The following is a 57,671-nucleotide window of genomic DNA, read 5'->3' as shown; positions in this document are numbered from 1 at the left end:
CCATAATCGAACAGGGCTTTCGTATCCGCACATACCTGTCCCGGATCTGCACGCATCACAACGGCGATCAGCCGGATACCGTCACGTTCAGCCGCAGTCACAAGTGTATTTTGGGACAGATCCGTTACTCCCGTCTTCCCCCCAATGCATCCTTCATAATACTCAGGTGCTGTCGGAACGATCATTGCATGATGGCTGGAAACCGTGCGCGCCTCAGGATTCAGATTAGTCGGTGGGATCGTATACTCCAGTGTACCGATGATCTTTACAAATTCTTCATTCTTTAAAGCCTCTCTGAAGATCAGCGCCATGTCATTTGCTGTCGTCCAGTGGTTCTCGTCCGGGAGTCCGCTTGGATTATTAAAATGAGTATTCGTACACCCCAGCTCCTGCGCTCTCTCATTCATCATCCTGGCAAACTCTTCCTGGCTTCCCGCAACGTGTTCCGCCACCTGAGCTGCAACTTCGTTGGCAGATCTGATCATAACAGCATACAGACACTGCTCCATCGTCATGATTTCGCCGACCTGCATATTGATATTGCTGCCTTCCGCCATCCTTGCAAGCCCTGTTTCCGTAAACGTTACCTGCTCATCCAGCTTACAGTGTTCCAGAGCCAGAAGTGTTGTCATGATCTTTGTGATGCTGGCAGGATATCTGGTCTCATCCTTGCCCTTGTCAAACAATACTTCTCCTGTCTTCGCATCCATCAGGACTGCCGTCTCCGAGTATGTATCTGCCCCCTGCGGCCATCCTTTTGTCTCGTTCGTCTTAACCGTGTATTTCTCGTCATTATGGACTTCAGCCCATGCCGTCTGTGTAAACAGCATGCATACCAGCAATGCCAGGATGATACTGTAAGTTTTTTTGTTTTTCATGTTTCCCACCTTTATGATCTGTTTTTGTCACTCTGTCTGCTGTTACGTCAATGCCGGTTCCTGTTCCGGCAATTCCTCAGGAGTCATTTCTTCTGTATCCGGTGTCATTTCCGGCGTCTGTTCCGGTGCCGGCATGATTTCCGGTTCCGGGAAGCCCCCCGGCTCCGGGGATGCTTCCGGTGTTAGCGTGGTCTCCGTTGCCGGCTGCAGCTGTTCCATTGCCTCGGCAAGCGCCGCCTCCGCCTCATCGACCTCCTTCTGGGTATAGCCACCACGGTAATTGTCCAGAATCACGTCCGCGTCATCATATGCACGCTGCAGTGCCTCCCAGGACTCCTTTGAATACAGTTTTGCAGTCTCATCGTTGTCCGGATACTCCGCATCTTTCAGCGCCGCTTTCTCTGCCAGCCCGACAATGTCCGGCGCTTTCACCAGACTGTCCATGGCACTTCTCAGCGCTATTTCCGCTTCATCCAGCGCACTCTGTTCTTCCTGCATATAATTTTCAAGGACTTCTTCTGCCCTCTGGTATGCTTCCGTCAGCGCCTGCCATGAAACGATGCTGTAATCAGATTCATTTTCATCCAGCACAATCCGCGCCTCATCCATAACCTCCTGAAGCCCGGCTCTGTCCGGAATCACAATCCCAAGTACGGGACTTTCACCGCCACCCGGAGAACCGTATGCGGATTGTTTCGGACGAAGCTGGATATGAAGCGCTCCGATCTCCCCGATCGCCTTCTGCGCACCGTCTGCCTGAATGCCTGCGGTCCCGCCGTTCGCTGCCCAGCCCAGCCATCCATAATCAACAATATACACCTGATAATACAGATCATACTGATTTTTAAGCGTTCCGGTAAGCCGCATCTCGATCGCCTGGATTCCACCGCCATCTTTACCGGATGTTCCGCTTGTCTCTCCGTTTTTCTTCCACGTTCCGGCTGCCGCCGCATCCCATCCGGATTCTCCCTGATACGTGCGATACTCCAGATTTCCGGCTGCCGGCTGCGACTTCAGTTTAAAGGCAACCGATGATATTCCACTCTCCCCCGATTTCACTGCATTATACTGGAGCATGGACTGTTCCTGTGTCCGTCCGGCTCCCGCGTCTGAAATCACGCCGGTTATATCAAAAAGAACTCCTGTCTGACTATGGAATGCATACACATACCCGTCCCAGGTCTGAATGCTGCCTTTGATCTTTCTGCCCGCTGCCCCGGGACTCCCTGCCATCTGGAAATAGTAAGTATTTCCGTCAATTGTGCGAAAGCCCTTCGCCGCCTTACCGAGAACACCGGCTGCTCCCGAAGGCTCCAGGTAATACTCATGTGTACCGATCGTCTGCCAGCCCAGGAGCATCTTACCTTTGAGTCCCCCCGCAGCTCCTCCTTTAATAAAGTAATGCTGCTCGTTACCGATCGTCTGCCAGCCTGTCAGCAGTTCCCCTTTGACTCCGGCTGCTCCCGACGGATTGAGGTAATACATCTTTCCGTTTAATGAAAGCCATCCCGCCGCGGCACATCCCCGCACCCCGGCTGCTCCCGACGGATTAAGGTAATACGTCTTTCCACTGATCGTCTGCCAGCCTGTCAGCAGCATTCCCTTTGTCCAGCTGACATTGCCGGTCCTGTTAAGATAAAACATTTTGCCGCCGATGTTCAGCCAGCCTGTCAGCATCCTGCCGGCTGTGCCTTTGTCTCCCGCCATCTGCAGATAATAGGTACGTCCCCTGTACACCTGCCATCCTTTCATAACCTGACCGCAGTCGCCTCCCGCTCCACTTTCTTTCAGATAGAATGTTTTGCCGCCGATCGTCTGCCAGCCTGTCAGCATCTCACCGCTGTCCTTTTTAAAGTAATACGTCTTGCCGTCGATCACTTTCCAGTCTGTCAGCATGGCACCCTGCTTATATGATCCGGAATTTTTTCGATTGAGAAAATAGTAGTTCCCCTTATATTTTACCCAGCCCGTTTTAGCCTTACCTGTCTTGTCAAAATAATACCACTTGCCGGATATTTTCTTCCAGCCGACTGCCGGGCGGCCTGCCGTATCCATATAATACTGCCCGCCGTCATACGTAAACCAGCCGCCTTTAATGCTTTTCACCGTAAACGTATACCCGGCGGATGTTATCTGTGAAACGATTGCCGCCTGTGCCGTCGAGTAGGTGCTTTTAATGTCAGTCCCCATGCTGCGCAGCAGATTCTGAGTGCTTATGTCCACATTCGATATCGGACCTGTAACCACCGCAGTCCCCGCCGCAAATTTTCTCAGGATATCATCCGGATTATTCTGCCTGTATCCGTGATGTGGAAGTTTCAGAACATTGGTATTTCCCAGTTTTTTATTGTCGAGCAGCCACCTCGTAATTTCCGGGATCGCATCCCCCGTCAGTACTGTATTTTTCCCGTACGCACTCACCCTGATCACAAGAGAATTTGAATTTTCATCCGGTATCTTTTTACGGATTAGCGTGTTATACAGCGTAAGCTTCATCTGGCTGCCCAGTTTGATCTGCATGCCTTCTGTAAGATTCTGAACCACCGTCACTTTATTACCGCGGGCGGCAGCCAGCAGACCGTTATAGATATAAGAATTATCCCATCTTCTGCCCGCACTGGACAGATTACTGTCTGAGTATTTTTTAAGATACAGCTTTTTGGGCTTAAAATAATTGACAATCTCATCACCGCTGCCGATATGGTCACTGTGAGCATGTGTTCCGATATAAAAGTCCAGATTTGACGATGTGACTCCGACAGATTTCATATAGTAGATCACCTGCTGTTCAAATCCCTGATCTGTCACAATTCCCGTACGGTATGGATATTTAAGATCATCTCCCTGCGGATAATCCCAGTCTTCGCCGGAATCTACAATCCCAAAACGGCCGTTGTCTTCCAGAAGTATAGCATCCGTAGATCCTTTCAGTGCGATATAATGAATTCTGGTAGCCGCCTCCGCTTTGGCACATCCCAAAAACGTAATGCAGAGTACGATGACCGTACCCAGAACATATTTAATCCTGCGTGGCATAATTTACTCCTTAAATTATCGGTTTCCCCTCTGTGTTCTATCAATACTATACACAGAAAAGCGTGGTTTTACAAGCTGTAACCACCCCATATCCCTCATTAACGTCCAAAGGCGGGCACCAAATCAAACCGTTTTTTAAAAAACGGAATGTCAATGACCCACCTCTTAAAACAGATAATAAAACTTGCTCCTTAAATATACCAGGGAGTACATCATGTCTCCCGCTTACTCTTTATTCAGATCATATTTGATCTGTGTCGTCGAGATCTCAGGCGTCCGCGGCAGATACACAACATCGCAGTATTCTTTCAGAAAATCAAATTTTCCTTCCCAGTCATCTCCTATCACAAAGGTATCAATATGATATTCTTTCACATCAGATACCTTCTGCTCCCAGTTTTCCTCCGGTATCACAAGATCAACATAACGGATCGCCTCAAGCAGCTGTTTTCTCTCTTCGTAAGTAAAGTAACACTTTTTCTGCTTCATATTCCAGTTAAATTCATCCGTCGACAGAGCAACGATCAGATAATCGCCCAGCTGTTTTGCCCGTCTGAGAATATTGATATGCCCGTAATGCAGCAGGTCAAATGTACCGTACGTAATCACTCTCTTCATGATACCTCCATCTTAGCCTATTGCATGAATTCCTCGTATTTATCCATGACTTCCTGCGGATCTCCCAGCATCTTGATCTCTCCTTCGTGCAGCCACAACACGCTCGTACATAATTCGCGTATGGTATCTGAGCTGTGCGAGACTATGATGACAGTTCTGTCCTTATCCATGATCAGCTCTTTCATCTTCTGATAGCTCTTCTTTTTAAACTTTGCATCTCCTACACTTAAGACCTCATCGATCAGCATGATATCGGTCTCCAGTATCGCCGTAATGGAAAAAGCCAGCTTAGAGTACATACCGCTTGAATATGTCTTCACCGGCATATCAATAAACTTCCCAAGACCGGCAAACTCAATGATCTCATTCACTTTTGCCTTTACCTGTTCTTCTGAAAATCCCAGCAGCATTCCGGACAGATAGATATTCTCCCTGCCGCTCAACGCCTTCTGGAATCCGACTCCGATCGCCAGGAGCGAGATTGAATATCCATGAAGATCGATACTGCCGGAATCGGCTGAAAAAATTCCGGCCAGCGCCCGCAGCATCGTAGATTTACCGCTTCCATTCTTTCCGACAATACCCATAATATCGCCTTTAGGGACCTTAAAAGAAACTCCCCGCACTGCCTCGAATACTTCTGCCTTACTTTTTTTCAGCTTAAAAAAACTTTTCTTTACAGAAAAGGACTTCAGACAGCGATAGCTGATCCGCAGATCCTTCACCTCAATCGCATATTCCTGCTCCTGCATATCCTAAACCACCTTTGCATAACCATTTTCATATCGATAGATAATCTTAACGCCAATCGCCGCAACGAGAATTCCGGCCACCAGCCACAGCGCAAATATTCTCATGTCCGGCGTCTGCCCGTACAGCAGACACTTTCGGAGCCCGTCCAGAATATAGGCGACCGGATTCAGCTTCAGCGCCCAGCTTCCATACGGTGCCGGAAGTCTTGTATTGACTGAATAGAAGATACCGGTGACGTAAAACAGAAGACGAAGAAGTATATTCACAATGTTGCTCATGTCTTCCACGAAAACTCCCAGATGCATAAAGATCGTCATCCCGGCAAAGGTGATAACCATCAATAAGAATACCAGCGGAACCGCCAGGAGAATATTCCAGGTCAAATCCACACGGTACACCACCATCATACATGCCACAATAACAAATGAAATCAGCATCTTGAACGCATCGACGCCCATTCTCGTGTACGCCAGCACATATTTTGGCATATATACCTTGTCAATAATTGATTTATTATTTTTTACCATCCTGACACTGGCCTGTACACATTTGTTAAAGAAGGTCCATCCAGTCAGTCCGACAAAAATAAAAGCTGTAAAATACGGTTCCCTGCCGTCAAAAACCACGCCAAAGATAAATGCATAAATCAACATAAAACACAGTGGATCCAGTATCCACCAGATCCAGTTCAGATAGGAACTTGCCACTTCTGCTTTCAGCTGCGATTTTGCAGACCGGACGACGTAGCCGGCATATTTTTTCGTATCTTTAAAAAATTGCATTTCATACCATCCTCATACTATTCTTCCAATTCATCAGCAAGGCAAATCAGCCTCATAAACGCAAATATACCACTTTTCAGATGCATTGGCAAGAAAAAGTAACAATTACTGTCCTTTTACGTGTTCCTTGGTGATCAGCTCATCCAGCTGTTCTTTGCTCAGCCCTTCCGTGCTCTCCTTCATAAACATTACTTTAACCGTCATGAAGATCAGTTTCAGATCCAGCAAAAGAGAATAATTCTCAATATACATCAGGTCCAGTTTCAGTTTGTCATATGCGGTCGTATTGTATTTTCCATAAACCTGTGCATATCCCGTCAGCCCCGCTTTTACTTTAAGTCTGTAAGAAAACTCCGGAATCGCTGTCTCATATTTTTTTATGATCTCAGGGCGCTCCGGTCTCGGTCCCACAAGACTCATATCACCTTTCAGGATATTAAAAAGCTGCGGAAGTTCATCCAGCCTGGTGGCCCGGATAAATTTTCCGATCGGAGTGATACGGCTGTCATTCTTCGTTGCCAGGACAGCCACCCCGTTCTTTTCCGCATCCACGATCATACTGCGAAACTTATAAACATGAAACTTTTTTCCATTAACAGTAACACGTTCCTGTTTAAACAAAGCCGGTCCGCGGTCATACAGTTTTACCGCGATCGCTGTCAGCAGCATAAACGGACTGGCCACCACCAGCAATACCAGTGACACTGCAAAATCCATGGCGCGCTTCAGCAAACGCTGTTCAAAGCTGAGTCCCTGATTTCTTGACAGAAACAGGGGTGTGTCAAACAGATGTAATATCTCTGAATTCTTCAATATAATATCAGAAATCTTGGGGGTTGTGTAAACCCTTATTCCCCTCTGATAACAGTACTTCAGCAGATGGTTTCTGCTTTTCGCATGGATATCACACAGTATCACACCGTCATATTTCAGGATCAGCTTCTCAACCTCTTCCATGCTCCCCTGAATATTCACATGCTCACAGATGTTGTATTTGTCGCGGCGCTCATACATTTTCCGCATCAGGGGCTGCGGCGGCCGTTCCTCATAGACCAGCAGCATTTTCCGCGGCGGAAACGCCTTATAGTACAGCATATGAAATACCTGGATAAACACCACCGCGATCAGTATATCCACCACAGTCATCCCCAGAGTAACGGTGATCAGCCATCTAAGACGATACAGCTTGCCTGAAATCAACAGAATCTGAATCAGCACGATCACATGCATGGCAACGATCGACAGCACCTGCGACAGGATAATACTGCTTTTTTCATATAGCCGATTTTAAGGCCTCCGAAAGCATTCAGAAATACAAGCAGCAGGATCAGATAAACTGCAATCATCAGCAGATTTCCCTTATTCATATACGGTTTGCGCAGTTCCTGATTATAGAAGCGGTACCAGCAGAAGGCAAAGACTGCCGTCTGAGCCGCTACCAGGATCATGGCAGAAAAAAAGCGCATAATTCGTTTGTATTGTTCAAAATCTTTTCTTTGGTTCATCTATTCTCACCTGGTATCATATAATTTTTTACATTATACTACATACGCTATTTGTTTGAAAGGTTAATTTTTTTGGCAATAACATTCAGCACATTTTCCACCCCATGCCCGCAGCTCTTCACAAACTCCTTTCGAAACCTTACTGTCTGCTGAACTGCGGCCTCATATGCGCACGGTTCCTTCAGGCTGTTCAGCAGTCTCAGCAGCTCCTCCTCTGTTATACTGCCCCCCGGCATCCACTCCCGTATATCGAAGTACATCCCGCGCGCCGCCTCATACTGATCATAGTCATAAGCAAAACATACCATTGGCTTTTCCAGGATCGAATAATCAAAAAACACGCTTGAATAGTCAGATACAAGGATATCGGAAGCAATCATCAGTTCATTCAGAGATTCATAATCTGATACATCACGGATGCATTTTTTGTCATCCGGAAGTTTCATGCTGCGCACTGTCTCATAATGTGCCCGCACCAGAATAACCGTTTCATAACCCAGCGTCTCGGGCCACTTTTCCCATTGAATCGGCGGGGCAAACACACACTGCAGAGCATCGTTCTTCTCATACTCCCGGAAAGTGGGTGCATAAAGGACTGCACACTGTCCGGGAGCAATCCCCAGTTTTTCCCTGCACATCCGGCGTCTGTCATCCGACGCCTGCGCCAGCTCATCGTTGCGTGGAAGACCGGTAACCTGACAGATTCCAGGCTTTAGTTCAAATACCCTGGTAAATATCTCCGCCTCATAGACGGACTGCGTTGTGAACAGGTCCATGTTCCATGAGTTCCTGCTTTTAAATGACGTATTCTGTTCTTTCAGGTCGTTTCCCATCTTTTTAAGGGGTGTCCCATGCCAGGTATTCACAAAAAAAGTATGTTTGCCAACAAATCCAAGCCCTCGTTCCAGGGAAGAGTTGGTAATCCACACCCTGGCTTTCAGCGCCGTCAGGAAATAGGAAAACGTATCTGCCCTGATCTTTTCCCCGTTATCCAGCGAAAACTTCTCCGGATCCTGAAACGCCCATACAAATCGAAAATCTGAAAACCTGGGATCCCGGCGCATCGCTTCATAGATGGCTCTCGGGCTGTCATTGAATGATTTCCCCCCAAAACTGTTGAACAGGATCAGTCTGTCATCTGTCCTGACAAACAGTTTCAAAAAATTCAGAAACCAGGTTCCCAGATAATAATACAATGCATATACCGGTCTGCAGTATTTGATAAGAGACATCAGTTTTCTTTTCATCCCAAAACCTCATGATAAACGCGGCTCATCACCTTTTCCACCTCACACGTATCGTATCTTACGACCGCTCTCTGATTATAAGCCCCCATTTTTCTGCAGAGCTCAGGATCTCTTTTAAGACGCCTGATTCCGTCTGCGAATTCATCAGGCTCCCTGGAGCTGACCAGGATGCCTCCCCGGCCTTCCTCGATCAGATCGACATTTCCCCTGATACGCGACGCAAGCGCCGGCAGTCCTTTTGCCATAGACTCCATCAGTGCCACTGACAGTCCCTCACGGTGCGAAGGAAATACAAACAGATCGGCGGCTTCATATATTTGCTCCACATCATCCCGGTATCCCAGCAGCGAAACGCAGTCCGAAAGACCTTTGTCTGAGATTTCCCTGGCGAGCCGGTCCTGCAGGCAGCCTTTTCCGCAGATCAGATACCGGATGTTTGACCGGTCCATCTTCTGCAACGCCTCAAGGACAACAACATGATTCTTATTGGCATCCAGTTCCCCCACGGAGAGCAGACAAAAATCATCAGGCCCTACCCCCAGTGATCTGCGGAAAGCCTCTTTGTCGAGCAGCTTCCGTTCCCGGGCGGAAGACAGGTCGATCCCCACCCCCGGGATCCTCACCACTTTATTTGCATGAAATTTGCGTGCACGCTGGTAATCTTCACGGTTAATCGTTATCTGTACGTCCGTCCAGCGTGACAGCAGACGCTCCACCGGATAATAAATCATCCAGTTGATAAGCGGTGCGCCTTTAAAAAAGTGAAAGCCGTGTGCCGTGTAGATAATCTTAAGCCCCCGCTTCCGATAGGTTCTCCCGGCCAGACGTGCCATGGCACCGCCCATAGGCGTATGGCAGTGAATGAGTTCAAAGTGTTCCGATGCCAGAAGCTCCTTCAGTACGCGGTATGCATGAATATTTTTCACCTTAAACGGAGAGCGCTCGAACGGAACCTGATGACAGACCACACCTGATCCCTTCAGCTTTTCCGCACTGTTCCCGTAAGAAGACTGCTTAAAATCAGCCGCATAATGAACCTCATATCCGATGCTCTGCAGATACCGGACATTTCTCATCTCAAACTGCGGTATAAAATCTCCCACATGTGTCACCAGCAATACTTTCTTCATACCTTATCCCCTTCTGCCCGTCCCACACAAAGCATGAAGCCGGTCGATCACCGCCCGGCTGGTGTGCGGACCGTCCAGATAATTAAATTTACTGTGGAAGGTCCGATACCGTTCGTCATATGCAAATTCACTGTATACCCGCCTTACAGCCCGATACAGCTCCTCTTCCGTACTCACAATATCTCCTGGAAGCTCCCTGATATCCAGGTAGAAATCCCTGATATTCTCCTGGTAAGCTTCAAGGTCATACATAAAAAACAGCACCGGGCGTTTCAGATTGGCATAATCAAAGAAGACGCTGGAATAGTCCGTGATCAGCAGATCACTGACAAGATACAGTTCATTGATATTATCCCAGCGGGTCGCATCGATAATTATCCCTTTCCACGGCCTCAGATCCACCTGTTCCGTAACAAAATAATGGGTGCGGAACAACATAACATACTCATCACCCAGCTCCCGGCAAAAGTTTTCCAGTTCAAACCCCATGGTAAATGCACATCCGTCCTGTGTGTGCTGATCATCTCTGAAGGTGGGGGCATACAGGATCACCTTCTTATCCCCCGGAATCCCCAGCTGCCTTTTTATCTCGCTCACTTTTGCAGTATCCGGCTGAAACAACTCATCATTTCTGGGATATCCAAGCTCCAGCACTTTTCTGTGTTTGTCGTCCTCACGAAGCCCGAATGCCGACGCGATTTTTTCTGTGTAAAAAGAAGAGGGAGACAAAAAGTACGTCACTCGTCCGCCCTCTTTCTGATAGTCCTTTTTTATCTCCGCGGAGGAAAGCACATTGTTCCCTTCCACCATAATGTCACATCCCAGCCTTTTCAGCGGAGTTCCATGCCACGTCTGTAAAAAACACTGGTCACTCCCCGGGACAAGGCAGTGGCGGGTTCTTGAATTGACGATCCAGAACTTCGCCCGTGCAAACGCCTCATAGTATTCCCGTGTTCCCAGTTTCACGATCGTCGTGTTTGGGTTTTTCAGCATCCAGGAATACTTTTCAGGCTCCCTGAATACCCAGATGAAACGGTATCCCTCCCGGGCCTCTTTTTTCAGCAGCTCTTCATAAATTGCCCTGGGACTGCAGGCATACTGCCTTCCCTGATAAGATTCAAAGACATAGAGCTTGTCATCCGTCCTGCACCGCCTGCGGATCATCTTATATTCTATATTCCATACAGCCCGCCCTGCCGTCCTGGCAGCGCGCCGCAGCAGCGTATTCTGTTTTATCATTCGGTACAATGCCAATTTCAATCCTGCCATTTCTAAATCCTCTTTTCCTTAGTCTGCCGGATCCAGACGGTAAACACGGTGCCCCTTGACATCTCCTACCACCACATAGCCCATCGCATCAAAGTCGTCCCTCGTCTGTCCGGTACGGTCCCATACAAAATAATTGATTCCCTCCTCACGAAGAAGGTGGTTGATCGTTTCCGCATCAGCTTCATCACTGCTCATCTGCGAAAAAATGCCTGCCTGTGTCTGGGTCAGATCTTCACGCCGGAATGCATTTCTGCCATACGGCATATAGAACGACGCATCATACTGGCGGATATAGCATACGAGATGATTCGGCACTACAACGTACACGTCCTCAATCCCCTGTTCAGCGGCATCGGCTTTTATCAGCTTGCAGACGGACACCGTAGGGGACGGAAGCTTATAAAGATCTGTCTTTGCCGTATAATGCCCCTGAAAATAAACGCAGGTCCCGGTGACGCCGATGACAGCCACCATGACGGCCAGCAAAACAGCCTGTACTCCTTTTGACCTGAGTCTGGATAAAAACAGAGCACCCGCATAGGCGATGATCAGGATTGATGGCAGTATCCAGAACATCCTCCAGTAAACGGATCGACCGATAAAATTCTTCATAATCAGATCTGCCGTATATGGACAGAGATACAGTCCCGCAAACAACAGGGAAAACACAATGAAGATTATATTCTCTTTTTTCTTTTTTACTGTCAGGAGCAGATACAGCAGTGCAACCGCCAGTAAAATAATGTGCCAGCTGCCGTTCGTATATTTCTCAAACATCTCCAGCACAGTCGTCCATGTTTTCTGCATGCTTATTCTCCATAATTATTTAATGATCAGATAGATTACCGAATATACGATATTCGGAATGCAGCATAAAAAGCTGTATAGAATAATCTTTCCATTCCAGAACCGCACAGCACTGACAACAGCCAGCAGACCGAGTACCACTGCTCCCAGCATAATCCCCATGGAGGAAACCAGGCAGCAGGACAGCATCAGTGCACCCAGCATGATATAGTCCAGTGCATGATGCTTTTTTCCATAGGCTCGAAACCCGTAATAGAATACTCCAGGGAGCAGCGCCCCCGCCAGCACAGCTTTTCCCTGCCAGACACGGATCAGCAGGAATGTCCCCTGCGTATACACTGAATATCCGGAGAATATATAAACTGCAGCCGCCAGGATCAGAAAATATCCAACCGCCTCTTTTTTTTCCCCGAACAGACGTCTGCCCAGCATCGCATAGATCATATATGCAAATGGAATAAAGATTATCGGAAATATGGTGTGCGCGATAATTGTTACGTGTACACCCGTAATTGCACCGATGACCGCTACAAAAACAGGAAATGGCGAAAGTACATATCGGGAAGGCAGCTCATCATACGTCTCTCCGGTATACGGATCCACTTCAAACATGGAATCCGTCTCCACCGCTGCAGCAGCAGCTCCCACATAGAAGGAGTCATCATCATCCACATGCTGCCCCACTGCAAGCACAGCAGTCTGCAGTACAATGATCAGGACTGCCGCCCAGGACTGCCACGGCAGCGCAGCTGTCCGTCTAAAAAATGATATCAGCATCTTTCCGTAGAATGTCACATTCAGAATCAGTGACAACACGCACAAAACGGCAATTACTCCGCCGTATATGCGGAGCATCACCGTCAGTGTCGTATGCATAAAAATCATGGGAACCGCCAGCAGCTCACAGAGAGCCATCATGATGATAATTCCTGAACAGTAATTCAGGATCAGCGAATCCCGTTCTTCTCTTGCAAATTTTGTGTACAGCATGCCGAGCATCATGGGGACAATCCCCATGAATAAAATCAGCATGCCAATCTGAGAAAGTGTCATATTCCCGTCCTCTATTCTTCTGGGTCCTCTTCCGGCTCCGGATACTCGACCCGATTCTCAATACGGAGAACTTCAAGCTCTGCCCTGCGCTTTTTCTTCTTCTGGAAGCGTTTTACACTTAAAATCACATAGCTTGCCCCAACAGCCACAAGCGCTGCACAGAGCACCCACAGAAAGACTGTGTATTTCCATACATAAACCACCTGAATATCATGCGGTCTCTGGATATTTGCAAATGTAAATTCTTCATCATCCACGATATGTTTAACCTTCACGCCATCCACATAGATCTTCTTCAATACATAGTCTTTTGCCGGCTTAAAGGAAACTGTATAGTTCTCATCGCGGTATACGCGGCTCGCACTCTTCGATACGGTGCCGTTTTTCGCCTCAGCAGTCACCATATATGCAGGAATCTCTTTAAATGTTACCGAGACGCTGTGCGGAGTCTTGATCTTTTTAAATGTAACCGATGTCTGATCTTTATCCGGCACCGCATCTTTTCCGTCAACCACCAGTTTGTCGATCTCATAATGTTCATCCGGCGCGAACTTCACAGTGACATCCTTATCGCGGTATATCAGCTGTTTCTCATCAATCGTTCCATTTACTGCATCCGTCACGATTTCGAACTTCGGAATTTCCCTGCAGACGACGTTAATCCTGTGATCTCTCGTCAAACTTGAAAACACATAGGATTCCTTATACTCTCTGACCGTCACCGGCTGGTCATCAACCGTGATCTCTTTTACCTCATAATTTTCAATCGGCTGATACTCTATGGTATAATCACTGCCCAGGTCGATGCCTTCCGCTGAATCAGTGATCGTTCCGTTTTCTATGGACGTTTCGATATTATATGCCATGGGCAGCGTCGCACCATACAACGCGATCCTCCGGGGATTTCTGATGGCACAGCCCAGCACAAAGCTTCCCGGCGATAACTCCGAGATTGATTCAGCCTCTACAATCTCTGAATCTGATGCCAATGACAGCTGGTACTCTCCCAGCAGCTGCTGTTCCTTTCTGGAATATACCTGAACCGTTCCATTATATTTTGTATTCTTGTTGTACGGTATACTGATGATATCATCTCCGCAGACGCACAGGTCCTGAAACGTGCCTGCACCGCCCAGATCAATCATATCGCCAAGCTCATTGGTAATATTAAAATCCAGATCGGCTTCGACGAACCCAAATCCGCCGTCTCCGCTTTTTTGGATCAGATAATTATTATTTGTCAAACTGAAATCAATTGCCTGAACGTTCCAGGCGTCTGAAATTTTAACCTTACGTTTGAATTTCAGCGTGTCTGCGTCAACAATAAAAAGACAGCCTTTATTTTCAGGACTCAGATTTCTGCCTCCTGCGATCACAAGTTCCCGTGTATAGGGATTGTACGCCATCCCATTCCCATGCTCATAATCCATCTCTGTGATAGATTTCGCATAGCTGTAAGGCTGCACTTCATTTCCGTCCTCATCTGTCCCTCCCTTATAAAAAGCCACAAGGGTGTCCGGCTCCGGAGCCGCATTTGATGCATTGATCAGGCATACGACATACTTGTCCGTGCTGCACATAGCCTGAAGATTTGCCGTGTTATTCCCAATCTCATATTCCGTCAGCAGTGTCCACTCAGAATTCTGAAGAGCATCTGAGGATTTCAGATCCGCTCTGCATTCCACCGCACTGCACAGCAAAAGGACTGCCAGAAGACACAACGCTTTCAGCAATTTTCTGTGTTTTTTTCTAGTTTGTACCATAACCCTGAATTATATATACTCCTGTCCCGAAAATTTTATCCCCTCAAATAAAATTCCATATAATCAGCGTTATTATAACACAAGTCAAAGGCAGATGCAAAAAAATGCGGTTTATTTTTCCATTTCTTCCTCAGGAATCTTCCGGTGCTGTCTCAGCTCCCTGAAAAATCCCCAAATGATCAAAATCATAATGATTCCAAGCGGGAACGCCGCAATGATGGATATCGTCTGCAGATTGGAGAGTGTACTCTCTGAAAACAGCAGTGCGATCGGCAGCAGGAGAAAGACACAGGACCAAAATGCCCGCAGTTTTTTTCGCGGTTCTTTCTCTCCAATCAGATCTTTTTCCGAATACCCCGCCACCACCAGTGTTATGGCATCAAATGTACTGGCATAAAACGCGATCATTGCCAGTATCAGTACCACCAGCGCAATCCTGGTGACCGGAAGCTGATCAAAAACTTGTAATATCACTTCAGCCGGTGAGGCCCCTCCGGCCAGCATGCCTGCCAGATCAGCTTTTCCCGTTGTCTGTATATGCAGTCCAAATCCACCGAACACAATAAATGACATATAAGTCCCCAAAAGTCCGCAGGACAGCCCTCCGAGAATCGTCTGTCTGATCGTGCGCCCCTCCGATATCTTTGCGATAAAGAACGGGGTTGCGACAAACCATGCGATCCAGTATGCCCAGTAAAAGATGGTCCAGTCCTGTGGAAAGCCTGTTCCGCCGCTTCCCGACAGCCTAAGCGGATCCATCCATGTGGACATGTGGAAGAAATTATTGACCACATTTCCGATCGCGGAGATTCCCGTCTCGATGATATAGATTTTGGGTCCGAAAACAAAGAATATTGCAAGCAGCACCCCAAATATCACAACGCAGATCGTTGCCAGATGCGAGATGGCTTTCATCCCCTTCATAACGGCAAAGATAAATACCACACCGATTACCAGCAGGATGATGATGGATGTGATCTCCGAAGTTTCTACCCCAAACACACGGCCGATCGCCGCCGACAGAAGTGGTGTTGCCAGTGAAAATGTGGTAGCTGTCCCGGCAAGCAGACCGACAACCGCGATAATATCGATGATACGTCCCGGCAGTTTGTCAGACCGGTCTTTCAGAAGGGGTCTGCACGCCTCGGACAGTGTCTGCCGCTTTCTGTTTTTGACAAACATCATATAGGCATAGGCACAGGCAGGCAGTATGTAGAATCCCCAGGGGATCGGACCCCAGTGAAACAGCGGATACGCAGACGCCCAGTCCTGCTGCTGCGCCAGCGTCATATTTTCCATCGCAAACGGCGTTGCCGTGTAATAGTAACACCATTCAATGAGCGACCAGTACAAAATGTCCGCCGCCATCGTCGAGGTAAAGATCATCGCTCCCCAGCTGAACGTACTGTATCGTGGCTTTTCCGTCTTACCCAGACGAATAGAGCCGTATCTGGAAAACGCCAGACCGACAGCAATCAGAATAACCGCCAGGCCCAGAATGATATAGAAAAACCCAAGTTCATTCACAAATATATTTCTGAGAAAACCAACAACATTTTGTGCCCGCCGCGGAAAACACATCAGCAGCACAGACAACACTGCGATCACAACCAATGGTACGACAGTAATCCCCCAGTCAATTCTCCGGTTTTTATTTTCCATAGCGCCCTTGATACTCCTCTCTCAGTTGTTTTGCCCGCATCAGACGGTCTGTCCCGTAAGTTCCAAAATCTTCCCCTTCACTTTCCTTCAGCACCGTCCAGGCACTCCACAGAATGTCCTGGCAGATTTTAAAGATCAGGATTTTTTCCTGTTCCTTCGCTCCCGCTTTCCCCTGAAAATAATGCTGGAGCAGCAGCTCCTCTTCATCCACAGTAAATTCACACTCTAAAAGATGAGATGCCAGATCCCACATGGGATCGTTATACCCGGAATACTCCCAGTCGATCAGATACATTCTGCCGTTGATATCCAACACCAGATTTTCAGGCACAAGATCATTGTGACACGGCTTCCTGTCCAGGCCGATCTGCTGCAGCCGTTCCTGAAGGGTGTAAAAGAAACGGTCCATCTCCTCAAACCCCTCATACCATACGGCACCGTTCTTTGCAATCATTCGTTTATATTTCTCGTACTCCTCCCGCACAGAAAAATTCCCATACAGCTTCATCCCGGAATGGTGCAACATTCGCAGAATTCCTGTCGTCTTCCTGATCATCTCTTCAAGACGTGCTGTTTTTCCGTTTAAAGTCACCGCACCGTGAATGCATTCTGTCACTTTTACACCCGAATCCACATTAAAATAGACATTTACCGGATTGATTCCGGCTGCCGATGCGAGTGCACTGTTATGCTGCTCACTTTTCCGGTTGATCATCTCGTCCGTACACGCCCCTGGTATCCGGAGTATGTACTCCTGCCCATGTACGCGTACAAAGAAGTTGGTATTCGTCATGCCCCCGCCGATACGGACTTCCTCAATCTCACTGTCATCAAGTTTCATACAGTGTTTCAGCGTTTCCCGGGCCCTGTTTTCTTTTTCCAGACGTTCGCGCTTTACGATACGCGGATAAATCCGGTTTATGGCCATATCATAGAGACTCTGATTTTCAATGACCGTCCATGCGAGGTCATCCTGAAAAACTCCCTGAATCTTATACAAACGCCCGATCGCTTCCAACACATACTCGTAATTCAGCATCGGATTCGTATTGTCCCTGAAATATTCCAGCATCTTCTGAAACAACCGCAGCGTGATCCTGCTGATTCCAAGCATTTCTCCGTCAATGTGATTCATCTGGCGGATATCTTTGGATATTCTAAATACTGTCCGGTCCCTGCCGAGCTCCACATATGCCTCGTCACTGGAGCCGCTGGGAACCGTCATTAAGATACAGTTGGGGACGGGCTGGTTCAGCAGCGCAGTCACCGCCTTTTCTTCAAAGATCTGATTGCTCTCCACCAGCAAAAAATCTTCCCCGACAAAATCAGCCGCCAGCGAAAGGGATTCCATTGTCCCGGTCCATTTATAACGCGGATTACTGATGAGCGTAATATTACGTTTATCAAAATATGCGCGATACTGTTCCTCCATCGCCCCTGTTATGACACAGATCCGCTCAATTCCATTCTGTATCAGAATATGCAGAATTCGTTCGATGACAGTCACACCATTCAGTCTGAGCAGTCCTGCGGGGCAGGAAAATGCTGCGTTGTCTCCCGCTGCCAGGATAACTGCTGTCCTGACTTTATCTGTCCCGGCCTCAATTCTCAGCTTCACATTCTGCTGACCTTCCCGCAGCACTGCCAGATAAGATTCTCCCCGTTCTGTCAGATAATATCTTTTTCCCGACTTTAACAGATATTCCGCCTGCACCATATCCTTCAGCAACGCATTGACCGTCCCGAGTGACATCCCAGTCTCACCCGCTAATTCCCGCTGATTCTGAAATTCATGATGGTTCATCCAGTTCAGTATTTTTTCAAATTTTTCCGTTTTACTCATAACTTTACCTCTGTGTTCATTTTTTGAACATTTTTCATTATACAGATTGAACCACAAAAAGTCAAGGAGTAGTAGCACGTTTCATGTCAAAACTGAAAACCAGTGACTGACTTTATCCCTGATAAATATATACCGCTGTTGCTGACACTCTCTGGTACAGCTATCGGACGGTACCGACCGCTGACTCCAGTAAAAAGGATCAGAACTGTTCACTCACAGTTCTGATCCCGTACATTCTTTTTAAATATTAAAAGTTTACTCGCCACATAGTTAATCACGATAACCAGCACATTGGATATCACCTTCATGACCATGTCATTCCACCCGAGACGGTCCACGCAAATGTACATGACGGCCAGATCCAGCACACCTGTCAGCAGTCTGCATGCAAAAAAGGATGCAAGCTCCCGCATCATCAGGCTCTTCTCAAAAGATCTGCTCTCAAACACAAAGAGCTTATTGGTAATATAGGCGAACAGCACGGCGGCAGCCCATGCTGCCGCCGTGCTGCCTGCCGTTCCCATCTTCAGCATCCGTGCACAGAGGTAATATACGATGATATTGACCAGCGTTGTACATACGCCGAAGAAAAGATAACTGATCACACTTTTATATCTGTTCCACAACACTTTCATCTATCAGATGTTCGGGTCCGTCGGATCCCAGTTCTGGCTTGGCGGAATCAAAATTGTTGCCGGCTTATCGAACGGCAGATACAGGTTATCCCCGATTGTTACCTGCATGCCAATCGAACAGTTATCATAAATCCATTTTGCATCCCTTACACAGAGGCGCACACATCCGTGTGATGCAGGTGAACCCAAAAGGTTATATTCCCCTGCCGGAAGTGAATAAGGATTTGGAGCACTTCCCGCTACAGAATGGAACAGAACACCGCCGACAATTCTTGTCGCATACTGTCCCCAGGAAGGTCCCATCAATTCTTTCCAGCGATATTTGACTGTTGTGTTAAACGTACCTGCTGGCGTCGGTGTTCCTGGCAATCCCACGGAACATGTCATGGCTTTTACCGGAATCTGATAGTTCCCTTCTTTTTTATAAATCATTACCACATTGCGTACCCTGTCAACGGTCGCATAGTATGGTCCGCTGACCATACTGGATACATCCTGCACGAGCGATCCCTGTGGTCCTCCGCTGGAATTCGGGCGGAAATAGTATTTATAAGAATCCACATAATTCCATCCGGTTGCCATCGCGCCGTTTGATTTCAGATAGTACCACTGACTGCCGTCTCTCAGCCATCCTGTTTTCACGGTACCGTTCGACTGGAAATAGTACCACGTATTGGATATTTTCTGCCAGCCGTTCTTGGCCATCTGACCTTTGGTGCCGTATGCACCTGTCTCCTGCAGATAGTATTTCTTGCCATCAATGTTCTGCCAGCCTGTCAGCAGGCGCCCCGCATTGCCCACTACACCCGCGCGCTGGAAGAAAAAGCGTTTGTTTCCGATTGTCTGCCAGCCTGTCAGGCGGGCACCTTTCGAGCCGTATGCACCAGTCGGCTTAAAGTAGAAGACCTTACCGCTGATTCCTCTCCAGCCAGTATACATCTGCCCCTGGACGCCCTTTACACCGCCCTGCTGAAAGTAAAATACCTGGCCGTCGATCGTTCGCCAGCTGGTATACATCTTACCGATATTTCCATCTGAATTCCCCTTCTGGAAATAGAACACTTTCTGATTCAGCGTTTTGAATCCCGTGTATAACTGGCCCTTCTCTCCGATATTTCCTCCCATCTGGAGATAGTAAACATTCTTTCCAATCGTCCTCCAGCCTGTATACATCTGGCCTTTGGATCCCGCGTCACCGCCGACCTGGAAATAGTATCTCTTGCCATTCATTGCCTTCCAGCCTGTTGACATTTTTCCGATATTTCCATCAGCATTTCCCACCTGAAAATAATAGACCTTGCCATTCATTGCCTTCCAGCCCGTATACATCTGGCCCTTGGCTCCGATATCACCGCCGATCTGAAAATAATAGTTGTTATTTCCAATCGTCTGCCAGCCTGTCAGCAGTCTGCCTTCTGCATCAAAAGCATATCTCTTTGAGCCTATAAGCTTAATGCCACCGCTCACCGGTACACCGTCTTCCCCGAGATAATAATATTTGTTTGCCTCAGTAACCCACACAGATTTCATCATTGCACCGAGACCCAGGGACGGTTCCTCACCATTCGGATTAAAATAGTAGTTCGTTCCGTTGACCGTCTGGAATCCTGTCTGTAAAATACCTGCGTCATTAAAGAAATACGTCTTGCCATTGATATCCTGCTGCAAGCCTTTTACAGGCTCTTCGCCTGTCGTCGTTCCGTAATAAAACCAGTCTGCCCCGACTTTCTGCCAGCCCGTCAGAGCCGCTGCATTTTGCGTCTCATCCGCAGAAGGCGCTGAGTTCCCGGCAAGCCCGCTGTTCGGTACAGAATCCGGCATGGCATCAACATTTCCTGTGTCATCCGTATCTTCCGGCTCTTCGGTTGCATCCGGCTCTACAGTTACAACCGGTTCTTCATCTTCCGGGGCAGTTACGTCCCCACCGTTACTTTCACTTTCCGTTGATGAGGGCTCCTGCTCACCCTGAAGAATACTTTCAGGCTGCAGGTCTCCCTCCTCCGCATGCACGATGCTGAAAGCCCCCAGGCTCAAACACATGCAAGCTGCAATTGCTATTATTTTCTTTTTCATCTTCCACAACACCTTTCACTTTTACTGTGTTCTACTGTTACTTGTATTTCCATAACACCAATCATACATTAGGGTCTGTCGGATCCCATGTCTGCCCTGCCGGTATCTTGATGGTTGCCGGTTTGTCAAACGGCAGATACATGTTGTCACGAATGACTACCTGCATACCCAGATCGCAGTTATCATAGATCCATTTGGCATCCCTGACGCAAAGACGCACACATCCATGAGATGCCGGAGCGCCAAGCATATTATAATTGCCCGCCGACAGATTGTACGATGTTGTATTGCTTCCCGCCACAGAGTGGAACAAAATGCCTGCAACAATTCTTGTACAGTACTGTCCATAGGAAGGTCCCATCAGTTCGCCCCAGCGCAATTTTTCAATCGTTCGGAATGGATACTGATACGAACTCCTTGGCGTTGGAGTATCCGGAAGCCCGACAGAACACGTCATTGCTTTCACAGGAATCCGATACTTCCCGGTCTCGTCCTTGGCAAAAATTGTCACAACGCAGTGTGTTCTGTCAATCTCTGCTCGATATCCGTCTTTTCCTTTCTGGCGCCCGATCATCCCCGACACATCCTGCATCAGAGATCCCTTCGGTCCCCCGTTGGAATTTGTTCTGAAATAATATTTATAACTGCTGATGCTTGTATCTCTGTAAGATGAATTGTTGATCGGCACATACGTCCAGCCGGTCGCCATCGCACCCTTTTCTTTGGGCTGCAGATAGTACCATTCATCTTTGTACCGCTGCCAGCCAGTCAGGCTTGCTCCGCGCACACCATGTGCACCCGTCTCTTTAAACCAGTATCTCTCTCCGTTAAGCGTCTTCCATCCGGTGTACATCTGGCCCTTCTCACCTTTGATGCCGTTTATCTGGAAATAATAGGACTTGCCATTCATCGTATGCCAGCCCGTATACAGTGCACCGACATTTCCGTCAGCGTTCCCTACCTGGAAATAATAAACTTTGCTGTTCATGGTCTTCCATCCGGTGTACATCTGGCCTTTCTCGCCTGCATTACCACCCATCTGGAAATAGTTGACGTTTTTTCCAATTGTACGCCAGCCCGTATACATCTGGCCTTTTTCTCCAACTTTGCCTCCGATCTGGAAATAATATCTTTTACCGCTCATCGTACGCAGACCCGTATACATTTTACCGATATTACCGTCCGAATTCCCCTTCTGGAAATAATAGACTTTGTTGTTCATCGTACGCCAGCCCGTATACATCTGGCCTTTTTCTCCGACATTGCCGCCCATCTGGAAGTAATTGATATTATCACCGATCGTACGCCAGCCCGTATACATGTGGCCCCGCTCTCCGAGATCTCCTCCCATCTGGAAATAGTAGACCCTGCCATTCATCATCTTACGGCCGGTATACATCTTACCGATGTTTCCATCATTGTTTCCCTTCTGGAAATAATAGACTTTGTTGTTCATCGTACGCCAGCCCGTATACATCTGGCCCTTCTCACCGATGTCTCCGCCCATCTGGAAATAATGAATATTGTTACCGATCGTCTGCCAGCCTGTATACATCCGGCCGCGTTCTCCGAAATCGCCGTCAGTCTGAAAATAGTAAACCTTTCCGTTCATCATCTTTCGGCCAGTATACATTGCACCAATATTTCCATCACCATTTCCCATCTGGAAATAATAGACCTTATTGCTCATAGTCTGCCAGCCCGTATACATCCGGCCTTTCTCGCCTGCAATTCCGTCTGCCTGAAGATAGTATGTATTATCACCGATCGTCTGCCAGCCTGTCAGAAGCTTGCCGTCCGCATCAAAACAATATCTTTTTGATCCGATCAATACCTGACCGATTGCGGGCACGCCGTCTTCTTTCAGATAGTAATCTGCTCCTCCCTCATTAATCCAAACAGAAGTCATCATTGCTCCGAGTCCCAGGGAAGGCTCCTGTCCATTCGGATTAAAATAGTACCTGACGCCTTCTATGGTCTGGAATCCCGTCTGCAGAATGCCTGTCTCATCAAAGAAATACATCTTGCCATTGACGGGCTGAAGCCCAGTCAGCACAGTTCCATCTACAGAATACGTCCATCCACCCTGCCCGTCCTGCTCCCAGGTACCGACGGTCACCTGATCAGCCGGATTAAGACCAGCAGTACCCTGTGACAGGTTGTTCTCCGCCTCCTCTTCAGGTGTGACCGGTAATTCTCCCGGCTGCATCTCTTCCAGAGTCACTTCCCCGGCGGTCTTCTCTTCCTCCGATTCTGTATTTTCCTCTGTTTCTTCAGGCTCCGTGCCTTCATCCTCTGCACTTTCCACAGTAACTTCCGGATCACCCGCTCCCTCTGATGCGGCGCTTACACACGTCACCATCATCAGGCTTATCCCTGCACACAGCAGGGCTGCACGTATTTTTCCATAAGACATAGCAATACACTCCTCTCCCTCAAACTCCACCTTCGCTATGTATAAATTTACACCATTACCATGGAAAAATCAACCGAAAACCCCTTTCATACTTATTAAGAAAGTATGAAGTCTTAATAAAAAAATCAGGGGCCCCCCGGAAGACTCAACTCCTCTCAGGGATCCCCTTATCCTTTTGTTTTTATTTGCATATTTCAACTGTTTTGCTGCAGTCTCCGGTTCACAGTCATTTCGGATCAACCCCCAGTGCTTTCTGTAGATATGCAATCGAATGTTCCCGGTTTTTCAGAAGCAGGCTGCGTGTCTCTTCTTTTCTGTCAAACGCCATACGTTCAAAGGCAGACCCTTCCTGCGCGTTATCCATCAGGTGATCCGTGAGGTTCAGCGTTTTAAGCAAATCAGAAGTCCTGCTGCCCGTTCCCGAGTGAAGCATTGATATAAACGGTTTTTCATAGATTACAGAGAATACCGTGCCATGAAAAGAATTGGTGAGGACAAATTCAGCATTCTCGATATAATCCAAGAACTCTCCCGGTATCGATGTAAAACATGTCTCCAGCTCATTGATAAAATATGGCTGTTCTCTTTTCTGCACGATGGGAAGTCCCAGTAAACGGGACATGTAATTTGCAAATTTTACAAGCTCTGTATTATACTCCATCATATATACAAATATATATTTTTCTTTGTGCTCCCTTGGAACTTTCAGCGCCTCATACTCTTCTTTATCAAGCAGCAGAGTAGGGTCCAGTACGACATCAATTTCTTTGTCTGTTAATTGAGAGAGCGCCGGACGTGCACTGGCCTCACGGACGGATATAGAATCCAGCTGCTCAAGCCCCCTGCGGTACTGCTCGTGATATACCGGAAGAATATAATCACTTCCTGTACTCGCCGCATAAGAAATCTTTTTTACATCATCACCCAGAAATTCCAGGAAAAAGGCAGGGTCATAACCGCCTGTATGCTGTACATTCCATACCTGATCACTTCCTACGATACAGGCGTCAAGACCCATCTCTGCATTCTTCAGCTCCTCATAAGTATGATACTCTCCAAGCAGATGGTATTCGTCTCTCATGAATTTCTCATATCTTTCATGCCGGAGTATAAGCTGCGGCCTCGTCAGTTTCCGATAAAACCGATACCGGCTCAGTCCTTTTGTCCGCGCCATGGGATCATAGAGATTATCTATCACATACGGTCTGTAATTGACTACAAACGGTTCTACCCCCATCCTCTCAAGCGCCGTCTGCAGTGCCCATGTCTGCAGGCTTGCTCCGAAATTATACGCACTGTGAAATGTTACGATACCTGTTTTCAATGTCACACCTCCATCATTTTACGGATGCTGCTGTGATCCAGATCCATAACACGGTAGTTTGCCTTATTTTTTGTCTTATTATAAATTCCGGTCTTTGTAAATTCCTGATTGATACAATATACATCGAATTCGGCTTTCCCCTTAAGCATGAGATCAGCTTTTGAGCGGTAGGCTTTTTTATTCTGATAGGAATTCAATGAAAACTTCGTGAGATTGCATATCTTTTTGCCCTGCATATAACTCAGCATTTTCAGGTTCATGAGACTCATGCCATTAAAATACATAACATAGTCAAACTGAATATTTCCAAAATACTTTTTCAGTTCTCGCTCACACAGATCTTTCATTTTTCTGTTTATTATCCCGTTTTTCATACCAAGTCGCAGATACACCCACCGCGCAGCAAGTTCACCGTTTGTCGCATCAAGCCCTCCCGCAAGAGGCAGATAGCCAATCTCTTTTTTAAGTTCCCGCAGGACCAGGGTGTTCTTCTGTGCTGCACTTTCCTTAAAGCAGATATAGTAATCGCACTCATCAGCATCCACCTGATTGATTTCCTGGATCAGCTTACTGAAATTTATTTTGTCCGAGATATTGTCCAGATAAAGCAGAACCTTTTTCCGTTTTGCCGCAGTCTCAGGATATTCTGTCTTCACGCCGTCTTCACCAAACACCAGAGAATGACATACCTTCTCAGCCGCATCGGGAGCATCATAATGACAGAACTTCTCCTGGAAATCCGCATATCCGTTATTTGGCTTTTCGATCTCTGTGATCAGTTCTTCTGCCGTATCCGCTGTCGGCAGTCCCATTTCGTTCAAATCAATGTACATCCTGTTTTCTCCGAGATACGCATCCCGGTCATATGTAAACAGAATCATTTTTTTACCGGTAGCCCCAAAGTCAAACATCACGCCGGAATAATCCGTGACCAGTATGTCCGCTGCACTTAAAAAGTCATACGTCTCATACTCTTCCGGGAATGAACGGATGTGCCGGTACACGGAATAGTCAACAGAATCTTCCACATACGGATGCAGTTTTACGAAAAAGAGCTGGTTATCCGTCAGAAGCCTGTCTATCTGTGACAGATACTGATAAATGATCTTTACCTGTATTTCAAAATTCTTTTTACTCAGCGCACCCCGCCAGACCGGCATATAAGCAATCACCTGTTTTTCGCCCAGACCACATCCCCGCCTGATCCGCTCAGACATATCTCCCTGAAGCAGTGCACTGCTGCGCGGATGACCTGCAAGCATGACCCTTCCCGGATATACATTGCGCAGCATATAGTCATCCAGGAAAATATCTCTGGAATATTCGTTCTGGAACAGCATCAGGTCTGAGATCAAAAAGTTTCTCTGTTCATCTCCCAGTCCGAATTCTCGTCCCTGTACCTGTCTTCCCAGCATTTTTAATGGAGTTTCACCCGGAATACTGAAGTACACCTGCTCATCTCTTTTTACGAAATAACTGGGAAGGGATGCGTCCGTGACCAGATAACCGGAAACGGCAAGCGCCTCGCTGTATGCCTGTGAATTGACTTCTAAGGTCTGCACTCTGTCCAGCTGATACACTTCGGAGAGCTTTTTCCATTTTTGTCTGCTTTTCTCATTCACTGCCAGCAGGACTTGATACTCTTCAAATTCAGGTCTTTGAAAAATGCGTATCATATGAAAAATATCGCCTCCGATGTCCTCTCCATGGCCTGACTCCATGAAAATCTGCCTTTTATTTACCCCTGTTTTCAGACAGGCTTTTGTATATTCATAACCTGCAGTTCTCCGAAACACACGGAGAAATTTCAATTTCTGCACAATTACTTTCTTCCTGGATCTCGAATGCTTCAACTCCCGCAGAAAACCTGATATTTTCTTCCCGAACGATCTCGCCCTCTGCTGAATACCCTGAGGCACTATTCTGTTTAAAGTGACTGACAAAAGCAGTTTTTTTCTGCTGCAGTACAGATTCAGGCGCTTTTTAACAGCCGGAGAGCTGGAGTATTTTAAATAATGATTTTCTCTCCAGTCAGGGAAATTAAGGTCCAGAAAATCGTGCGTCTCATTAAGCAAACATTTTTTTAACTTCAGGCTTGCTTCCTTATTATAGAACAATGCCGGATAGCGATAGAAGAAATGACGGGTGCAGATGTAAGCTAATTCTTCCCGATAGCATCCATCGAACTTATGCTCCTTCATAAAGCTCATAACATTGTCAAATGCTTTGACAATGTCAAGTGTGTCCTCTGAAAATGAATTCAAAAAACCCCCTGTCGTCGTACGGCGGTAGTTATAGAGATGATCCTTCACCACTCCTATGCTTTCTGCCACGCATGCAAGCTTCAAAACATATGCAAGATCCTCAAATCGTATATTTTCCGGAAATTTTATAGAAAGAAACAATTCCCGCTTTACAAGCTTATCCCATGGAAACGGGGAAATCCAGCATAGTTCAAACGGATACTGTGAAATTGTAAAGTTCTGACTTGCCGTCATCATGAAATTTTTATTTACAGTATCCTTCCCCCCCGGGGTTTCGTATATATTGTTTCTGTTGCAGAGTACGATATCATTGCCGTCACCTGACGCTTTTTCATAGAGCACTTCACACATCTGCGGCTCCACAAAATCATCACTGTCCACGAACAGCAGATACTCTCCGTTAGCCCTGTCAGCCCCGTAATTCCTTGCATAGCTCACGCCGTGGTTTTCAATAGAATATACCCTTACTTTTGGGGAATATTTTTTTTCGTATTCTTCCAGGATCGCCGGACTGTTGTCCGGACTCCCGTCATTAACGGCAATGATTTCAATATCTTCAAGTGTCTGATTTACAAGACTGTCGAGACAGGTACGCAGATAACGTTCCACCTTGTAAACCGGCACGATCACACTAATTTTACACATATATTTCTCCTTTGTATGTCGAGTCACATGGAATCATAGCATATTCTAAAAAGCTTTTCAATCTTTTCACGCTTCCTCTTTTTGTCAGGTAAGGCAGCGGCACTGTGCAGCAAACAACCATGCCTGTACAACGACGATAAGGATACCCCTGTATATAAGCGGCCGCTCATATACAGAGAATATCCTCATTAACCATACCGCTTGCCGGCTTACTGCTGTATTTTCTGATTGATATAGTTATTCAGTTCTCCGGCATTATCCACAGTTTTGACGTCCAGTTGATAATACTTTGGCGCAAAAGTAGCTCTGATAATCTCATTTGCACAATTGTTTTCACTGCTGCCGTTAATCAAAATAAGTTCCGGAACAAGATCTCGTTCCCAGCAGAAACAAAGCATTTTGTCAATTGCCTGAATCCTCTTCTGTACTTTTCCTGTGTCTATGTCCAGATTCATGTCGTTTGACCGTTTCCAGGTAGCATTTTTATAAAATCCCAGTTTCTTAATGATTCTTGTACATACATATCCGATCGTCTGTTTCGGGTAATAAAACAGGGGATGGCTGTTTTTTTTCTTATCTGCCGTTTTCCCCAGCGCCAGAAACAAATGAGGATGAATATAACTCCAGTCTCTGGGGCTTATGGCCCACCCGAGCTCTTCAGCCTCTGAATAATCAAAGACAATGAATATCTTTCCATCTTTTTTCACATGGCTGAAATAAGTCTTCAGCATTGCAAAATCCATATGAAAAGACCGTTTATATGTCACACAGTTATAAATCTGATCACCAAATCGTGTGAAATCAATATATTTCCATGCCTTTGTTGATCCCACGACCAGTCCAGGAACATTTCTCCATCGCAGATCCTGAAAGAAACCGGGGGGCTTCTCCCTTGTCCACCATCTTACACTGAGTTTATCAGTGAGCAGAATCCCTCCGCAGATCACGATCAGCACAATGTCTGCAACAATCGCTGGTATGATTCCAGCCGTCAGGGCAAGAACCAGTGAAAGAAGTGCCAGCACCAGAACAAATGCAGCAATCACTGTAAACTTCAGGTTTTTCTTTGCAAATCCCCGAATCTTCTTATATATTTTTTTTAGCATCATCGAATCCCCTTAATATCCCGGACAGCATCTTGACTCGAGAAATATCTTAAAGTGTCTGTCCAGACCAGTAATCGCATCCCTGTCCTCTTCTGAAAGCGCAAAGGAAAAAATATCCGTATTTTCCTTCACCCTTTTCTCGCTGCTCGTCTTAACAACAGGCACCAGACCGCGTTCTATATGCCAGCGCAGTATAATCTGTGCAAGGGATACGCTGTATTTTTGGGCAAGATGATTAAGAAGTTCATTGTCTCTTATTTCCGGTATCATGCGGCACAGCGGACTGTATGCCTGAACTGTAATATGATTTTCTTTACAGTATTCAAGTACCTCGTTCTCCGTATTGAGGGGATGCACCTCATTCTGCATGACCGCAGGCGCAATATTGGCCCCTGCATTTTCCAGCCCCTTAAAATGTCTGACTGAGAAATTACAGACTCCAATATTTTTTACAATACCTTCCTCATACAGTTTCTCCATTGCAAGCCATGTTTTTGCATAATAATCCGGCTGCGGCCAGTGGATTAATATAAGGTCCCAATAGTCCAGATTTGTTTTTTCGAGGCATTTTTCCACGTAAGGGCGAATCTCCCCTTTTTTGGCTATCATCTGCCACTCATCAATCTTAGTATCCAGAAAAAAATCACTCCTGGAGAGTCCATCTCTTTGAGCGGTAAGTCTTTGCACAGCTGCTGAGAGCATCTCCTCCGTACGGTAACTCGGCGATGTGTCAAAGCCTAATACGCCGTTGTCAACAGCTGTTTCCACAACAGCATCCATATCCGCCTGTTCATTCATCTGAAAAGAACCGAACATCATCTGCGGTATTTGATTTCCATTATTTAAAGTAATTGAATCCATGAATTATCTGCCCTCAATTCTTTTTTCCGCCCGCGCCCGAAATAATATTCCCCAGGGCCGACTTCATCTTGCTTTTAATCGGCGCTGCAGTGTTCGGCTGCCTCAGTTTAAAGCAATGTTCTTTGAGGCTGTCTGCATCATACTTCTTGTCAGTGAAGACTTCCAGGAAAGCCGGTCTGTCAGCAGAAGGGTTGATAAACTCGTCCAGCACAGAATCAAGCTCATCCGTAGTTTTCGCAGAGTAGTATCTGAAATTCTTGCTCTCGACCCAGCCCTGAGCACTGGTAAAATGCTCCGCCGCAATATGCTGATTCAGCGTTGGAATCACTTTTTCACCGATAAAATAATGGAATTCCGCAGCACCGCTGTTATTGATAAGCATAATCCTGACATTTTTTCCAAGATGACGGATCTGCAGTGCATTCATATCATAGAAAAAGCTGAGGTCACCAATCACAAGAAAACAAAGCTTATCCGCAGCAATCACGGATTGTCCCACAAATGTAGACATAGAGCCGTCGATACCGAATGCACCAATGTTGCTGTACGCCGTAACACCTTCCGCAACATCACATTGCTGCATGATTCTGGTTGAGTTTAAAATTCCAAGATGCATCAGTGATCTCGCTGGTATTTTCTTTGCAAGTGCTTTGATCGCATAAGAATTACTGAACGGGAAATCAGGGAATTCTGCTTTCACCCTGGCTTCCGCCCATTTATCATAGTATTTTCTGTCGTTTGCCATCATAGCTGATGCTTCGTTCGCAAAATATGCAAAGAAGTCTGCCGAAGTACACTCAAAGATCGCAGTCAGGCTCTTAAACATATCGCACACTCTGCCGCCCTCATCGACTGACCAGTGCTCAAATTGTCCATGTTTCCCGATCAGCAGATCCTTGATCCTGGAGACAAAATTTCCTCCGACAGAGATTACGATTTCCGGCAGATATTCGTCAAACGATTTGAAAGGCATCACCTCCGCGGCACCGAATATGTTCAGGGCGCCTTCACATTCAACATTGGAAATATGCTCTGTCGCTATCACACAATTATATTTTTTTGCAAACCTGATCATATCGTCAAGTTCTTTTCTCTGTGGAGGGATATGTTCACCGCAGACAACCATGATCCTGCTTGCTTTCTTAAGCTTACCGGCCATCTCTTTCCACTTATCCATATCTCTCATATAATCAAGTCTTCTGATCACTTTTACTTCGGGAAGCTTAGGTTCTGTAAAGATACCGAGATCCTTCGGGATAGGGATATTGACCTGAACAGGTCCATCCCCATGATGTTTTACTTCCAGGAGTGCCTCGTTTATCATTCTCTGACACGCCCATGCGTCGTCATCATCTTTAACAACCGGAAGATTTACGCATTTTTTACAGAAATTGCGGAACATATCAACCTGGTTGATCATCTGATTCTCCATCTGTTCCAGCATATTCGGATTTCTGTCAGCCGTTATTACAAGAAGCGGCACTCTGAGATAAAACGCCTCTGTAATACCCGGAGTATAATTGCTTGCCGCCACGGATGACGTACAGCAGATTCCCACGATTTCATTTCCAAGCTGCTGAGAAAGCCCGATCGCAAAATACGCCGCACTGCGCTCATCCACAACAGAATAACACGTGAAAAAATCATCCTGTTCAAGGCAATGATTGATCGGAATATTTCTTCCGCCCGGTGACAGCACAACATGACGGACATTATGTGCTTTCATTAACGCGATCAGATATTGAACATTTTTTGTTTTTGTATACATATTTTCCTCCTGGTCTTTTGGAACCGTATATCTTAAGATATACGCTTTTTCATTTTATCGAATATCGTCATAACCTTCATTGCCACCTTAACCGGCAGACGATTGTTCAGCCATCTGTATCTGGCAGTTGTTTTTAACGCATTGAGAACATCCGCCGCAAGCGCATCCGGACAGACACCGTCGTTGATGGCAATGATATTGCTGATAACCTGCGCTACGAATTCCGGCGTTTTTGCTGCCGGATTTGACTTTGCCACGATCCAGAAATACGTAATACACGCCTGACGGTGGATCTCATAATAATCCCTGTTAAAATCTTTGAGAATATCCAGCATCCTCATATGGGCCTGTTGTGAGGCCAGTCTTGTGCTGCTGAAGTTTCCGGCTGTATTCATTACACTTTCATTGTTGGTATAATAATGATAATATGCCTTCCTGGCAAAAACACCTTTCTTCCAATTCTGCCCGGCATACATCAGCCATATTCCGTCTTCTGCAACTTTTATCGTTTCATCAAACAAAATCAAATTGTTTTTCTCATCCAGAAGAGATTCTCTTTTATAAATTTTATTCCATATAAAATTGCCATAACCTTTCAGGCCGCCCGCATTGCCGCATATGATAAGCATCCCCTGAAAAATATCAAACTGATTTCCAATACCGTCCAGTGCATGATCCGTCCTGCTGACTGAAGAAATGGTACCTTTGTTTTCAGTATCCACATACCAGCCAAAAAGCGCCACGTCCGCATCTTCTGAGACAAGCTTGGGTACGATTTCAGAATACGTTTCCGGTTCTATCCAGTCATCCGCATCACAGAAATGTATATACTGTCCGGAGGCAGCCTTCATACCAGCATTCCTTGCGGCACTTACCCCCCCGTTGCTTTTGTGGATCACTTTGACTCTGTCATATTTTCCGGCATATTCATCACAGATTTTTCCGGAATCATCCGGTGAACCATCATCCACCAGTATAATTTCTGTATTCTGATAAGTCTGATTCACCAAAGATTCGACACATTTTCTAATATGTTTTTCAGCATTGTAAATGGGCACAATGACGCTGACCAACGCTTCGCCCTGCTGTGTTAACTCCATATTTTGCACCATTACATATCCTTTCCCGATGGCTTATGCCAGTCTACAAGCTTTGAATCCTATTATAAACATATTGTTAATCTCGGTCAACATATTTCTACACGCCATAATCTGGGACACATTTTGTCAAACTTGACACCACACCGCCATTGTCATAAAATGAATGCACACCAAGGAGGTAATGTATGCACACATCAAAATTCAACATAGATAACGCTGTGATACTGGCCGCAGGATTTGCATCCAGGTTCGCGCCGCTGTCCCGGACAACACCCAAAGCTCTGTTAACAGTCCGGGGAGAAGTTCTGATTGAGCGTCAGATCCGGCAGCTGCAGGAAGCAGGTATCCGAGATATTTATATTGTCACCGGGTATCTAAAGAAGCAGTTTGAATATCTCCCCGGAAAATGGAATGTCACCCTGATCGAAAACAAGGAGTATCAGGAACGGAACAATCATTCTTCCGTCTGGGCAGCGCGCAGGGTACTCGCAAACACATTTATCTGCTCTTCCGACAATTACTTCCCGGACAATCCATTTTCCCGGGACAGCACCCTGCCTTATTATTCCGCCCTTTATGCCCAGGGACCTACGGACGAATACTGCCTGACAACAGATTCATCCGGAAGGATCACGGATGTGCAGATCGGCGGCAGGGATTCCTGGTATATGCTGGGGCATGTACTGTTTAACACGGAATTTTCCAATCAGTTCCTGCAGATCCTTGAGGCCGAATATGACCTTCCTGCGACAAAGAACCTGATGTGGGAAAATATTTATATGAAACATCTTGCAGAATTAACTCTATATATGAAAGAATATCCTGACAATGCAATACTGGAATTCGATACTCTGGATGAACTATGTCTTTTTGACCCTTCTTACTGTTCATACCGCGATTCACTGGAAGCATAGCTTTTGCAGGAACAAAAGAGGAAGGTTTCCCGGGTCTTCACCAGACCCGGGAAACCTTCCTCTTTATATTTACATCTCCTGATGCTGTCAGCTGTGATGTTCTCCGAGACCGCTCTCGATGGCCTCCACAAGCGACTGCAGCGCCTCCTGCTCATCCGGTCCCTCACATACGAGCTCAATTTCATCCCCGCATTTCACGCAGGCACCGAGTACGCTCAGCACACTTTTTGCATTGGCTGTGCCCTTTTTATAGGTAAATGTAACCAGCGCCTTATAACGGATCGCGAGATTGCACAACAGTCCCGCCGGTTTCAGATGAAGTCCTGACGGATTTTGAATGATTACTTTCTGACTTACCATAATTTCACCCCTGTTTCTTTATTCCAGCTTCGACACATGCACCAGCGTTTCCACAGGCTCCAGCAGCTCGCAGCCGGCCGGAAGATCTATCGTGACCGGCACATCATAATCACCGGATCCCATATCTCTCATATCCACACTCATGGACACCGCGCTTTCTGTCAATGCCCCCAGTGTAATGTCATCGGCTTTAACCCCAATCACCAGCTTATCCGTATCAAAGACGACTCTGAGATTACTGTCCAGATTCTGCACATTAATATTCTTTGTCTGCAGCGTCAGCTGTTTGCTTCCGATCGGTATAATACTCATATTGACGATCGCCGTTTTCACATTATTTGTCACTCTGAGGCCATCCGGCATATAATCCGAAAGATTCAGTTTTGTCTCAAAGTCTTTATCCTGTCCGTCAACCACGACGGCACCCGCCGGAAGGTCGATCGTATACCCGTTCTGTGCAAGATTTGCAAGTGCTTCATCCGTTCCGGCAACAGAAATCGTAGACGGGGTGATTGAAACATTGCCGATCTGATACCCCTCGGCAGGTTCTCCCATGTAGTTCACGTTCAGTTTTACTTCATCCCGGACCGACCAGAGATCCACATGCACATCCACCACCGGTTCTCCAATATCAAATTTCAGGTAACTCATCTTTGTATCTGAAATGAAATCCTGATTCTTGTCGATCACCTTAAGGCTGGATGTCACCGTCGTATCCTGGGTAATATCTGCAGCGTTCACAGTAGCGTCGACCCGGTCGATTTTTCCGATCAGGGAAGCCGGCCCGGATATCGTCACTTTCTCCGGAGAGGCCTCCGCCGTCCCCACTTCATATCCTTTTCCCTGTTTGTCATTCTCCACATTGACGCTGATGGTAAAGTCCTTGCTCTCAACATCTTCGATCTGGATCGCCATCGTCTTCGGGATGACCGTAATGTTTTCAACCGGCACCCTGTCACATGTCGCCGTGATCGGCACCATGACCGGCGTCGTATCCATGTTGACGATCTGAGTCAGATCGGCAACGGCGACGATATCTTTTAACCTGTTCTCAACCACAGAGCTGTTCCCCTTGAGGATGACAGTCGCCATCTGCTGCTCGTCATCCACCAGATATGTCTTTCCTCCGCTCTCGATGTACGCTCCATTCTGGATCGTCACAGGAACGTTATAACTTCTGACAACCACCGGGTCGTTGATATTTACTATGATCAGCCAAACGACTACCGCGATCACAACTGACACAATCTTCAGGAGCAGGTTATTTGTGAGTTTTTTCTGCATTTTTCACCCTCCCTCTCCATTTTTTCCTGCCAGTCTCATCCCCCGGATTTTTTTTCTGAAGCTTATAGAGCTGTTCTCTCAATTCATTCGGCGCTGCGCCTGTGTAAATCTTACCTCCCAGTGTATAGGAAACGTTTCCGGTCTCCTCGGATACGATGATCGTCAGCGCATCGCTGACCTCACTGATTCCGACACCGGCTCTGTGTCTCGTTCCCAGATTTTTGTTCAGTGTCAGATTGTCGGAAAGCGGCAGATAACACGTCGCGGCCACTACCCTGTTATGTCTCACAATGACAGCTCCGTCATGGAGCGGGGTATTATGTTCAAAAATATTGATCAGCAGCTGACTTGTCAGAACCGAATCCAGCGGAATTCCTGTCTTTTCATATTCCCGCAGTATCACATTATTTTCAATAACGATCAGCGCGCCCGTCTTCACTTCACCCATATCATACGCCGCGCGTATCAGTTCGTTGATCGTCGTATCACTGATCTTCCATTCCTCAACTTTCGTATTGTCAAAGCGTAGCAGTGAGTTTATCATGTTCTTTTCACCCAGCTGTTCCAGCGCCCTTCTGAGTTCCGGCTGGAAGATAATGATCAGTGCAGTGATTGCCACGACACCGAGATTTGTAAAAATCCAAATGAGAACATCCATATGAAGCAGGTAGGCAAGTATCAGAAATACGACTACCATCATCAGTCCTTTGAGCAGCGTATATGCACGGGTACTTTTTACCCACAGCATCAAATAATAAACAAACACCGTAATCAGAAGGATCTGTATAATGTCTATAACTTCTATGGACTTTGGAAGAGAAAGATTAACCCAGTACCGCTTCAGCAATTCAATATATTTTTCCACGCAGTCACTTCCTTTCCATAGTTTTTTCCAGATTCCAGTTTAGAGTTAATTTCATATCTTTCAATGGATATGAATATCTTTCAGCGACTTTTCCAACTTGTCTTCCAGATTTTCGGGGATATCATTGTCCGCCTCGATCGTTTTAACGGATCGCTCCGGCCTGGAAATCCTCATCTTGGGAATCGCTTTCACGTAATAGTAGTACTCATCGTCCTCATACTGCAGATATTCTGCCCTGGAATAATCCACATTAAATACAAAAAATTCCAGGATCAGCAGCAGGATTACGGATACTGCAGTGCCTGCGATCAGTACAGCGATCGACCCTGTCATATCCAGGAAAAATCCACCTATGATCATAAGGATCAGATACAGAACCCCGCCGCTAAAGATCGCAATCGTCCACGCATAGTCAGCCGATGCTCTCCGGATACAATAGACAACCAGTGTCACAGCAACAAATGCGATCACAGTCATCCACATTTCCTGGTTCTGCACCAGTCCGTCGAGAAGTGTTGTCAGCCTCTGCGCAAGCTCTTTTATCTCACCATCCTGAAGCAGAACCGCTTTGTCACTGACAAGACGCATAAAATAATACAATACGGCCCCGCAGGAAACCGATACACAGGATCCTGCATTTCCCGTCAGGCCATAAGCAACAGGAATTGCACACGGTATCTGAAGCTGAAACGCCAGGGGGGTCAGGACAAGTGCAAGAGCATCTCTGCGGGAAAATCTCAGATACAGGATCATCAGAAGAAGGAGCAGGATTAACGCGAACGCCGCAACTTCAATTCCGATAGCGTAACAGTGACCGACGATCAGAAAACATCCAAAGACCATAATCGCCGTTATCGGCAGAATCGCACACAAAAGAGCAAGAATCAACACTACAAAAACACTGTTCAGCTGCGGAAGAAAGCCCAGCATCATATTGATATTGATAAATACAATCAATGCAAGGCCAAATTTCAGTACAGGGTTCAGATACGCACTGCATTTTGTATAAAATGATTTTAACTTTTCTTTAAATTCTAAAAAAAACGTCATGAATGGACACCTCCCCGCGGCTCCTTCTTCTTCCCTCTCTGCTCGTCCTGTCCGTAGAGCCGGGCCAGTTCATTCAAACCGTCATAATAATTTTTCACATTTTCCCTCGCTTCTTCATACCTGCGGCGTTTTCTGATATATGTAACAACAGAATACAGGACCAGGAATAATAAATATCCGATCACAAATTCCAGAATTACCACCGACATATTTACTTTATGAAGATTATCCAGCAGGTATTCCATATTATATGCAATGATGGCCCCCCACACGAGAAAATATCCAATCGTGGTAAGTATAAAGTTCTTCAGCAGTCCAATCCCAATATAATCACTGCGGTAATACTTACTGATCCGCAGATCTTCTTTCCCTGCTCCGTCTTCGTAACGTGCAAGATTCGTCATAAGGCGAATACGATTCTGATCTAACATAAGCCTTCCTCAAAGTCATTTCAAATCTTCTAATACATCACTAATTGTAGCATAGATACTGTTCTATGAAAAGTTCTTTTTAAAAACCATGTCCGGTACAGGCGGTCATTACAAAGACTGAATTTACGCCTTTTTGCTTCAGCCCGGATGCCACTGCATCCGCAGTGCTGCCCGTCGTATAGATGTCATCCACCAGCAGAACCCGACTGTAACTGCCCGCATGGTTTTCAACCGCAAACGCCCCAGCCAGGTTTTTTCTTCGCATGTCGCGCGTCAGTTCTTTCTGTGGTTTTGTCTCATGAACCCTTTTCACCAGATCGGTGCGTACCGGGAGTTCTGTATGCTTTCCCAGATTCCGTGCCAGCACATCAGCCTGGTTGTATCCTCTCATACGCTCTTTTTTCCTGTACATCGGTACCGGGATGATGACCTGTGGTTTCCATCGGCGAATCCTTCCCTCTCCCGCTGCCGCCATAGCCCTGCCATAGAATTCCCCGTATTCTTTCCTCCCGTGGAATTTGAAGCGCATCATAGAATCCTTCACCCAGCCGCTGTAGGGAAAAACACCGTATCCTTCATCAAATATATGGCAAAACCTCCTGCAGTCGTCACAGTATTCCTCCTCTTCCCGGTCAATGAATTTTCCACAGTATCCGCAGTGAAAGCCTTCCATCACAGAAAGCTTCTCCACACAGCCGGGACAGACGTTCCCGCTCTTCAATCCGATTACCCCGTCGCATACCACACATCTGGCCGGATAGATACATCCTAGTATCCACTCACTGATTTTCATAAAGCGTCCTTTCTCCCCGGCGCCTTACTGTCCCCTCCTAAATCTTCATCTCCCGAATCCGTAGATCCAGTGACGTATATCGTTTCTGCTCCGACTCATTATGTATCATCTCACGGAACATCTGGTCACTTCCGACTACAGTTACACATTTTCTGGCCCTCGTGACTGCCGTGTAGAGAAGATTGCGGTTCAGCAGCATGCGGGGACCCGAAAGGATCGGAAGCACGACAGCCGGATATTCACTTCCCTGTGATTTGTGAATCGTGATCGCATACGCAAGTTCCAGCTCATCCAGCTGCTTGAACGCATAATCCACAAATCTGCCTTCTTCAAATTCTACGCAGAGGGTCTCCGCAAAATGATTGATCCTGCTGATGATCCCAAGATCCCCGTTGAATACACCGACACCGCTCTCTGCAACAATACCATGCTTCCCGCGGATCTCCCATTCCAGCTGATAATTATTCTTAATCTGCATAACCTTGTCACCTTCCCGAAACAGCCCCCCTCCGTATTCTTTTTCCTGTTTCTCGTCAGAAGCGGGATTCAGGTACTTCTGCAGGATACCATTCAGCCGATCAACACCAAGCAGGCCTTTTCGCATCGGAGTAAGCACCTGAATGTCCTGCGGCCTGGCGTCAACGTAACGCGGAAGTTTATCCTGAATCAGTGCGATGACCACACGGATAATGATATCAGCATCATAGCGCTTCAGGAAGAAAAAATCCTCACTGTGATTATCCAGTGAGACTTCCTCCCCCGCATTGATTCGATGGGCATTTACGACAATATCACTTTTAGATGCCTGGCGGAAGATTTTATTTAATTCTACCACGCAGAAAGTTTCTGAGCGGATCAGATCCTTCAATACACTTCCAGGTCCGACGCTGGGAAGCTGGTTCATATCACCGACAAGAACGAGACGCGTCCCGACGGTGACAGCAGACAGCAGAGCGTGCATCAGGTGGATATCCACCATGGACATTTCATCGATGATTACTACATCCGAATCAATGGGATTCTGCTCATTACGTTCGAAATGAATATTGGCTGAAGACTCCTCAACCCCTCCCGATAATTCAAGCAGCCTGTGAATCGTCTGTGCCTCGTATCCCGTAGCTTCCGTCATCCTTTTTGCAGCACGTCCCGTCGGAGCTGCCAGACAGATATCCATCTGCTCAGAAGCAAAATAACGGATGATCGCATTGATCGTCGTTGTCTTACCCGTGCCGGGACCTCCCGTCAGTATAAGCAGTCCATTTCCTGCTGCCTCCACTACCGCCTGACGCTGGCGTTCATCCAGCGAATAATCATATGCAGATTCAATTTTCTCCAGTTTTCTTCGGATGATTCCTTCATCCTCCTCACACCGGACATTCAACTCACAGAGCATTCTTGCAGCATTCAGCTCCAGATAATAGTATTGTGCGGCATATACTGCCGTATCAGCTTCCTCCTCCTGTGTTACGGGATTGTATTCTTTCGGAAGTTCCTGCAGAACAACTTTACGCTCAATCGCCAGATCCATAATATATTTTTCAATATACTGTGGCTCAATTCCCAGCAGTCCCGAAGCGCGGTACAGCAGTTGTCCCTTAGGAAGATAACAATGTCCCTCTGCTGCGGCCTGTGCAAGGATATAGAGCAGTCCGCTTCTGATTCTGAACTCTGAGTCTGTATGTATCCCTGCTTTACCGGCAATCTCATCCGCAATTTTAAATCCGATCCCCTGAATCTCCTCCGCCATACGGTATGGGTTTTCTTTGAGAACACTGTAAATCCTTTCGCCGTAATGATTATATATTTTCACACCTAAAGAAATGGAGATTCCGTACTTTGAAAGAAAGAGCATCGCACTGCGAAGCTCTGTTTTCTCTTCCAACTGTACCGCAATCTCCCGCGCCTTTTTTTCACTGATTCCCTTGATCTCTGCCAGCCGCTCAGGCTCTTCCTCCATGATGCGCATCGTGTCATCCCCAAAACGCCTGACAATGCGCGCCGCCAATGCAGTTCCAATGCCTTTTACCGCACCGGACCCCAGATACCTCTCGATAGCCGCCGCATCTTTTGGTGCGCGGATTTCGTATTCTTCAACCTTGAACTGCTGGCCGTACAGAGAATGTTCCGTATATACTCCGCTCACCGCAAGGCTTTCTCCCTCGGTAACCCCCTGGAGGATTCCTGTGCAGGTAAGCGGCGATCCGTCTGTCATCAGATTAAAAACTGTATATCCATTTTCCTCATTGCGGAAAATAATGCTTTCCACATATCCTTCTATCGTATCCTGCATAAGTCTCTAAATCTTTCCCAGCTTTTCCATCACTTCAGCAAATCTGCCCGTTCCCTCAGCAACTGCATGCGACGGGTTTTCAGCTGTCATTGTATTTATGCCGGTTGCTTCCTCAATCAGTTCTTCCAAGCCGGCAAGAAGAGAACCTCCCCCTGTCAGAATGATTCCCCGTTCCGCAATATCAGCGGCAAGCTCCGGCGGAGTAGTCTCCAGCACACCGTGAATCGCTTCCACAATTTGTGTTGTCGAATCAGTGAGAGCTTCGCGTATTTCCTCTGAAGTCAGGGCCACTGTTTTCGGAAGGCCGGTGATCACATTTCTTCCTTTTACTTCCATTGAATCTGCCTGGGTACGCGGATAAGCACTCCCAATCCTGACTTTAACTGCTTCCGCCGTCTGTTCGCCGATAAACAGATTATGTGCTTTCCGGACATACCGGATGATCGCCTCATCAAAATCATTTCCGGCTACTTTTATGGATGAGGATACCACGGTGTCACCGAGTGAGATCACCGCGATATCGGTTGTCCCGCCCCCGACATCAACAACCAGGCTTCCGTAAGGAAGTGTAATGTCTATGCCGGCCCCGATCGCAGCGGCCACCGGTTCCTCTATCAGGATGACTTCCCGTGCTCCCGCCTGGTACGTAGCCTCCTCCACTGCTTTTTTCTCAACTTCCGTCACTCCGCTTGGCACACAGATGCTGATACGAGGTTTCCTGAAAGCCCGTCTCCCCATAGCTTTCTGGATAAAATACTTCAGCATGCGTTCCGTTATCAGATAATCAGAGATCACGCCCTGCCGCAGCGGACGGATGGCCGTTATATTTCCCGGAGTCCGGCCAATCATCTGTCGGGCTTCTTCTCCGATTGCCCTCACTCTGTCTAAATCTTTATCATATGCCACTACGGACGGTTCTTTTAATACTATTCCTTTACCCTTCGCATATACCAGAATGCTGGTAGTCCCCAAATCAATTCCGATATCTACAGACGCCATACAAATCCCCTTTCTTTGGTTCCCGATACCTCGGGAACTATACATGTCATTATATACAATCGCCTCTTAAATAGAAAGCGTTTTTTAGAGATATTTTTCGACATAACGCCCGGTGTAGGACTGCGGGCAGGCCGCCACTTCCTCCGGGGTTCCTTTGGCGATCACTGTGCCGCCCCGGTCCCCGCCTTCGGGACCGATATCAATAATATAGTCTGCAGTCTTGATCACGTCCAGATTGTGTTCTATCACGACGACTGTATTTCCGCCTTCCGACAGACGTTTCAGGATATCGATCAGCTTATGGACATCTGCGAAATGAAGTCCCGTCGTCGGTTCATCCAGAATATAGATCGTCTTTCCCGTGCTCCTTCTGCTAAGCTCCGTGGCAAGCTTGATCCTCTGGGCTTCGCCGCCTGAAAGTGTCGTGGAAGGCTGTCCCAGCCGGATGTAGGAAAGCCCCACATCATACAGGGTCTGTATCTTCCTGCGTACCGAAGGCACATGTTCAAAAAATTTCAGTGCCTCTTCCACTGTCATATCCAGCACTTCGAATATATTTTTTCCTTTATATTTTACTTCCAGTGTTTCACGGTTATACCGCTGCCCCTTGCAGACTTCACACGGCACATAGACATCCGGAAGAAAATGCATCTCAATCTTCAGGATTCCGTCTCCGCTGCACGCTTCACAGCGGCCGCCCTTCACGTTAAAACTGAACCGTCCTTTTTTATATCCCTTTGCCTTCGCATCGGCCGTAGCCGCAAAAAGGTCACGGATCAGGTCAAATACACCCGTATAGGTGGCAGGATTGGACCGTGGTGTTCTTCCGATCGGCGACTGGTCAATATCGATCACCTTATCAAGTTGATCGTACCCGGTTATCGTCTTATGTTTCCCCGGTATGACTCGTGCGTGGTTCAGCTTTCGCGCCAGCTTTTTGTACAGGATCTCATTGACAAGTGAACTCTTTCCAGACCCGGACACCCCGGTCACACACGTCATCACACCCAGCGGGATATCAACATCGATATTCTTAAGATTATTCTCCGCCGCACCTTTTATGGTAAGGAAACCGGTTGGTTTTCTGCGCTCTGCGGGAACCGGTATCTTCATCCTGCCGCTTAAGTACGCTCCGGTAATGGAATCCGGATTCTTCATCAGCTCTTCTGCCGTTCCGATCCCGACCAGTTTACCGCCGTGTTCACCGGCACCCGGTCCGATATCAACAACACAGTCTGCCGCAAGCATGGTATCCTCATCATGTTCCACTACGATCAGAGTATTCCCGAGGTCCCGCAGATGGCAGAGGGTCTTCAGCAATTTGTCATTATCACGCTGGTGCAGGCCGATGCTCGGTTCGTCCAGAATATATGCGACACCGACGAGCCCGGAACCGATCTGTGTTGCCAGCCGTATTCTCTGAGCCTCTCCTCCTGAGAGGGTCCCCGTAGCACGTGCCAGGGTCAGGTAATCAAGTCCTACATCCAGAAGAAAGCCTACACGTGCGCGGATTTCTCTGAGGACTTGTGCGCCGATCATCTGCTGTGTTTCGGTCAGGTCCAGTTCTTCCATAAAACTGCTCAGTTTTTTAATTGACATATCCGTCACTTCATGAATATTTTTATCTCCAACTGTCACCGCCAGAGATGTACTTTTCAACCGCTGTCCTTTACACGAAGGACACGGTGTGATCCTCATAAAGCTCTCATATTCCGCTTTCTGTGTCTCCGAACCCGTCTCGCGGTATCTGCGCTCCACATTCCGGGTCAGTCCCTCAAAAGCAACATCATAGACGCCTTCTCCCCTCTGTCCCTTGTAATAGACTTTGACTTCTTTTCCCTTCGTACCGTTGATCAGAATATCCCGGATATGCTCCGGGTACTGTTCAAACGGAGTGTCCAGAGCAAATCCGTACTCTTTCGCCAATGCCTCCAGAATGGCGTGGGTATAGCTGTTTTTATCCGTGCAGGACTGCCAGCCCATCACGGCGATGGCCCCCTCTTCAATACTCAGCGACTGATCCGGAATCATTAAATCAACGTCAAATTCCATCTTATAGCCTAACCCCAGACATACCGGGCAGGCACCGAACGGATTATTAAATGAAAAGCTTCGGGGTTCGATCTCTTCCATGCTGATGCCGCAGTCCGGACATGAAAAGCTTTGACTGAACTGCAGTTGCTCACCGTCAATAACATCCACCACCAGAAGCCCATCCGACAAGTCCAGCACGCTTTCGAGGGAATCCGTAAGACGTTTACCGATACCTTCTTTCACCACAAGCCGGTCCACAATAATTTCTATGTTATGCTTAATATTTTTATCCAGTTTGATCTCTTCTGAGAGTTCATATAGATTTCCATCAATCATAACTCTCACATAGCCACTTTTTTTTGCCTGTTCCAGCAGCTTTTCATGGCGTCCCTTCCGCCCGCGCACAACCGGAGCCAACAGCTGAATCTTAGTGCCTGCAGGCAGCTCCATGATCTGGTCCACCATCTGGTCCACCGTCTGGCGTGCGATCACCTTGCCGCATTTTGGGCAATGGGGAATGCCGATACGTGCGTACAACAGGCGAAAATAGTCATAGATCTCCGTTACGGTCCCCACCGTAGAACGCGGATTTCTGTTTGTAGACTTCTGATCAATTGAGATCGCAGGGGAAAGTCCTTCGATACTTTCAACATTCGGTTTTTCCATCTGTCCCAGAAACTGCCGCGCATAGGAAGACAAACTTTCCATATAGCGCCGCTGACCTTCTGCATAGATTGTATCAAATGCCAGAGAACTTTTCCCCGAACCACTCAGACCCGTGAGAACCACAAATTCATTTCGCGGTATGTCCACATTCAGGTCCCTGAGGTTATTTTCCCTCGCCCCGCGTATTTTAATAAACTGTTTTTCCTGCTTCCGTGCTGCCATGCTGTGCTCCTTCTTCATTCTTATGTAAACTATATCATTATTTTCCTGTCCCTGATTTTACCACATTGATATGCTTTTTGCAAACATTTGTTCGTTGTCAGGAGGAAAGCAGAAACTCTGACATTACAGCATTACTCACCGATATCCCGGCTCTGGAGAGCCTTACCCTGCCATCGGCATGTTCCATCATTCCCAGCTTTACAAATCTGTCGATCACAGCGCCGTAAATTTCGTCCATGCTCTTTCCAAACAATCTGAAAAATCGGTTCTCTGATACCCCCTCCGTCATCCGAAGCCCCAGGAACATGAATTCCTCCATCTGTTCCCGGACAGACAGAGTTTCCCTGTTTTTCCGAATGCTGTCTGGATCTTTGCTTCCGCCGAGGTATTCATCCATGTTCTCCGTATTGGAGAATCTCTTCTCCCCGATCAGAGAGGCGGCACCAAGTCCAAGCCCAAGATAGGGTGTCCTCATCCAATACCCGACATTATGGCGGCATTCGTACCCTTCCTTTGCAAAATTTGAAATTTCGTACTGAGCATATCCGAAAATTTTTAACAGTTCTGTCGTATCCCAGTACATCTGCCTCTCTTCCTCCTCCCCGGGCAGGTCGAGTTCCTGTCCGGCAAACGGGGTACCAGGCTCCACGATCAGACTGTATGCGGAAATATGTTCAGGTGAAAAGGATGCCACAGTCTCAAGGCTCTTCATCCAGGACTGCTGCGTCTGGCCTGGCAGTGCCATCATCAGATCCACATTAATATTTGAAAAACCGGCATCTCTGGCTTCATTAAAATTCTCCCGGAAATCCCGGAACGTATGAATCCTGCCGAGTCGTCTAAGTTCACTGTCATCTGCTGACTGCAGCCCCATACTCAGTCTGTTGACACCGGCCTCCCGGTAAACTGAGAGTTTTTTCCGGTTCAATGTGCCGGGATTTGCCTCCATTGTAATCTCAGCGTCTGCTGCAAGCCAAAACCTGTCTCTTATTTTGTCCAGAAAACGCCGAATCCATTCCTCCTGTATAGCAGACGGCGTACCTCCGCCGATAAAAACGGAAGATATCTCCGTACTGTCCGAAAGCCAGGTGTTTTCTATTTCTTCAAGCAATGCTTTTGCATAGGCTTCCTGCCGCGGCGTGTCTGCCGGTCCGGACAAAAAGTCACAGTATTCACACTTTCTCACACAAAATGGTATGTGCAGATACAGCTCCGTCACCTGTTTCATCATTACCTCTTTTCAGGATGAACATCGTGTTCACTAAGTTGCTTTCGTTTGCATCCCTCAACTAAGCTCATGCTTCGCATTCGCTAAGGTTCGGGATGGACCTCGCACTAAGCTCACGCTTCGCCTGCGGCCCGTGTTCACTAAGTTGCTTTCGTTTGCATCCCTCAACTAAGCTCATGCTTCGCATTCGCTAAGGTTCGGGATGGACCTCGCACTAAGCTCACGCTTCGCCTGCGGCTCGTGTTCACTAAGTTGCTTTCGGTCAAGGGGGATGGTACAAACTGTTGTTGTCCCATCCCCCTGCTTTTTATTTATCATCCAATTTCAAAACGCTCATAAACGCTTTCTGAGGTATCTCCACATTTCCTACCTGACGCATGCGTTTCTTTCCTTCTTTTTGCTTTTCCAGAAGCTTACGTTTACGTGAAATATCTCCTCCGTAACATTTTGCAAGTACATCTTTCCTCATTGCCTTTACTGTCTCGCGGGCGATGATCTTGCTGCCAATCGCGGCCTGAATCGGTATCTCAAACAGCTGACGCGGTATTTCCTGTTTTAGCTTCTCACACATTTTTCTGCCGCGCTCATACGCGGATTCCGAGAACACAATAAAGGAAAGAGCATCTACTTCCTCGTGATTTACCAGAATATCCAGTTTCACAAGTTCGCTGCGCTCATAACCCAGCATTTCATAATCAAACGATGCATATCCCCTGGACCGGGATTTCAATGCGTCAAAAAAGTCATAGATTATTTCATTCAAAGGCAGGTGGTATCTCAGAAGTGCCCTTGTGGTCTCCATATATTCCATTCCCTGATACTGTCCGCGACGTTCCTGGCACAGATCCATGATCGGACCTATGAATTCAGTTGTCACCATGATCTCCGCTTTTACCATCGGTTCTTCCATATATTCAATCTCTGACGGGTCGGGAAGATTCGACGGATTCGTCAGTTCAATGACTTCCCCGTTTGTCTTGTATACCCTATACACAACGCCGGGCGCCGTCGTCACGAGATCCAGATTGTATTCTCTTTCAAGACGTTCCTGTATGATCTCCAGATGAAGCAGACCCAAAAATCCACAGCGGAATCCAAAACCAAGCGCTACCGAAGTCTCCGGTTCATAAAATAAAGAAGCATCATTCAGCTGAAGCTTTTCCAGCGCATCTCTCAGGTCCTGATATTTGGCACCGTCTGCCGGATACAGGCCGCAGTATACCATAGGATTGACCTTTTTATATCCAGGAAGTGGTTCTGCACACGGGCGGTCGTTATCTGTGATTGTGTCACCCACACGTGTATCCTTAACATTTTTAATGCTGGCTGTCAGATAGCCAACCATACCGGCGGACAGTTCCTCACACGGGAGAAACTGTCCTGCTCCAAAATATCCCACTTCCACGACTTCTGCTGTTGCTCCTGTCGCCATCATCCGGATGCTCGTCCCTTTTCTGACGCTTCCTTCTTTGATACGGCAGAATACGATAACACCTTTATAGGCATCATAAAGGGAATCAAAAATAAGTGCCTGCAGCTCTGCCTCTGGATCCCCTTCAGGTGCCGGAATCTTTTTTACGATCTGTTCCAGTACTTCTTCAATATTTGTTCCCAGTTTTGCCGAAATCTGCGGTGCATCCTCCGCCTCAATACCTATGACATCCTCAACCTCCTGAATTACCCGTTCAGGGTCTGCACTCGGCAGGTCGATCTTATTAATGACCGGCATGACATCCAGGTCATGGTCCATTGCAAGGTAGACATTCGCCAGGGTCTGCGCCTCTACGCCCTGGGCTGCATCCACGATCAGGATTGCACCGTCACAGGCTGCAAGGCTTCTTGAAACTTCATAATTAAAATCGACATGCCCCGGGGTATCGATCAGATTGAAAATATACTCCTCGCCGTCGTTTGCCTTATATATAATGCGCACCGTCTGCGCCTTGATTGTTATTCCGCGTTCCCGCTCCAGCTCCATATTATCCAGAACCTGTGACTGCATTTCCCTCTCGGTCAGCAGACCTGTCTTTTCAATAATACGGTCTGCAAGTGTTGACTTACCGTGGTCAATATGCGCGATAATACAGAAATTGCGGATTTTACTCTGGTCTACTGCCACACGTATTCCTCCCAAATGTACAATGTTTTCCTGATATTTGCCGGCATCGGTATTCCGATGCTAACTCAGTATTATAGCACACCTGCATTCGGCTTGTCATTCACCTTTTAAGACTTTATTTAAAATATAGGCAAACGGCTCCATCGCGTTGCGGGCCTCCTCCACTGTATTCGTCTGTGCACCTACCTCCAGCAGGATGGACTTTGGTCTCAGATCCAGGTTATACCGGTACCCCTTCAGATACACACATCTGGTGAGTGTCGGATAATATCCCGCTGCTTCATACTCCAGGCGAAAAGAAAACGCCAGATTGGCAATCACATTGTCATTCGGCAGATAGTCAAGCGCTCCGCTCTCATTTGTATAGCTCAGCCCATTAAAGTACATGATCTGTGCCGTCGGCTTTCCGTTGATATCCGTCACCAGGTGTTTATCCTCCGACACCCCGTCTCTGTGCAGATCGATGATCACCTCTATGGATGGATTTTCTTCCAGAATCTGCAAAAGGCCGTCGCGGGCGGCATTGTATGCTTTGCTCCTGTCGATCTCACCATCGATAATGTCAAATGTCTGTGTGTCATGGAGCACCTGATAGCCATACTGCTCTGTGAGAATCTGCGTCAGGTAGTCCCCCACTCCCGTTATCCAGGTGGAGGTATCATTCGGGTCAGAGTCCACAAACTGTTCCTGAGAATGTGTATGATAGATCAGGATCTGAGGCTGTGAATTATCCTGCTGCATGGTAAGATCATGCTCCATCAGCGTATCAATATTCAATGTATCCTCACCGATCGTCGTATTCGGATCCACAACAAAAAAATGATTCAGCAGATAATCAAAATTACGCAGACTTTCAAGCGAGATGTCAAACAGCGGATTTACAGGATTTACCGTCTCCACCGTATCCTGCGTCTCATCCTCACTCTGTTCTTTCTGTGCGGCGGCTTCATTTTCGGCCTCCACGGCTTTTCCCTGATTTTCACCCAGCAGCCGTTCCGCAAGGGTTCTCCCATTCATCTCAAGAATACTTTCACATGTTGATTCATCTTCAAGAATCACCGTCTCATCTTCTGCCTGTGTCGTATAAAATAAACCGGGCATATATATGGAAACAGCCTGTTCCGTCAGCCCAATACCAATACGTTCCAGTAAAAGCTGCCTTCTCGCTGCATCATCCTGCCGGAAAATCCATACTGCCTGCATCACATTATAAATGCCAAATCCCAGCATCAACAGAAAAAACAGGCTTTTTAATATCGTGTTTTTTTTCCTCAATCGGCATCACCTCATATCTATATATGAAGCTGCCTCCCATGTTATACTTCATTCAGTGCGATATTTAATCCTTCTGATATGGTATAACTTAAATTTTTCACTGTTTCGTCCACATCTTTTGGCGTCACAAACATACTGTGAAGCTGCGGTGTAATCAGCTCCGACAGAAATTCTTCCATTTCCGCTTCTTCAAGAGTCTCCAGAAGATGTTCCATAGCGTCATGCACGATCGTTGCCGCATCCACAACTGTTGGAACCCCAATGGCAACGACCGGCACCCCCAGCGTCTCCTGGTTCAGGCCATTTCTGTGATTCAGCACACCGGAACCCGGATTAATACCGGTATCAGTAATCTGAATCGTACAGTTCAGCCTCTTCGTGCTGCGTGCTGCCAGTGCATCAATCGCAACTACAATATCCGGTTTTGTCTCCCGGACGATTCCCTGCAGTATCTCAAGTGTCTCCATACCGGTCTGTGCCATAACACCCGGTATAATGCTGCTCACAATATGAACGCTTCCTTCACCTACCGCTGCCGCCCCATATTCCTTTACGATGTGACGGTTAATATCCAGATTTCGTACAACCTCAGGTCCCAGCGCATCCGGTGTTATATCCCGGTTCCCGAGACCGGCTATGAGCACAGACTTTTCCTTCTTCAGTCCCATGACTTTTCGGAGATGATGAGCCAGCTCCTTCGAGACCTCACGATGGTAATCCTCGTCCGGAACTGTCAGATTCGGAGCTTCCATCGTAATATAAACACCTTTTGGCTTTTCCATAATTTTGGCCCCGCGGTCGGTCTCAATAATGACAGTCGTTGTCTTTATCTCTTTTTCTCTGTCATAGCGTTCCCTGATAACGACCCCTTCAATTTCTACGTTGTCCTTTTCAAACTTCTCTTTGCTCTCCACAGCCAGGTCTGTACGCACGCGGTACTTCGATATCATATCTTCCGATCTCCTTGTCATAGATTTTCTACTATCTTCTGCACTTTCTCCGTGAAATATGTATTCAGGGCAAAGAGTCCAAAAAGCGGGGCAATCAAATACCGCCGGCAAAAAATTTCGCCGGCGGTTCTCATACTACATGATCATCTTAATTTTTAATCATTACATATATTCGTCTACATTATCAGCTGTAACAGGAACAAATGGTACCCAGAGAACATTTCCGGTCTCATCCAATGTAAAGTCTGTTCCCTCATTCAGCGGTTTTCCATCCACGAGATTTTGTGCAGATTTCATAGCTGCAACTCCCTGTCCCTCTGCATCCTGGAATACCGTCATAGCCAACGTGCCTTCTTTGATTGCCTGGCATCCGTCAACTGTAGCGTCTACACCAACGATCGGAATCGAAGCAGGATCAAGCCCTACAGATTTCATAGCTTCGATCGCACCCAGAGCCATAGCATCGTTGTTGGAAATAATGCAGTCATAATCAATTGTTGTCAGAAGAGGTGTGATCATATCCTGTGCTGTCGCACGATCCCAGTCTGCAGCCAGCGGAGCTGTTGCCTCGGTTGCCGTAATACCGGCATCTTCCAAAGCCTGAAGACAGGACTCTGTACGCTGCGTGGTAGAGGTCTGTCCGATCATACCGTTCAGCAGGATATATTTTATTTCTGTCTTGCCCGCTGCCTTAAAGTGCTCGGCCAGATATTCTCCCTGATATTTTCCGGATTCCATCTCATCAGATCCTGCATATACAACGCTTTCACTTAATACAGATTCTTCTGTCGGATATCTGTTGATAAGTACAACTTTCATATCACCTGCCGCCTCGACGATCTGAGAACATGTCGCCGGGTCAACCGGATTTACAATAATCGCTTTCTGTCCGTCGTTCTTTGCGGTCTCAACAAACTGAAGCAGTTTGCTGGTATCATTCTGGGCATCCTGTGTTACCATGTTTACGCCCATGTCTTTAGCTGCATTCTGCACGCCGGTTTCCAGCGTCGAGAGAAATTCATCCCTGTTGCTGAGAATCAGTGTGACCGTCCCCAGATCCCCTGAGCCTTCTGCCGACTCATCGCCTGCATCTGAATCTTTTGCAGGTGCAGCATCTCCCTCTCCGCCTGCATCCGAATTTTCTGCAGGTGCAGCGTTCTTTTCCTCACCGCCGCCACAGCCGGACAGCATTCCCAGCGCTAATACTCCAGTCAGTAAACATGCAATTAACCTTCTCTTCATAAACCTTTTCCTCCTATACCTTTTTTGACACTCCTAACCTTTCGCCACTGAAGGCTTTTTTCTGTAATCGCCGCCATCATAAAAGTTTTAGTAAAAAAGAAGACCTCAATTCCTTCAAAAGCCTGTCAATTGACTAATTTTATTGTACAATTTCAGTCTGCATTTGTCAATTGATTTTTTGTTTTGCTCACGTAAAAACAGGCCTTGGCATTTTCCTGTCCAGCAAAAGCCGGGCAGGAAAATACCCCGTCTGAACTGTTACGATTTCTATTCTTTTCTGCCACATTTTCATGAAATATGTATTGACAAACAAAAAGAAGTGTCATAAAATATATAAGCATGTGTATGTTAGAGTTTCGTGTCACTCTAATATATGAAAAATCAGAAATCAGAAAAAATAATAAATCATCAAATGATTATTGGAGGTGTACGTTTTGGCTAATATTAAATCCGCAAAAAAAAGAATCCTGGTAAACAGAACTAAGGCTGCCAGAAACAAAGCAATCAAATCTGCTGTAAAGACTTCTATCAAAAAAGTAGAGGCAGCAGTTGCAAATAAAGACAAAGAAGCAGCAAACAGTGCTTTATTGGAAGCTATTTCCACAATCGACAAGGCTGCTGCGAAAGGTGTGTACCACAAAAACACATCTTCCAGAAAAGTCTCCCGTCTGTCTAAAGCAGTAAATACAATCGCATAATTAAATGACGCAGGAAAGAACAGCCATCCCGTCAGTGGCTGTTCTTTTTTTATGCTTTCTTAACACGGACCCCGCATTTCTTTTGCCATTTTAATTTCCTTCCTGCTATTCTGTAACTAAAGAAGGAGGGATCCATATGACAAAAGCAATTCCTATCACGAATACACATACAATGCATAACACCAGAACAAAAGAGATACTCTCCGCATGCAGCCCTGCCGCTGCATTGCTGTCGGTATTTTTCGGACTTCCAGTCCTCACGCTCGGCGCTGTGTTTGCAGTATGCTATCTGATCATGACGCCTGTTGCATGGCTGTGCGGCTGGCCTCTTTGACAGCCGGCTGCATACAGCGCGGCATCATGCCGTGCTGTATTTTACTATCAGCAGCTCCACGCTCATCACGTCAGTCAGACGACCTGTTTTTACCTCTTCCTCGGCCTGCAGGAAATCATTCAATGCCTCCTGGAGCATTTGCTTTTCGTATTTGCCTGCATATCCCATATAATTTCGCACCACAAAACTCTGCACCCCGATTTTAGAAGCCATCTCACTCTGGCTGTACCCCGCCGCCGACAGCTCTTTTATCTGCAGCAGGTGGTTGAATTGCCTTGCCAGAAGAAATAGTATCCGCATCGGCGGCTCTTTCAGCTCAAGCAGATCATAATACAGCTTAAGAGCCTGTTTCTGGTCTTTCTGAGCAACCGCACGCACCATATCAAAAATATGATTGGCCACCTGCACAGAACATACGGCTTCAATATCTGCCGTCAAAATCACATCACGCCCCGCGGTATAGGCAAGCAGCTTTTCCAGTTCATTTTCAATCTGATACATATCATTTCCGGTACATGACAGAAACAGTTCCATATCCTGTTTTGTAATTTTTCTGCCCTCTTTTTTCAGAGTTCCAAGTACCCAGCGCATCAGCGTGCTTTCATTCTGTCTGGTAAATTCCACAATTCTCCCTGCACTTTTTACCGCCTTATACATACGGCTTCTTTTGTCTATCTCTTCCTCCACAAACAACAGATACAGATAGTCCGGCAGCTGTGCGATGTAGTCGGGCAGTTTCTCGCACTGTCCCTTAAAAAAGCCGGTCTCCTCAAGGATGAGCACTCTGCTCTGGGCCAAAAACGGCAGCGTTTCCCCCAGATCGATAACTTCTCCCGGTGAAATTCCCTTCCCCCGAAACGTCGTACGGTTCATTGTGTCATCCTCCGGAAGCCAGGCTGCAGAGAGCTTGTCCCGGTACTGCTTTTTCAGATAACCTTCTTCTCCGTAAAACAGATAAACATGTTTAAATTCATTATTTTTAATATCTTCCAATATACTTTTCATACAACTACGATACTCATTTTATCCCACTTTGTCAACGTCTGATTTTCCCAGAAAGCTTTTGAGCCTCAGCCTTTCTCTCCCATCCGTTTCAAGCATCACCGCCCCTGTTTCCGCGGTCTGCCAGATCTCTGCCCCCGCACGTTCAATACGTTTTACCACCTCCGGATGCGGATGTCCATACCTGTTATCCGCACCGCATGATATAAAACAGATATCAGGCATAGCCTCACTCAGAAATTCTTTCGCCGTTGAGGAAACGGAACCATGGTGGGCAACTTTCAGAAGCTGGCAGGAGATATCTTCTCCGGCAACCTGTTCCTCTGCTTTCCCGCAAAGATCTCCCGTAAAAACGGCTGAAAATTTTTTAAGTTCAATTTTAAATGTAAGCGAACCACTGTTTTCATCCTCAGGAGTCTCATTTTGCGGCGGATGTAGTATCGTAAAACTAACATCGCCATCCTGGATCCGATCCCCCTTTTTCAGATAGATAACCGAAATGCCTGATGCCTCAGCCGTCTCTGTCAGTTTTCTTTCACCGGTTGTTTTCATCCAGTACGGCAGCAGCAATTTGTTTATGCGCAGAGAAGTTCGGCGCTCCCTGATCGCTGACAATATTTCCATTATTCCGTTCATATGGTCTTCATCACCGTGTGTAACAAACACCCCCTCGAGGGTCTGAATTCCGCAGCTCTTCAGATACGGTAAAATCCGATAGGTTCCCACATTACCCGTGCTGCTGCTCCCTCCGTCCAGCATATAGTGTGATCCTGACGGTAAGCTGAACACAAAAGAATCTCCCTGGCCGACATCCAGCATTGTTATCCCCAGTCCGCCCGGAAGACGAAAACACAGACATATCACAGCTGCCACAGGCAGCAGCAGTTTCCATACACTTTTCTCCCGTTGTTTTGTACTCCTGTTCACCAGTAAAATCCATACCCCTACCACGAAATAATAAATCACCATTTGAATCTGCGATGGTTTTCCCAGTATCCAGGAAGCAAACGGAATTCTGTTCACAATCTGCAGTACCCCATCATATAATTCCAGCACCATCTTCCCGGGCAGGAGCAGCAGCCTCCCTGCATCTGCTGAAATCTGCCCTGCCAGGCAGCCTGCCGCCCCGGACCCCAACACCAGCGGAAGCATTGGAAGCAGCAGCAGATTAATCAGCGGGGCAAACACAGGCAGCTCATAAAAATAGTACAGCGTCAGCGGAAAAGTCATAACCCACACAGCCCCAAAAGAGCGCATGGCGCTTCCCGCTTTTTCCATCCGCTTTAGTGCCGGCAGTATCAGACCGATGCCCATCACCGCTGCATAAGACAGTAAAAAACCACTATACCACAGATATCCCGGATATTCGGCCAGGATCAAAAGTGCTGAGAGAGCCAGACCAGACATCAGATCATATGTCCTGCCAGTCAATCTGGCCCCTGCAGTAAGAGCAAACATGATAACAGCCCTCATAGCAGAGACACTGGAGCCCGTAAAGAGTCCATATCCCACCATCAGAAATGCGGATATACACCCTGCCATTCTGCAGCCACACCCCAGTTTCATTAAAAGGCGGAATACGCCCATTCCTATAACTGTCAGATGCAGTCCTGAAATCGCCAGTATATGCATAATTCCCCCCATCTGATAGGCGCTTCTGGTCGTCTCTTCCAGCAGGCCTTTATCCCCCAGGACCATTGCCGCAAGAACCCCTGCCTCCCCGGGTGCCTCCCTCTGCAGAAAACTGCTCATATCCTCCCTGATGCCGGCGAGGAAATTGCGTATCGGATAGCCGCTTCCATCCAGGATCTCGATCGTCTCAGCACTCATCAGTGCATCAATCTTCTGGACAGCGTGATAGAATCCCTGATCAAACTGACCCGGATTGGTGGGTCCCGGGATGCTGTACAGCTCTCCAGTCACAAGGAGCACGCTTCCTGTCATAAACGATTCTTTTTTATCTAATTTAATTTTAATGTTTCTTATGGAATAACGTCTGGTCTGAATGACCAGTTCCGTCTCTCTCAGATAGAGATAAGATGTGTCGCTTTTTGTCTCCAGCCGGAATACCCTTCCCAGTGCCCGGCACACGGCGTTTTCCTCTGAATACGCCGCTACTGCTTCATTCGGTCTGGGCCCGCCCGCATAGGTGACCCCAAAAACTTCCAGAAGCCAGATGCCTGCCATGATCACAATACACAGCAGGCATAATGGTCGTTTATTCATCTGTATCCTCCACCAGGCTCATGTCCTGAACAAAGAACTGATCCAGGCTGATACTGTCAAGATACTTCACCTTGGTATCTCCCGTAATTGAAATCTGAACCTGTTTCACATTCCCTGTCCGCGTCAGTGAATTGACTATGGAGTACACCGGAATCTCCGCCAGCATATTCGGCGCCATATCCAGATACGCCTTGCTGAGATTTACATAACATACACCGTCTGCAACTGTAACTCCCAGAATCCTCGTTTCCGGCGGGATCGTTGCGATATGCCCCTGCTCCTTCGGACCCTTCAGCAGCTGTTCTACGATCACGCGCTCCAGAGGCATGCTGGTACTGTAGTAGACACTTCGGTTTTCTTCTAACAGCCGGTCACCACTTTCATTCGCGAAATACAGTTTCATCGTCACGGACTGATACGCATTGATCTCACTGCCGGAATTCTCGACAAAAGAATCGGCGTTCATAAGCTCCACATCTTTGCCGTAAGAATCTTTCAGACGTTCGCCTTCAACCTGAAATCCCACACAGGAAACTCCCGGTATCTGAGTGAAAGTTCTGGCCAGACTCGCACGGATCAACACTTCCTCCGTCTTATCAATCCCTGTATACGCCTGATTAAAGTTAAGCCAGAGCACATCTTCAGATAGTTTCGTATTTATCAGATTTACCCCGTCCGGCAAAAGTGCTGTGCCTTTCTCCTCCTGAAGTTTTTCAAAAACCTGTGTGCACATCTCAGTGACCATGTCCTCCGTACCGGTACTCTCCAATACGCATTCCGTATTTACTACCCTGCTTTTCTCTTCACTTACATAATACAGCTGATACTCGCTGTCAGTTTTTTCCTCCTGCTTCTCGCCGGCACATCCGACTGCCAAAAGGCAGAATACTGACAGGAATATCCCATATAATATCTTTTTCATGACTTCCCTTCTGACTGACTTTTAATCAATATATGTGAGCGGTATTCTTACAGAAAATGTAGTTCCCTCATTCTCCTTGCTGTAAACTTTTACCGCACCGTGGTGCATCAGAACAGCACTTCTGGTGATTGCAAGTCCCAGACCGGTTCCCCCAATCTCCCTGGAATGTGATTTGTCAACGCGGTAGAACCTTTCAAAAATATGATCCAGGTTGTCCTCCGGTATCCCTACTCCGGAATCAGCCACCGTCACATAAAAGTATTTGTGGTCAGCATTCAGAGAAACCCGCACCCAGCCTCCATCCACATTATATTTGATCGCATTCTCCACGAGATTGGAAAGTGCAAGCGTCAGTTTTACCTCATCAACTTCGGCATTAACCGGACGGAAGCTGTCCAGGATCAATTCAATATTCTGCTTCGCAGCGATCGGCTTCAGACGTTTCAGTATAAGCTCCAGAAGCTCGTTGATATTTATGGATTCTATATTGAGGTCGGCAGCTTTCTTATCCAGCTTCACCAGTGAGAGAAGATCTGTGATGATCTTATTCTCACGGTCAATCTCTTCCGTGATGTCCTGCATGAACTCCTGATACATCTCGATTGGTACATTCTCCTGACCCACAAGTGAATCCGCCAGCACTTTAACCGATGCGAGCGGTGTTTTAAGCTCATGAGAGACATTCGAGACAAACTCCTGCCTCGACTCATCCAGTGTTTTGACTCTGCTGAGCATCTTATTGAATGCATCCGTGATCAGTTCCGTCTCCGTATAATCGGGTACAGAAATGTTCTCATCCAGATATCCATCTGTGATATCCTCAATTGCCTTGGTGACACGTGCAAACGGTTTTACGAGAATCCCGGACAGAATATAGCCAAATACCAGAACCAGAAGCGCGATGACCAGAAGCAGCAGCATGCCTTTCTGTTCCAGAATATCGATGCTGACGGCAATCTCATCCGTTGATACACTGACGAGCATGACACCGCTGATCTCTTTCTCACCACGAGACTCCTGAACAGGGACCGCTATCTCGATAAAGCGGTTTTTGCTGTCATACTGGCTGGTATCCTGACCGCGGAAGCACTTCACGACTTCCTCTGAAATGATAACCTTCCCTTTATCCAGATCATACGTGTCAAATATGATTTTGTAGTCCTTGTTTATGATAAGGATCCTTCCGCTGTAAATATTGGAAAACAGCGACAACTCCCCATCCACTGAAG

At 47.0% G+C, this 57,671-nt stretch carries 45 protein-coding genes (2 of these 45 running past the window's edge); 3 read left to right on the top strand and 42 right to left on the bottom strand.

Features of this window, described 5'->3' with window-relative positions:
* From MCG98_RS06290 to MCG98_RS06180, 24 genes are all read right to left on the bottom strand, one after another.
* A protein-coding gene (locus MCG98_RS06290) for a D-alanyl-D-alanine carboxypeptidase family protein (RefSeq protein WP_240300995.1) crosses the window boundary here: on the bottom strand, positions 1 to 878 show its 5' portion. Its footprint begins 400 nt before the window's first position; 878 of the gene's 1,278 nt are visible here — the first part of the coding sequence; the start codon lies at positions 876 to 878; its stop codon lies beyond the left edge, outside the window.
* 42 nt (positions 879 to 920) lie between these two features.
* A complete protein-coding gene (locus tag MCG98_RS06285) occupies positions 921 to 3,914 on the bottom strand; it encodes an MBL fold metallo-hydrolase (RefSeq protein ID WP_240300993.1) in 2,994 nt (997 codons plus the stop codon).
* A 225-nt stretch (positions 3,915 to 4,139) separates the two neighbouring features.
* Positions 4,140 to 4,532 carry a glycerol-3-phosphate cytidylyltransferase gene (gene tagD, locus MCG98_RS06280; protein ID WP_240300984.1) on the bottom strand — a complete coding sequence of 131 codons (393 nt, stop codon included), beginning with the start codon at positions 4,530 to 4,532 and terminating at the stop codon, positions 4,140 to 4,142.
* Between the two features lie 17 nt (positions 4,533 to 4,549).
* The gene (locus MCG98_RS06275; RefSeq protein WP_240300982.1) at positions 4,550 to 5,284 is read right to left on the bottom strand and encodes an ABC transporter ATP-binding protein; all 735 of its coding nucleotides are present in this window, start codon (positions 5,282 to 5,284) and stop codon (positions 4,550 to 4,552) included.
* A 3-nt stretch (positions 5,285 to 5,287) separates the two neighbouring features.
* Positions 5,288 to 6,067, bottom strand: a complete 780-nt coding sequence (locus MCG98_RS06270; protein ID WP_240300980.1) for an ABC transporter permease — start codon at positions 6,065 to 6,067, stop codon at positions 5,288 to 5,290.
* Between the two features lie 105 nt (positions 6,068 to 6,172).
* Positions 6,173 to 7,285 carry a sugar transferase gene (locus MCG98_RS06265; RefSeq protein WP_345891628.1) on the bottom strand — a complete coding sequence of 371 codons (1,113 nt, stop codon included), beginning with the start codon at positions 7,283 to 7,285 and terminating at the stop codon, positions 6,173 to 6,175.
* Positions 7,286 to 7,287: 2 nt separating this feature from the next.
* The gene (locus MCG98_RS18945; protein WP_345891627.1) at positions 7,288 to 7,572 is read right to left on the bottom strand and encodes a hypothetical protein; all 285 of its coding nucleotides are present in this window, start codon (positions 7,570 to 7,572) and stop codon (positions 7,288 to 7,290) included.
* A 47-nt stretch (positions 7,573 to 7,619) separates the two neighbouring features.
* Positions 7,620 to 8,819: a CDP-glycerol glycerophosphotransferase family protein gene (locus MCG98_RS06260; protein WP_240300972.1), complete on the bottom strand. Its 1,200-nt coding sequence runs from the start codon at positions 8,817 to 8,819 to the stop codon at positions 7,620 to 7,622.
* On the bottom strand, positions 8,816 to 9,949 hold the full coding sequence (locus MCG98_RS06255) for a glycosyltransferase family 4 protein (protein WP_240300970.1): 1,134 nt from the start codon (positions 9,947 to 9,949) through the stop codon (positions 8,816 to 8,818). The genes MCG98_RS06260 and MCG98_RS06255 overlap by 4 nt, the downstream gene beginning before the upstream one ends.
* 3 nt (positions 9,950 to 9,952) lie before the next feature.
* Positions 9,953 to 11,218: a CDP-glycerol glycerophosphotransferase family protein gene (locus MCG98_RS06250; protein ID WP_240300968.1), complete on the bottom strand. Its 1,266-nt coding sequence runs from the start codon at positions 11,216 to 11,218 to the stop codon at positions 9,953 to 9,955.
* Positions 11,219 to 11,236: 18 nt separating this feature from the next.
* Positions 11,237 to 12,025, bottom strand: coding sequence for a hypothetical protein (locus MCG98_RS06245; protein WP_240300966.1), 789 nt, complete (start codon positions 12,023 to 12,025; stop codon positions 11,237 to 11,239).
* 15 nt (positions 12,026 to 12,040) lie between these two features.
* Positions 12,041 to 13,078 (bottom strand): DUF6077 domain-containing protein, encoded by a 1,038-nt coding sequence (locus MCG98_RS06240; protein ID WP_240300964.1) that lies wholly within the window; start codon positions 13,076 to 13,078, stop codon positions 12,041 to 12,043.
* Positions 13,079 to 13,089: 11 nt separating this feature from the next.
* A complete protein-coding gene (locus tag MCG98_RS06235) occupies positions 13,090 to 14,841 on the bottom strand; it encodes a hypothetical protein (protein WP_240300962.1) in 1,752 nt (583 codons plus the stop codon).
* 111 nt (positions 14,842 to 14,952) lie between these two features.
* Positions 14,953 to 16,503, bottom strand: coding sequence for a BCCT family transporter (locus MCG98_RS06230; RefSeq protein ID WP_240300961.1), 1,551 nt, complete (start codon positions 16,501 to 16,503; stop codon positions 14,953 to 14,955).
* Positions 16,493 to 18,346 (bottom strand): phosphocholine cytidylyltransferase/choline kinase family protein, encoded by a 1,854-nt coding sequence (locus tag MCG98_RS06225; protein WP_240300960.1) that lies wholly within the window; start codon positions 18,344 to 18,346, stop codon positions 16,493 to 16,495. Before MCG98_RS06225 ends, MCG98_RS06230 begins: the two co-directional genes overlap by 11 nt.
* Positions 18,347 to 18,555: 209 nt before the next feature.
* Entirely contained in the window at positions 18,556 to 18,951 is a 396-nt protein-coding gene (locus MCG98_RS06220; RefSeq protein WP_240300959.1) for a GtrA family protein, read from the bottom strand.
* A gap of 33 nt (positions 18,952 to 18,984) precedes the next feature.
* On the bottom strand, positions 18,985 to 21,054 hold the full coding sequence (locus tag MCG98_RS06215) for a L,D-transpeptidase family protein (protein ID WP_240300958.1): 2,070 nt from the start codon (positions 21,052 to 21,054) through the stop codon (positions 18,985 to 18,987).
* A gap of 61 nt (positions 21,055 to 21,115) precedes the next feature.
* Positions 21,116 to 23,470: a L,D-transpeptidase family protein gene (locus MCG98_RS06210; RefSeq protein WP_240300957.1), complete on the bottom strand. Its 2,355-nt coding sequence runs from the start codon at positions 23,468 to 23,470 to the stop codon at positions 21,116 to 21,118.
* 226 nt (positions 23,471 to 23,696) lie between these two features.
* Positions 23,697 to 24,794: a polysaccharide pyruvyl transferase family protein gene (locus tag MCG98_RS06205; protein WP_240300956.1), complete on the bottom strand. Its 1,098-nt coding sequence runs from the start codon at positions 24,792 to 24,794 to the stop codon at positions 23,697 to 23,699.
* A gap of 2 nt (positions 24,795 to 24,796) precedes the next feature.
* Positions 24,797 to 27,703, bottom strand: a complete 2,907-nt coding sequence (locus MCG98_RS06200) for a CDP-glycerol glycerophosphotransferase family protein (RefSeq protein ID WP_240300955.1) — start codon at positions 27,701 to 27,703, stop codon at positions 24,797 to 24,799.
* Positions 27,704 to 27,912: 209 nt separating this feature from the next.
* Entirely contained in the window at positions 27,913 to 28,812 is a 900-nt protein-coding gene (locus MCG98_RS06195) for a hypothetical protein (protein WP_240300953.1), read from the bottom strand.
* A gap of 9 nt (positions 28,813 to 28,821) precedes the next feature.
* Positions 28,822 to 29,670 carry an aldo/keto reductase gene (locus tag MCG98_RS06190; protein WP_240300952.1) on the bottom strand — a complete coding sequence of 283 codons (849 nt, stop codon included), beginning with the start codon at positions 29,668 to 29,670 and terminating at the stop codon, positions 28,822 to 28,824.
* 13 nt (positions 29,671 to 29,683) lie between these two features.
* Positions 29,684 to 31,438 (bottom strand): 2-succinyl-5-enolpyruvyl-6-hydroxy-3-cyclohexene-1-carboxylic-acid synthase, encoded by a 1,755-nt coding sequence (gene menD, locus MCG98_RS06185; RefSeq protein WP_240300950.1) that lies wholly within the window; start codon positions 31,436 to 31,438, stop codon positions 29,684 to 29,686.
* A gap of 32 nt (positions 31,439 to 31,470) precedes the next feature.
* Complete coding sequence (locus MCG98_RS06180) at positions 31,471 to 32,538, bottom strand: glycosyltransferase (RefSeq protein WP_240300948.1); 1,068 nt, start codon at positions 32,536 to 32,538, stop codon at positions 31,471 to 31,473.
* Positions 32,539 to 32,723: 185 nt separating this feature from the next.
* Between MCG98_RS06180 and MCG98_RS06175 the strand changes: the two genes are divergently transcribed.
* A complete protein-coding gene (locus MCG98_RS06175; RefSeq protein ID WP_240300946.1) occupies positions 32,724 to 33,452 on the top strand; it encodes an NTP transferase domain-containing protein in 729 nt (242 codons plus the stop codon).
* Positions 33,453 to 33,539: 87 nt separating this feature from the next.
* Here MCG98_RS06175 and MCG98_RS06170 read toward each other — a convergent pair whose 3' ends face one another.
* The 14 genes from MCG98_RS06170 to MCG98_RS06105 all read right to left on the bottom strand — a co-directional run bounded on the left by MCG98_RS06170 (position 33,540) and on the right by MCG98_RS06105 (position 51,260).
* On the bottom strand, positions 33,540 to 33,812 hold the full coding sequence (locus MCG98_RS06170; RefSeq protein WP_240300944.1) for an HPr family phosphocarrier protein: 273 nt from the start codon (positions 33,810 to 33,812) through the stop codon (positions 33,540 to 33,542).
* A gap of 18 nt (positions 33,813 to 33,830) precedes the next feature.
* The gene (locus MCG98_RS06165; RefSeq protein ID WP_240300942.1) at positions 33,831 to 35,096 is read right to left on the bottom strand and encodes a CdaR family protein; all 1,266 of its coding nucleotides are present in this window, start codon (positions 35,094 to 35,096) and stop codon (positions 33,831 to 33,833) included.
* Positions 35,074 to 35,961, bottom strand: coding sequence for a diadenylate cyclase CdaA (gene cdaA, locus MCG98_RS06160; protein ID WP_240300934.1), 888 nt, complete (start codon positions 35,959 to 35,961; stop codon positions 35,074 to 35,076). The genes MCG98_RS06165 and cdaA overlap by 23 nt, the downstream gene beginning before the upstream one ends.
* 60 nt (positions 35,962 to 36,021) lie before the next feature.
* The gene (locus MCG98_RS06155) at positions 36,022 to 37,011 is read right to left on the bottom strand and encodes a hypothetical protein (RefSeq protein WP_240300927.1); all 990 of its coding nucleotides are present in this window, start codon (positions 37,009 to 37,011) and stop codon (positions 36,022 to 36,024) included.
* Complete coding sequence (locus MCG98_RS06150) at positions 37,008 to 37,442, bottom strand: hypothetical protein (RefSeq protein WP_240300925.1); 435 nt, start codon at positions 37,440 to 37,442, stop codon at positions 37,008 to 37,010. Before MCG98_RS06150 ends, MCG98_RS06155 begins: the two co-directional genes overlap by 4 nt.
* Before the next feature lie 79 nt (positions 37,443 to 37,521).
* On the bottom strand, positions 37,522 to 38,235 hold the full coding sequence (locus tag MCG98_RS06145; RefSeq protein ID WP_240300923.1) for a ComF family protein: 714 nt from the start codon (positions 38,233 to 38,235) through the stop codon (positions 37,522 to 37,524).
* Between the two features lie 37 nt (positions 38,236 to 38,272).
* Entirely contained in the window at positions 38,273 to 40,525 is a 2,253-nt protein-coding gene (locus MCG98_RS06140; RefSeq protein WP_240300921.1) for an ATP-dependent RecD-like DNA helicase, read from the bottom strand.
* A gap of 6 nt (positions 40,526 to 40,531) precedes the next feature.
* Positions 40,532 to 41,524, bottom strand: a complete 993-nt coding sequence (locus tag MCG98_RS06135; protein ID WP_240300919.1) for a rod shape-determining protein — start codon at positions 41,522 to 41,524, stop codon at positions 40,532 to 40,534.
* 84 nt (positions 41,525 to 41,608) lie between these two features.
* Positions 41,609 to 44,446, bottom strand: coding sequence for an excinuclease ABC subunit UvrA (gene uvrA, locus MCG98_RS06130; RefSeq protein WP_240300917.1), 2,838 nt, complete (start codon positions 44,444 to 44,446; stop codon positions 41,609 to 41,611).
* A gap of 97 nt (positions 44,447 to 44,543) precedes the next feature.
* The gene (gene hemW, locus MCG98_RS06125; RefSeq protein WP_240300910.1) at positions 44,544 to 45,674 is read right to left on the bottom strand and encodes a radical SAM family heme chaperone HemW; all 1,131 of its coding nucleotides are present in this window, start codon (positions 45,672 to 45,674) and stop codon (positions 44,544 to 44,546) included.
* A gap of 307 nt (positions 45,675 to 45,981) precedes the next feature.
* Positions 45,982 to 47,793 (bottom strand): translation elongation factor 4, encoded by a 1,812-nt coding sequence (lepA, locus tag MCG98_RS06120; RefSeq protein ID WP_345891626.1) that lies wholly within the window; start codon positions 47,791 to 47,793, stop codon positions 45,982 to 45,984.
* Positions 47,794 to 47,889: 96 nt separating this feature from the next.
* Positions 47,890 to 49,068 carry a stage II sporulation protein P gene (locus tag MCG98_RS06115; RefSeq protein WP_240300901.1) on the bottom strand — a complete coding sequence of 393 codons (1,179 nt, stop codon included), beginning with the start codon at positions 49,066 to 49,068 and terminating at the stop codon, positions 47,890 to 47,892.
* A 41-nt stretch (positions 49,069 to 49,109) separates the two neighbouring features.
* Positions 49,110 to 50,018, bottom strand: a complete 909-nt coding sequence (gpr, locus tag MCG98_RS06110; protein WP_240300900.1) for a GPR endopeptidase — start codon at positions 50,016 to 50,018, stop codon at positions 49,110 to 49,112.
* A 162-nt stretch (positions 50,019 to 50,180) separates the two neighbouring features.
* On the bottom strand, positions 50,181 to 51,260 hold the full coding sequence (locus MCG98_RS06105) for a substrate-binding domain-containing protein (protein ID WP_240300898.1): 1,080 nt from the start codon (positions 51,258 to 51,260) through the stop codon (positions 50,181 to 50,183).
* Positions 51,261 to 51,694: 434 nt separating this feature from the next.
* Between MCG98_RS06105 and rpsT the strand changes: the two genes are divergently transcribed.
* Positions 51,695 to 51,958: a 30S ribosomal protein S20 gene (rpsT, locus tag MCG98_RS06100; protein ID WP_240300896.1), complete on the top strand. Its 264-nt coding sequence runs from the start codon at positions 51,695 to 51,697 to the stop codon at positions 51,956 to 51,958.
* A gap of 136 nt (positions 51,959 to 52,094) precedes the next feature.
* A complete protein-coding gene (locus MCG98_RS06095; RefSeq protein WP_240300895.1) occupies positions 52,095 to 52,292 on the top strand; it encodes a hypothetical protein in 198 nt (65 codons plus the stop codon).
* A gap of 24 nt (positions 52,293 to 52,316) precedes the next feature.
* On the opposite strand, the gene holA is transcribed toward MCG98_RS06095, so the two are convergent.
* The 4 genes in view from holA to MCG98_RS06075 are tightly spaced (at most 21 nt apart) and all read right to left on the bottom strand, a layout consistent with a single transcriptional unit that may run on beyond the window.
* A complete protein-coding gene (gene holA, locus MCG98_RS06090) occupies positions 52,317 to 53,297 on the bottom strand; it encodes a DNA polymerase III subunit delta (RefSeq protein ID WP_240300894.1) in 981 nt (326 codons plus the stop codon).
* 18 nt (positions 53,298 to 53,315) lie between these two features.
* Entirely contained in the window at positions 53,316 to 55,520 is a 2,205-nt protein-coding gene (locus MCG98_RS06085; protein ID WP_240300893.1) for a DNA internalization-related competence protein ComEC/Rec2, read from the bottom strand.
* Entirely contained in the window at positions 55,513 to 56,442 is a 930-nt protein-coding gene (locus MCG98_RS06080) for a GerMN domain-containing protein (protein ID WP_240300892.1), read from the bottom strand. The genes MCG98_RS06085 and MCG98_RS06080 overlap by 8 nt, the downstream gene beginning before the upstream one ends.
* A 21-nt stretch (positions 56,443 to 56,463) precedes the next feature.
* Positions 56,464 to 57,671: the 3' portion of a HAMP domain-containing sensor histidine kinase gene (locus tag MCG98_RS06075; RefSeq protein WP_240300891.1), read on the bottom strand. 274 nt of this gene lie beyond the right edge of the window; only the last 1,208 of its 1,482 coding nucleotides appear in the window; its start codon lies beyond the right edge, outside the window; it ends in the stop codon at positions 56,464 to 56,466.

Source organism: Ruminococcus sp. OA3 (assembly GCF_022440845.1).
Lineage (GTDB): Bacteria > Bacillota > Clostridia > Lachnospirales > Lachnospiraceae > Ruminococcus_G.
This window is presented reverse-complemented; position numbering and strand designations above follow the sequence as displayed.

Bases quoted from the DNA above. Each gene is read 5' to 3' on its own strand.
- MCG98_RS06285 (WP_240300993.1), bottom strand. From the start codon at position 3,914: ATGCCACGCAGGATTAAATATGTTCTGGGTACGGTCATCGTACTCTGC.
- tagD (WP_240300984.1), bottom strand. From the start codon at position 4,532: ATGAAGAGAGTGATTACGTACGGTACATTTGACCTGCTGCATTACGGG.
- MCG98_RS06275 (WP_240300982.1), bottom strand. From the start codon at position 5,284: ATGCAGGAGCAGGAATATGCGATTGAGGTGAAGGATCTGCGGATCAGC.
- MCG98_RS06270 (WP_240300980.1), bottom strand. From the start codon at position 6,067: ATGCAATTTTTTAAAGATACGAAAAAATATGCCGGCTACGTCGTCCGG.
- MCG98_RS18945 (WP_345891627.1), bottom strand. From the start codon at position 7,572: ATGAACCAAAGAAAAGATTTTGAACAATACAAACGAATTATGCGCTTT.
- MCG98_RS06260 (WP_240300972.1), bottom strand. From the start codon at position 8,819: ATGAAAAGAAAACTGATGTCTCTTATCAAATACTGCAGACCGGTATAT.
- MCG98_RS06255 (WP_240300970.1), bottom strand. From the start codon at position 9,949: ATGAAGAAAGTATTGCTGGTGACACATGTGGGAGATTTTATACCGCAG.
- MCG98_RS06250 (WP_240300968.1), bottom strand. From the start codon at position 11,218: ATGGCAGGATTGAAATTGGCATTGTACCGAATGATAAAACAGAATACG.
- MCG98_RS06245 (WP_240300966.1), bottom strand. From the start codon at position 12,025: ATGCAGAAAACATGGACGACTGTGCTGGAGATGTTTGAGAAATATACG.
- MCG98_RS06240 (WP_240300964.1), bottom strand. From the start codon at position 13,078: ATGACACTTTCTCAGATTGGCATGCTGATTTTATTCATGGGGATTGTC.
- MCG98_RS06235 (WP_240300962.1), bottom strand. From the start codon at position 14,841: ATGGTACAAACTAGAAAAAAACACAGAAAATTGCTGAAAGCGTTGTGT.
- MCG98_RS06230 (WP_240300961.1), bottom strand. From the start codon at position 16,503: ATGGAAAATAAAAACCGGAGAATTGACTGGGGGATTACTGTCGTACCA.
- MCG98_RS06225 (WP_240300960.1), bottom strand. From the start codon at position 18,346: ATGAGTAAAACGGAAAAATTTGAAAAAATACTGAACTGGATGAACCAT.
- MCG98_RS06215 (WP_240300958.1), bottom strand. From the start codon at position 21,054: ATGAAAAAGAAAATAATAGCAATTGCAGCTTGCATGTGTTTGAGCCTG.
- MCG98_RS06210 (WP_240300957.1), bottom strand. From the start codon at position 23,470: ATGTCTTATGGAAAAATACGTGCAGCCCTGCTGTGTGCAGGGATAAGC.
- MCG98_RS06200 (WP_240300955.1), bottom strand. From the start codon at position 27,703: ATGTGTAAAATTAGTGTGATCGTGCCGGTTTACAAGGTGGAACGTTAT.
- MCG98_RS06195 (WP_240300953.1), bottom strand. From the start codon at position 28,812: ATGATGCTAAAAAAAATATATAAGAAGATTCGGGGATTTGCAAAGAAA.
- MCG98_RS06190 (WP_240300952.1), bottom strand. From the start codon at position 29,670: ATGGATTCAATTACTTTAAATAATGGAAATCAAATACCGCAGATGATG.
- menD (WP_240300950.1), bottom strand. From the start codon at position 31,438: ATGTATACAAAAACAAAAAATGTTCAATATCTGATCGCGTTAATGAAA.
- MCG98_RS06180 (WP_240300948.1), bottom strand. From the start codon at position 32,538: ATGGAGTTAACACAGCAGGGCGAAGCGTTGGTCAGCGTCATTGTGCCC.
- MCG98_RS06175 (WP_240300946.1), top strand. From the start codon at position 32,724: ATGCACACATCAAAATTCAACATAGATAACGCTGTGATACTGGCCGCA.
- MCG98_RS06170 (WP_240300944.1), bottom strand. From the start codon at position 33,812: ATGGTAAGTCAGAAAGTAATCATTCAAAATCCGTCAGGACTTCATCTG.
- MCG98_RS06165 (WP_240300942.1), bottom strand. From the start codon at position 35,096: ATGCAGAAAAAACTCACAAATAACCTGCTCCTGAAGATTGTGTCAGTT.
- MCG98_RS06155 (WP_240300927.1), bottom strand. From the start codon at position 37,011: ATGACGTTTTTTTTAGAATTTAAAGAAAAGTTAAAATCATTTTATACA.
- MCG98_RS06150 (WP_240300925.1), bottom strand. From the start codon at position 37,442: ATGTTAGATCAGAATCGTATTCGCCTTATGACGAATCTTGCACGTTAC.
- MCG98_RS06145 (WP_240300923.1), bottom strand. From the start codon at position 38,235: ATGAAAATCAGTGAGTGGATACTAGGATGTATCTATCCGGCCAGATGT.
- MCG98_RS06140 (WP_240300921.1), bottom strand. From the start codon at position 40,525: ATGCAGGATACGATAGAAGGATATGTGGAAAGCATTATTTTCCGCAAT.
- MCG98_RS06135 (WP_240300919.1), bottom strand. From the start codon at position 41,524: ATGGCGTCTGTAGATATCGGAATTGATTTGGGGACTACCAGCATTCTG.
- uvrA (WP_240300917.1), bottom strand. From the start codon at position 44,446: ATGGCAGCACGGAAGCAGGAAAAACAGTTTATTAAAATACGCGGGGCG.
- hemW (WP_240300910.1), bottom strand. From the start codon at position 45,674: ATGAAACAGGTGACGGAGCTGTATCTGCACATACCATTTTGTGTGAGA.
- gpr (WP_240300900.1), bottom strand. From the start codon at position 50,018: ATGATATCGAAGTACCGCGTGCGTACAGACCTGGCTGTGGAGAGCAAA.
- MCG98_RS06105 (WP_240300898.1), bottom strand. From the start codon at position 51,260: ATGAAGAGAAGGTTAATTGCATGTTTACTGACTGGAGTATTAGCGCTG.
- MCG98_RS06095 (WP_240300895.1), top strand. From the start codon at position 52,095: ATGACAAAAGCAATTCCTATCACGAATACACATACAATGCATAACACC.
- holA (WP_240300894.1), bottom strand. From the start codon at position 53,297: ATGAAAAGTATATTGGAAGATATTAAAAATAATGAATTTAAACATGTT.
- MCG98_RS06085 (WP_240300893.1), bottom strand. From the start codon at position 55,520: ATGAATAAACGACCATTATGCCTGCTGTGTATTGTGATCATGGCAGGC.
- MCG98_RS06080 (WP_240300892.1), bottom strand. From the start codon at position 56,442: ATGAAAAAGATATTATATGGGATATTCCTGTCAGTATTCTGCCTTTTG.